The 46,542-nt window shown below is 62.0% G+C and carries 40 protein-coding genes (1 of these 40 only partly in view); 20 read left to right on the top strand and 20 right to left on the bottom strand.

What is annotated here, in order from left to right; all coding sequences use genetic code 11:
• Positions 1-781: 781 nt before the first annotated feature.
• From M5C01_RS09580 to M5C01_RS09570, 3 genes are read right to left on the bottom strand one after another with little or no spacing between them, the layout of a single operon-like run.
• Entirely contained in the window at positions 782-1,453 is a 672-nt protein-coding gene (locus M5C01_RS09580; protein WP_103499202.1) for a GNAT family protein, read from the bottom strand.
• A 17-nt stretch (positions 1,454-1,470) separates the two neighbouring features.
• Positions 1,471-1,917 carry a GNAT family N-acetyltransferase gene (locus tag M5C01_RS09575; protein WP_152736617.1) on the bottom strand — a complete coding sequence of 149 codons (447 nt, stop codon included), beginning with the start codon at positions 1,915-1,917 and terminating at the stop codon, positions 1,471-1,473.
• Positions 1,918-1,926: 9 nt separating this feature from the next.
• A complete protein-coding gene (locus tag M5C01_RS09570) occupies positions 1,927-2,550 on the bottom strand; it encodes an FMN-binding negative transcriptional regulator (RefSeq protein ID WP_152736618.1) in 624 nt (207 codons plus the stop codon).
• A gap of 90 nt (positions 2,551-2,640) precedes the next feature.
• Here M5C01_RS09570 and M5C01_RS09565 point away from each other — a divergent pair, with 90 nt between their 5' ends.
• Together M5C01_RS09565 and M5C01_RS09560 are read left to right on the top strand one after the other, a co-directional pair.
• Entirely contained in the window at positions 2,641-4,191 is a 1,551-nt protein-coding gene (locus M5C01_RS09565; protein WP_152736619.1) for a PLP-dependent aminotransferase family protein, read from the top strand.
• 86 nt (positions 4,192-4,277) lie between these two features.
• The gene (locus M5C01_RS09560) at positions 4,278-7,628 is read left to right on the top strand and encodes a DUF6543 domain-containing protein (protein WP_152736620.1); all 3,351 of its coding nucleotides are present in this window, start codon (positions 4,278-4,280) and stop codon (positions 7,626-7,628) included.
• A 37-nt stretch (positions 7,629-7,665) separates the two neighbouring features.
• Here M5C01_RS09560 and M5C01_RS09555 read toward each other — a convergent pair whose 3' ends face one another.
• Positions 7,666-8,766 (bottom strand): polyamine ABC transporter substrate-binding protein, encoded by a 1,101-nt coding sequence (locus M5C01_RS09555; RefSeq protein ID WP_152736621.1) that lies wholly within the window; start codon positions 8,764-8,766, stop codon positions 7,666-7,668.
• Positions 8,767-8,778: 12 nt separating this feature from the next.
• Positions 8,779-9,810: a histone deacetylase family protein gene (locus M5C01_RS09550; RefSeq protein WP_103499208.1), complete on the bottom strand. Its 1,032-nt coding sequence runs from the start codon at positions 9,808-9,810 to the stop codon at positions 8,779-8,781.
• A gap of 300 nt (positions 9,811-10,110) precedes the next feature.
• On the opposite strand from M5C01_RS09550, the gene M5C01_RS09545 reads away from it, so the two are divergent.
• A complete protein-coding gene (locus tag M5C01_RS09545) occupies positions 10,111-12,645 on the top strand; it encodes an autotransporter outer membrane beta-barrel domain-containing protein (protein WP_152736622.1) in 2,535 nt (844 codons plus the stop codon).
• Between the two features lie 15 nt (positions 12,646-12,660).
• Here M5C01_RS09545 and M5C01_RS09540 read toward each other — a convergent pair whose 3' ends face one another.
• From M5C01_RS09540 to aspA, 5 genes are all read right to left on the bottom strand, one after another.
• On the bottom strand, positions 12,661-13,653 hold the full coding sequence (locus M5C01_RS09540; protein WP_152736623.1) for an AraC family transcriptional regulator: 993 nt from the start codon (positions 13,651-13,653) through the stop codon (positions 12,661-12,663).
• A gap of 223 nt (positions 13,654-13,876) precedes the next feature.
• Positions 13,877-14,272, bottom strand: coding sequence for a hypothetical protein (locus M5C01_RS09535; RefSeq protein WP_103499211.1), 396 nt, complete (start codon positions 14,270-14,272; stop codon positions 13,877-13,879).
• Between the two features lie 532 nt (positions 14,273-14,804).
• Complete coding sequence (locus M5C01_RS09530) at positions 14,805-15,800, bottom strand: asparaginase (protein ID WP_152736624.1); 996 nt, start codon at positions 15,798-15,800, stop codon at positions 14,805-14,807.
• 133 nt (positions 15,801-15,933) lie between these two features.
• Positions 15,934-17,379 (bottom strand): alanine/glycine:cation symporter family protein, encoded by a 1,446-nt coding sequence (locus M5C01_RS09525; RefSeq protein ID WP_152736625.1) that lies wholly within the window; start codon positions 17,377-17,379, stop codon positions 15,934-15,936.
• 395 nt (positions 17,380-17,774) lie between these two features.
• Entirely contained in the window at positions 17,775-19,199 is a 1,425-nt protein-coding gene (gene aspA / locus M5C01_RS09520) for an aspartate ammonia-lyase (protein WP_103499214.1), read from the bottom strand.
• Between the two features lie 181 nt (positions 19,200-19,380).
• Here aspA and M5C01_RS09515 point away from each other — a divergent pair, with 181 nt between their 5' ends.
• The 5 genes from M5C01_RS09515 to M5C01_RS09495 all read left to right on the top strand — a co-directional run bounded on the left by M5C01_RS09515 (position 19,381) and on the right by M5C01_RS09495 (position 23,064).
• Positions 19,381-20,298 carry a LysR substrate-binding domain-containing protein gene (locus tag M5C01_RS09515; RefSeq protein ID WP_152736626.1) on the top strand — a complete coding sequence of 306 codons (918 nt, stop codon included), beginning with the start codon at positions 19,381-19,383 and terminating at the stop codon, positions 20,296-20,298.
• Positions 20,299-20,509: 211 nt separating this feature from the next.
• Entirely contained in the window at positions 20,510-21,001 is a 492-nt protein-coding gene (gene purE, locus M5C01_RS09510; protein WP_040071792.1) for a 5-(carboxyamino)imidazole ribonucleotide mutase, read from the top strand.
• An 11-nt stretch (positions 21,002-21,012) separates the two neighbouring features.
• Positions 21,013-22,095 carry a 5-(carboxyamino)imidazole ribonucleotide synthase gene (locus tag M5C01_RS09505; protein ID WP_103499414.1) on the top strand — a complete coding sequence of 361 codons (1,083 nt, stop codon included), beginning with the start codon at positions 21,013-21,015 and terminating at the stop codon, positions 22,093-22,095.
• Positions 22,096-22,202: 107 nt separating this feature from the next.
• Positions 22,203-22,448: a GlsB/YeaQ/YmgE family stress response membrane protein gene (locus M5C01_RS09500; protein WP_152736627.1), complete on the top strand. Its 246-nt coding sequence runs from the start codon at positions 22,203-22,205 to the stop codon at positions 22,446-22,448.
• 79 nt (positions 22,449-22,527) lie between these two features.
• Positions 22,528-23,064: a DUF3299 domain-containing protein gene (locus tag M5C01_RS09495; RefSeq protein ID WP_152736628.1), complete on the top strand. Its 537-nt coding sequence runs from the start codon at positions 22,528-22,530 to the stop codon at positions 23,062-23,064.
• 307 nt (positions 23,065-23,371) lie between these two features.
• Here the strand turns inward: M5C01_RS09495 and M5C01_RS09490 are convergent, their stop codons facing one another.
• From M5C01_RS09490 to M5C01_RS09480, 3 genes are all read right to left on the bottom strand, one after another.
• Positions 23,372-24,427, bottom strand: a complete 1,056-nt coding sequence (locus M5C01_RS09490) for an IS110 family transposase (protein WP_152736877.1) — start codon at positions 24,425-24,427, stop codon at positions 23,372-23,374.
• Between the two features lie 210 nt (positions 24,428-24,637).
• Positions 24,638-25,540, bottom strand: a complete 903-nt coding sequence (locus M5C01_RS09485) for a D-hexose-6-phosphate mutarotase (RefSeq protein WP_152736629.1) — start codon at positions 25,538-25,540, stop codon at positions 24,638-24,640.
• Between the two features lie 47 nt (positions 25,541-25,587).
• Positions 25,588-25,986 (bottom strand): acyl-CoA thioesterase, encoded by a 399-nt coding sequence (locus M5C01_RS09480; RefSeq protein ID WP_040071787.1) that lies wholly within the window; start codon positions 25,984-25,986, stop codon positions 25,588-25,590.
• Positions 25,987-26,358: 372 nt separating this feature from the next.
• Between M5C01_RS09480 and M5C01_RS09475 the strand changes: the two genes are divergently transcribed.
• Positions 26,359-27,648, top strand: coding sequence for an MFS transporter (locus M5C01_RS09475; RefSeq protein WP_152736630.1), 1,290 nt, complete (start codon positions 26,359-26,361; stop codon positions 27,646-27,648).
• 20 nt (positions 27,649-27,668) lie between these two features.
• Here M5C01_RS09475 and M5C01_RS09470 read toward each other — a convergent pair whose 3' ends face one another.
• Together M5C01_RS09470 and M5C01_RS09465 are read right to left on the bottom strand one after the other, a co-directional pair.
• Positions 27,669-28,160: a type II toxin-antitoxin system VapC family toxin gene (locus tag M5C01_RS09470; protein ID WP_152736631.1), complete on the bottom strand. Its 492-nt coding sequence runs from the start codon at positions 28,158-28,160 to the stop codon at positions 27,669-27,671.
• Positions 28,157-29,215 carry an XRE family transcriptional regulator gene (locus M5C01_RS09465; RefSeq protein ID WP_152736632.1) on the bottom strand — a complete coding sequence of 353 codons (1,059 nt, stop codon included), beginning with the start codon at positions 29,213-29,215 and terminating at the stop codon, positions 28,157-28,159. Before M5C01_RS09465 ends, M5C01_RS09470 begins: the two co-directional genes overlap by 4 nt.
• Positions 29,216-29,555: 340 nt before the next feature.
• Here M5C01_RS09465 and M5C01_RS09460 point away from each other — a divergent pair, with 340 nt between their 5' ends.
• The 9 genes from M5C01_RS09460 to M5C01_RS09420 all read left to right on the top strand — a co-directional run bounded on the left by M5C01_RS09460 (position 29,556) and on the right by M5C01_RS09420 (position 40,475).
• Positions 29,556-30,545 carry a phosphate ABC transporter substrate-binding protein PstS gene (locus tag M5C01_RS09460; protein ID WP_152736633.1) on the top strand — a complete coding sequence of 330 codons (990 nt, stop codon included), beginning with the start codon at positions 29,556-29,558 and terminating at the stop codon, positions 30,543-30,545.
• 416 nt (positions 30,546-30,961) lie between these two features.
• The gene (locus M5C01_RS09455) at positions 30,962-32,995 is read left to right on the top strand and encodes an ABC transporter permease subunit (protein ID WP_178129710.1); all 2,034 of its coding nucleotides are present in this window, start codon (positions 30,962-30,964) and stop codon (positions 32,993-32,995) included.
• A gap of 15 nt (positions 32,996-33,010) precedes the next feature.
• On the top strand, positions 33,011-34,681 hold the full coding sequence (gene pstA, locus M5C01_RS09450; RefSeq protein WP_103499407.1) for a phosphate ABC transporter permease PstA: 1,671 nt from the start codon (positions 33,011-33,013) through the stop codon (positions 34,679-34,681).
• A gap of 160 nt (positions 34,682-34,841) precedes the next feature.
• Positions 34,842-35,675: a phosphate ABC transporter ATP-binding protein PstB gene (gene pstB / locus M5C01_RS09445; protein ID WP_103499406.1), complete on the top strand. Its 834-nt coding sequence runs from the start codon at positions 34,842-34,844 to the stop codon at positions 35,673-35,675.
• A 114-nt stretch (positions 35,676-35,789) separates the two neighbouring features.
• Positions 35,790-36,551, top strand: a complete 762-nt coding sequence (phoU, locus tag M5C01_RS09440) for a phosphate signaling complex protein PhoU (RefSeq protein ID WP_100939820.1) — start codon at positions 35,790-35,792, stop codon at positions 36,549-36,551.
• A gap of 160 nt (positions 36,552-36,711) precedes the next feature.
• Positions 36,712-37,641, top strand: a complete 930-nt coding sequence (locus tag M5C01_RS09435) for a response regulator (protein WP_103499405.1) — start codon at positions 36,712-36,714, stop codon at positions 37,639-37,641.
• A 253-nt stretch (positions 37,642-37,894) separates the two neighbouring features.
• Positions 37,895-38,968 (top strand): hypothetical protein, encoded by a 1,074-nt coding sequence (locus tag M5C01_RS09430; protein WP_152736634.1) that lies wholly within the window; start codon positions 37,895-37,897, stop codon positions 38,966-38,968.
• Between the two features lie 243 nt (positions 38,969-39,211).
• Positions 39,212-39,517, top strand: coding sequence for an XRE family transcriptional regulator (locus tag M5C01_RS09425; protein ID WP_152736635.1), 306 nt, complete (start codon positions 39,212-39,214; stop codon positions 39,515-39,517).
• A gap of 64 nt (positions 39,518-39,581) precedes the next feature.
• Entirely contained in the window at positions 39,582-40,475 is an 894-nt protein-coding gene (locus tag M5C01_RS09420) for a peptidoglycan DD-metalloendopeptidase family protein (protein WP_103499402.1), read from the top strand.
• A 6-nt stretch (positions 40,476-40,481) separates the two neighbouring features.
• Here M5C01_RS09420 and M5C01_RS09415 read toward each other — a convergent pair whose 3' ends face one another.
• The 3 genes from M5C01_RS09415 to phoB all read right to left on the bottom strand — a co-directional run bounded on the left by M5C01_RS09415 (position 40,482) and on the right by phoB (position 44,081).
• On the bottom strand, positions 40,482-41,825 hold the full coding sequence (locus M5C01_RS09415) for a hemolysin family protein (protein WP_152736636.1): 1,344 nt from the start codon (positions 41,823-41,825) through the stop codon (positions 40,482-40,484).
• 137 nt (positions 41,826-41,962) lie between these two features.
• Positions 41,963-43,285, bottom strand: a complete 1,323-nt coding sequence (phoR, locus tag M5C01_RS09410; RefSeq protein ID WP_103499400.1) for a phosphate regulon sensor histidine kinase PhoR — start codon at positions 43,283-43,285, stop codon at positions 41,963-41,965.
• A 106-nt stretch (positions 43,286-43,391) separates the two neighbouring features.
• Positions 43,392-44,081, bottom strand: a complete 690-nt coding sequence (gene phoB, locus M5C01_RS09405; protein WP_003176964.1) for a phosphate regulon transcriptional regulator PhoB — start codon at positions 44,079-44,081, stop codon at positions 43,392-43,394.
• Between the two features lie 154 nt (positions 44,082-44,235).
• On the opposite strand from phoB, the gene M5C01_RS09400 reads away from it, so the two are divergent.
• The gene (locus M5C01_RS09400) at positions 44,236-44,613 is read left to right on the top strand and encodes a hypothetical protein (protein ID WP_152736638.1); all 378 of its coding nucleotides are present in this window, start codon (positions 44,236-44,238) and stop codon (positions 44,611-44,613) included.
• 139 nt (positions 44,614-44,752) lie between these two features.
• Here M5C01_RS09400 and ubiA read toward each other — a convergent pair whose 3' ends face one another.
• Complete coding sequence (gene ubiA / locus M5C01_RS09395) at positions 44,753-45,643, bottom strand: 4-hydroxybenzoate octaprenyltransferase (protein ID WP_152736639.1); 891 nt, start codon at positions 45,641-45,643, stop codon at positions 44,753-44,755.
• On the bottom strand, positions 45,643-46,206 hold the full coding sequence (locus tag M5C01_RS09390; protein ID WP_177104150.1) for a chorismate lyase: 564 nt from the start codon (positions 46,204-46,206) through the stop codon (positions 45,643-45,645). Before M5C01_RS09390 ends, ubiA begins: the two co-directional genes overlap by 1 nt.
• Positions 46,207-46,494: 288 nt before the next feature.
• Between M5C01_RS09390 and M5C01_RS09385 the strand changes: the two genes are divergently transcribed.
• Positions 46,495-46,542, top strand: the 5' end (the start) of a protein-coding gene (locus M5C01_RS09385) for a rubredoxin (protein ID WP_178129711.1). Its footprint extends 102 nt past the window's final position; only the first 48 of its 150 coding nucleotides appear in the window; it begins with the start codon at positions 46,495-46,497; its stop codon lies beyond the right edge, outside the window.

The raw sequence follows: 46,542 nt of genomic DNA, 5'->3' as shown, positions 1-46,542 counted from the left end.
ATTGGTTTTGTGAGCGTTGGTGTTGTCGGTGATCTTGTTTACGCTGTCAGCGATGGCAGCGGCGTTAGTTTTGTGAGCGGCCGTGTTGGCAGCGATATTGTTCCGATTGGTTTCGACAATACCGGTGCTCGTGGTGGTAGGCCGGTGTAGCGGTGGCACCTGAGGGAGCGGTGGCTGTTGACCGGGAGCGCATTGCGGGCATAGTGGCGGGAGGGGCGACACGTATATCCCAACAGCAGAGCCGTCGGGCTGGATGTATGCCTCAAAGGGAGCCGTATTCCCGTTGTTAGGTTTGACCCAAAAAACGCCGGGAGCGGTGGGGTTTGGGTCGACGACCGTATAGGTATTGGGCCTTAGACCTTGTGGGTACTGAGGGACTGGTGGCTGTTGACCGGAACCAATGGGAGCCTCCCACACAGTGCCGCCCTCTGGGGTCGTTCCGAGATAGGTAGCATTCGGGTCGATAGGTCGGCTGAGTATTGGCGTCTGCGGATAGGCTAGTACCTGCTGACTGGCAATAACACTGGATGCCAGTGCGACCGATATGGCGAGTCGATTAAGGGGCGTTGGCATGGAATTTCGACCTCCTGGAAAATTGAGGCCGAAATGTATCTATCCATGTAATCGATAAATGTCGGGATTTTTACCCGTCTTTTGCAAGATATGTCACCGGTTTGGTGACGATTCGAGGTGTGTTTTATGACCCTGTGGTCTTACGGTGGCCGACGCGTCAGCCACCGTATTTTCAGGTCGAGGGGCGCTGCGCTTTCAGGCTGTCCGGTTAACCCCGGCACTCGACCAGGGACTTGATTTGCCCGACCTCGGTCAGGTTCTCTTCCGACAACCAGCGCTCGAACCCGGCATTCACCGTCGGCCATTCCGAATCGATAATGCTGTACCACGCCGTATCGCGGTTCCTGCCCTTGACCACCATATGCTGGCGGAACACGCCTTCGAAGCTGAAGCCCAAACGCTCGGCCGCCGTACGCGAGCGGGCGTTGTCGTTGTTGCACTTCCATTCCAGGCGCCGGTAACCCATGGCGAAGGCTTCCTTGGCCAGCAGATAGACCGCCTCGGTGCTCTTGGGCGAACGCTGCATCGGCGCGCCAAAGGTGACGTGGCCGATTTCGATACGTCCCTGGGCCGGGACGATTGACATCAGGCTGAGAATGCCCTGGACCTCACCGCTGGCCTTGTCGACCACGCTGAAGAAATACGGATCGCTATTGGCCGCATGGTTGTTCAGCCAGTCATTGAAGGCGCTGCGCTCCGGGAATGGACCGTAAGGCAGATAATCCCAGAGCTTGGGATCGGCGCCGGGGCCCGTCAGGGCCTGCCAGAGATCGTCGCCATGGCGGGCCGGATCGAGTTTTTCCAGGACGATAAAACGCCCCTCCAGACGCTGGGCCGAAGGTGCCGGCGCGCCTTTCCAGTTTGCTAGGGATATCGACATGAGGCTTTCCTTGAGGCTTACAACGCTTGGCGAAATTGAATGAAACCGGGGCGCTCGGCAATCCGTTCATACAGCTGGATGGCCGTGGCGTTGGTCTCGTGGGTCAGCCAGTGGACTTTATTGCACCCGGCCTCGGCCGCCGTGGCATAGACATGCTCGATCAGCAGCCGTCCCAACCCGGTTCCGCGCTGGCCGGGCGCCACGAACAGGTCCTGCAGGTAGCAGGAATTCTGCACGCTCCAGTTCGACCGATGGTAGATGAAATGCACCAGGCCCACGGCCTTGCCGTCCTGCCAGGCGAGGGCGGCGTGGGTGGTTTCGGCCGGGTCGAGAAAACGTTGCCAGGTCGACTGGTAGATCGCGTCCGGCAGCTCGGTTTCATAGAACTTCAGATAGGCCTGCCATAGCGGGCGCCAAACGGCCTGGTCGGCGGCGCTGACCGGGCGGATCTCGATGGAACTCATGGTGACTCCTTAGCGCATCAATTGGGCGAGGGCTTGGTCCTGGCTGTCGGCGCTGGCCGCCAGCCCTTGTTGCACGCCGGCTTGGTCGGCGGCGCTGCGGTTCTGGCTGAGCTTGCGTTTGCCTTCCAGGCGCTGGATCGGCAGGGCAAAACCGACAATGGCCTTGAGCATGCTCTCGATGTACGGCGCGGGGGCGTCGGCAACTTTCCACGGCTTGTCCCGGCCCGCTTCATGGCGGTCGGTCAGGGCGCTGACCAGGTTGAGCAGGCGATCAGCGTCATCGAATACTTCGGCCTGGCCGTAGGCATGCACGGCCACGTAGTTCCAGGTCGGCACGACCTTGCCGTGCTCGGCCTTGGCGGGATAGAAGGACGGGCTGACATAGGCATCGGCTCCCGGGAAGATCACCAGCACTTCACCGCCCTCCGCCAGTTCCTGCCACTGCGGATTGGCCCGGGCCAGATGGCCATAGAGCGTGCCATTGGGACCTTGCTCGGGTCGCAGCAACAGCGGCACATGGATGGCTTGCAGGCCGAGCTTGCCATGGGTGACCAGTGTCGCCAGGCGAGTGCCCTGGATATGTTGCTGCAGGGTGAGCAGGTCTTGCTCGGAAAAGGCGCTGGGTGTGTACATGGAAATTTTCCTTGGCGAATACCCTCATCCTAGGCAGGCTATTGGTTGGTTGTAAGAGCCATTACCGGCGATTTTCATAGGTCCAATGCCATGCCCAGTCCATCGTTGCCCCTGCCGTTCGATCCTGCCGGGATCCACCTCGATCCGGCCAAGGGCCTCAGTCGCCAGCTCTATCAGGCCCTGCGCCTGCGGGTGCTCGACGGGCGCCTGGCCAGTGGCAGTCGTCTGCCGGCCAGCCGCGATCTGGCCAGCGCCCTGGCGATTTCCCGCAACAGTGTGGTGCGGGCCTATGACCAGCTCTACGCCGAAGGCTTTATCGAGGGCCGGATCGGCGATGGCACCTACGTCGCGCAACTGCCGGAAAAAGCCCTGCCGATCAAAAAGTTGTCCACAAAACTATCCACAGGGTTTTCAACAGGCTTACCCACAGGGTTATCCACAAAATCACCCGAAACTGCTGGGGTTACATCCAGTAAAGTTATCCACAATCTGGCCATGGAGCGCATCGAGAGCAACCCGATGCACAAGCCACCGAGCGGTCCGCCGCGGGCTTTTCGGGTCGGCGTGCCGGCGTTCGACCTGTTTCCCTTTGGCGTCTGGGCCAAGCTGCAGGCGGCTTTCTGGCGTAAACCGGATTTGCAGTTGCTGTGTTACGGCGAGGCGGCGGGGGAGGCGCGCTTACGCGGCCTGATCGCGGCGTACTTGCGCAGCTCTCGGGGCCTGTCCTGCACGGCTGAGCAAATTGTGATCACCAGTGGCGCGCAGCAGGGCATTAGCCTTTGTGCACAGTTGCTGGTGGACCCCGGCGATGGCGTGGCGGTGGAGAATCCCGGGTACCGCGCGGCCCGTTTGGCCTTCGCGGTGGCGGGGGCCAAGCTGCATGGCGTGACGGTGGACCATGAAGGGCTCGATTGCGTCGAACTCGCGCAATTGCCGGACTGTCGGCTGGCCTATGTGACCCCCTCCCATCAATACCCCACCGGGGTGATCATGAGCCTGGCCCGGCGCCTGGAGCTGCTGGCCTGGGCCGAGCGCAGCGGCGGCTGGATCGTCGAGGACGACTACGACGGCGAGTACCGCTACAGCGGCGCGCCGCTGGCACCCTTGGCGGCGCTGGATCGGCAGGGGCGGGTGCTGTATGTCGGGACCTTCGGCAAGATCGCCTTTCCGGCGTTGCGCCTCGGCTACCTGGTGCTGCCGCCGACGCTGGTCGAGGCCTTTGCCCAGCGCCGCGCCCTGGATATGCGGCACTCGGAGGTCAGCACCCAGGCGGTGATGGCCGAGTTCATGGCCGCCGGGCACTTCCAGCGGCATATCCGCCGCATGCGCCGGGCCGCGCTGAGTCGGCGCAATGCCTTGTTGGCCCATTGGCCGGCGAATATCCCGGGCTGTGGCGACTTGCCGGCGGTTGCGGCGGGCCTGCACCTGACGGTGCCGGTGGAGAGTCTGGCCCGGGAGCGGGAGTTGATCGCGCAAGCCGAGAGCGTCGGTGTCGAAATCAGCCCCTTGAGCAGCTACTGGATCACCCAGCCCGAACCGCCCGAAGACCGGCGTGCCGGCTTGGTACTGGGGTTCGCGGCGGTACCGGAGGTGGATATCGAGTCGGCGCTGGCACGCTTGCGCACAGCCTGGAAGCTTTAGTCGCAAAGGGTAGTAACCGGCTACCGCAGGCCGTCGCGCGGTCGATGTTTATTTATTCCCGGAACCCGCCACCAGGATAAATCGACATGACGTCCCCCCTTGCGCGCGCAGTCTTGAGCGAAAGCGAACAGGCTGAGAGGGTCTGCACCCTCAGTGATTATTTTGCCCAGCGCCCGACCCTGGAAAGCGTGGCGCCCGGCCTGGTCCGCGACATGCTGGAAGACCACTACCCGGCGCAGGGCGAGCGGCTGACCCATGCCGCGCTGATCGAGCCGGAACCGTGCGGCAATCAGGTGGAATACCGGGTCCTGACCCTGGCGCACTTGTTGATCGAGCGCTTGCTGGGCGAAGAAAAGCGGATATGTCCGGCCGGCAGCTATGTGACGCTCTATCCGGGCGCGGAGCATCCGGAGCAGTTGTCCCTGAGCGTTGAGACGCTCGATACGCTGCTGGACGAGTGGGCTCCGTTGTTGCTGGAGGCGTACAAACAGGGTCTGGTGGACTTCTGGAACTCGCCACTGGCGGGGAATGTCGCCCCCTGGCAGCGCCTTTCCGAATTCTTCGCGGCGCAATTGCGCCTGGCGTGCGCGGCGCTGTCGGGCGATGAATTGGCCGGTGTGAGTGCAGTGCTCGACTATCCCGACCTGAAGGCGCGCGAGGCCAAGTTCGGCAGTGATTGCGCACAGGCCTATATCCCTATTATCGATAGCCGCATCAAGGGTCCCGAGCCCTTGCGCATCCAGGCACTGGTTATCAGCCACTGGGTCGGCGAGCGCCAGATCGTCTTGCTTTACAGCCTGTTCGGCGGGATCGAAACCTTCGATTCCACCCGAGCGCTTGAAGAGTCCCTGAGCGTGACATTGAGCGGCGAGGACTCGGGTTTCAGGAGTTACTCGCCGGACCATCATATCTTCGATGCCCTGACCGTGAGCCTGCTGGTACGCCAGTTGGAGGCCATCGATGCGATCAAGCCGAGTGACTATCGCGACCCGGAGGCCCTTGAGCAACACCTGCGTGAGTTGACTGGTTTGCAGGCCTTGTTCGGTGCCTTTCGTTCCGGTCACGAGGCGAAATTGGCGAGCCTGGATGACTTGCTCCCCGAGGCGTTGCGCAAGGCGTCGGCGGCGGATCGCACGCGTTATGGTCGTTACGTGGCGGCGCTCGCGACGGTGCATCGGGGTCATGCCGGCAAGGCGTTTCTCGATGGCATTCCCGATATCCGGACCTTTGCCGGCCAGTCGTTGCGGGCGAGTTTGCAGGCGAAATATCCAGCGGCCGCGAGCGTGTCGGTCAGCGATATCAGCGTGACCCTGACGCGTATCGCCAACAGCCCCTCCGAAATGGTCGACAGTGCGCTTGACGCTCGCTATGAGTCACAGGCCCAGGATTATGTCGCCATGGCGCTGAAGAACCTTGAGGCTTTCCCTCTTGGCGCATTGGTGCAGGTTCATTACCAGGGTCGGACAGCGCCTCCCTGGATGAGCTATGACGCGCTGCGCACGGCGGTGAGTGACGCCGATATCGGCAGGACTTACCCCGAGTTGCTCAGGCAGAAATTGCAGCGCGATCAGGCCGAACGAGCCCGGCAAGAAGGGCTGTTTACCGACTACCTGCGGGTCCTGCTGCCGATGTGGGCGCTGGAGCTGCGGCTCGAGCGGAAACTGACGGAGACCGCCCGTCTTTATGTCGAGGCGGTGATAACCCGGGACATTGGCGTCCGTGAGGTGCTGGGGCAGCCCATCGTGGTCAGGCCCCTGGCTTTTCTGGCGCATCCCGGTGCCACGGCGGACCGGGTGCGCAATATGTTTGTGATTGGCCCGCAGGCGACGGCCCAGGGCCCGCAGGTGCTGTGCCGCCCCGGCGCCAGGGTGCTCTTGCTTGAGTTTCCATCCTGGGTCGGCTTGTTGACGGCCATCCAGCGGGAGGGACCTTTGCAGCAGTCGGTCCTCGACGGCCTGGACAGCGCAAGGCGTTCAACCTATGAGGATGGCGGATTCAAGGAGCCGCACCTGACCCGGGTGACCAACTCCGATTGGAATATCCCGGACACTCCTGAGCCGGCTGCGCTGGACACCACGCCGCTGTCCGGGTCGTTTTGCGCGGCACTGTTCGCCGCCAGCGTCGAGGCGTTGATCGCGCAGGCCGAGGCGGACTCGGTGTCCAATGCCGAGGATCGCTGGAACCGTTTCGTCGATCTGGGTTGGGCCTTGTTCGGCCTGCTACAGCCCTTGTTGCCTGGGCCCCTGGCGGGTTTCGGCTGGCTTGTGCAATTGCTCTCCAGCCTCAAGGCTTTGGCCGATCCCCATGCGTCCCATCCCTGGGTGGCGTTCGCCGACGTCTTGCTGAACCTGGCGGTCGTGCTGGTGTATCACCGTCGGCCGCTGATCGGGCAAGCCGGGGCCGTGGGCCCGAGGCCGGTCCTCAGTAACGCGGTGATCAAGGAACCTGCCGTCAGCGCGGCGAACCAACTGGTCTTTGCCTGGACCCGCCCGGGACGTCAGTTCACGGCTTCCGAGCTGGTCCGGCTGGAGAAGTTCAAGCTGTCGCTGTCCGAGGCGCCCGGCACCTTGCTGGAATCGGGCGACTGGAAAGGCCTGTATCGGCGCGACAAGCTTTTCTATGCCCGGGTCGACGATGCCTGGTTTCGGGTGTCGCGCAAACTCGATGGGGTGGTGATCATTGATGACCTCCATCCGGCGCGACAGGGTCCCTGGTTGAGGCGCGACAGCTCGGGGCTTTGGCAGTTGGATCGCGGCCTGCGCCTGCTGGGCGGCGTGGGCGAATTGAGTGTACGTGCCGCGAAGAAGCTCAAGTCGCTGGAGAAGAAGGCCCGTGATCTGTTGGATAGCGTGCCGACGCTGCTGGCGGACGCCGAACGCAGTGCGAGCCTGGTGCAGGTCCCGCGTGATATCGAGGACATGCTCGGGATGAAGGCGCAGCCATTTTCAGCGCTCGGCAGGGAACTGCGGGATTTGACCCAGGGGCTTTCACAGTCTCCGCGGTTTTTGATTGCCGACCTGGAGCAGGCCGCGAGCACCTTGAACAAAAAGGGGCTGAGTCTGCGGGTCAACCTGACCAAGAAGCGCTTGCCGAGCGCCGCCGCCGTTGAGTTCCTGGCGCAGGAAGAGCAGATCACGGTCCACAAGCTGGGTGAGCGCCGGGATATCTCCGGCGGCAAGGGCAACGACTTCCTCGATGAGTACGAGATTCGCGACCGGCAGGGCAGGCCGCTGTGGTACGCGCATTTCCATTACCTGAGCGCGACCACGCCGGCGGCCCGTTTTTCCAAGGCTCACCTCAAGACCCGCGAGCAACGGTTTAAAGGGCTCAGTTTTCAGCGGGCCCAGGAGAGCGCCGGAAGCAAAGTCGATGCTATCTGGCGTGGAGACATCGGCCCCAAGCTGGCAGCGGCGTTGTTCCTGCCACCGAGTGCCTGAAGATCGCCCCCGCCCCTGTAGGGGGCGGGGGCAACACTCAGATCCCGGACTTGATCTTGGTCCAGGCCCGCGTGCGGGCCCGTTCGGCCTTCTGGTCCAGGGGTTGCAAGGTGTAGAGGGTCTTCATCGCCGCTTCGGTCGGGTACAGGTTGGCGTTGTGGCGGATCGCCGGATCCACCATTTCGGTGGCGTCCTTGTTCGGGTTCGGATACCCGACAAAGTCGCTGATCGGCGCAATCACCTGGGGTTGCAGCAGGTAGTTGATAAAGGTGTAGGCGTCCTGGGTGTCCTTCGCCCCCTTGGGGATTGCCAGCATGTCGAACCAGATCGGCGCGCCTTCCTTGGGCAGGCGCATGTCCACCACCACGCCGTTCTTGGCGTCCTTGGCGCGGTTGGCGGCCTGGGAGAAGCTGCCGGAGTAGCCGACGGCCACGCAGATGTCACCGTTGGCAATGTCCGCCATGTACTTGGACGAGTGGAAATAGGTGATGTACGGACGGATCTTCAGCAACAGCGCCTCGGCTTTTTCATAGTCCTTGGGGTTGTTGCTGTTGGGGTTCAGGCCCAGGTGCTGCAAGGCCAGCGGCAGGATCTCCGACGGCGAGTCGAGCAGGGCGACGCCGCACTGTTTGAGCTTGCTGATGTTCTCTTCCTTGAAGATCAGGTCCCAGCTGTCCACCGGCGCGTTGTCGCCCAGCGCCGCCTTGACCTTGGCCGGGTTGAAGCCGATCAGGATGGTGCCGTACATGTAGGGCACGGCGAACTTGTTGCCCGGGTCGTTGGCCTCGATCAGCTTCATCAGCTTGGGATCGAGGTGGTTCCAGTTCGGGATCTTGCTGCGGTCCAGGGGCTGGAACACGCCGGCCTCGATCTGCTTGGCGAGGAACACGTTGGACGGCACCACCACGTCATAGCCGGAGTTGCCGGTGAGCAACTTGGCTTCCAGGGCCTCGTTGGTGTCGAAGATGTCGTAGACCAGCTTGACCTGGGTGTTCTGGGCCTTGAAGTCGTCCAGGGCCTTGGGGGTGATGTAGTCGAACCAGTTGTAGACCCGCAGGGTGCGCTCCTCGGCATGGACGGCGGTGCTGAGCACGGCGGCGCAAAGGGCTGGGGCAATAAGACGCTTGAGCTTGTTCATTGTTCTAATTCCTCATTGAGCGTATTGGAAACCTTCGAGTACGTTCACGGCATTGATGCCGATTTCTTCTACTGCGTAGCCGCCTTCCATCACGAACAGCGTCGGCTTGCCCAGGCGGGCGATGCGTTCGCCCATGCGCAGGTAGTCCGGGCTGTCGAGCTTGAACTGGGAAATCGGATCGTCCTTGAAGGTGTCCACGCCCAGGGAAACCACCAGCACATCGGGTGCGTAGCGTTCGATCTCGCCGCAGGCCTGTTCCAGCGCCGCGCTCCATTGGTCCCAGGCCGTGCCGGCGGCCAGCGGATAGTTGAAGTTGAAACCTTCGCCGGCGCCTTCGCCGAGCTCGTCGGCATAACCGAGGAAGAATGGGAACTCGGCTTCCGGGTGGCCGTGGAGCGAGGTGAAGAGCACATCGCTGCGCTCATAGAAAATCGATTGGGTTCCGTTGCCGTGGTGGTAGTCGACGTCGAGGATCGCGACCTTCCGATGGCCTTGATCGAGGAAGGCCTGGGCGGCGATGGCGGCGTTGTTCAGGTAGCAGTAACCGCCCATCAGGTCGCTGGCGGCGTGATGTCCCGGCGGACGGCAAAGGGCGAAGGCGCTGCGGGCGCCGCGCTGGATCTCGGCCTGGGCGGTGAGGGCGACCTGGGCCGCGCTATAGGCTGCCTGCCAGGTGCCGGCGGTGATCGGCGCGCCGCCGTCGAAGCTGTAGTAGCCGAGTTCGCCGTGCAGGTTTTTCGGGATCACCCGGCGCAAGGTGCGGGCCGGCCAGGTGAAGGGCAGCAGATCACCGTCATGGCCTAGTGCGGCCCAGCGCTCCCAGGCGCCCTGGAAGAAATTCAGGTAGGCCTCGTCGTGCACGCGGCGGATCGGCTCCAGGCCGAAATCCTCCGGTTCGCGCACCGGGCCCAGGGCCTGATGCTGCACGCGGGCCAGCACATGGTCGGCCCGCGAAGGCATTTCGAAGCAGGGCATCAATTGCCCGTCGATCAGCTCGCAGCGGCCGTGGTGCAGGTGGTGATCGTCGGAATAGACCGTCAGCATTTATTGTTCTCCGATAGCGTGGGCTTGGCGTCATTCTTGATGCCCGGCGCCTTTGCGAGAACGGTGGGAGCGGCCAAAAGGGGATCGATATGGCCAAAATATATGTCCTGATTTCGCCCCTGAACGGAGCGAAGGGCGACGCCGTGGCCTGAAAAGGCGCACGCACGGGGGTTAGTTGTTACGGATTTTTTCGGACAGCCTTACAGAGGCAACCTGCCGCCGCGATCCGCTTTGCCCGACAGTGGTCCTTGATAGGGATGGATACATTCTCGCCTCCGATAACTCCAGGTAGGGAATGACATGCCGCCGATACAACACCCCCTTGGCTGGGCCGTTGCGCTAGCCCTTTGCACTGCCTTCGCGCCACCCCTGCTGGCTTCCAGCCGGGTGAGCCGGGGCGACACGCTGTATGTGGAGCATCTGGGCGATGCCTCGTCGATCATGGCGTCGAGCGCCGATGGGCTTTTTACCTGGCGCAATATCTCCCTGCGCAACGATGGCGTGGTGAAAGGCCTGAGTGGCTCGGGTGTCCGTGCCTACGGTAGCGGCACGGTGTTGAACTGGGGGCGTATCTCCGGCCATCGTACCGACGGTGTTTTTCTCACGGGGTACAACGGGGTCAGGATCGACGGGCTGGCGCGGGTAGAAAACTACGGCGTTATCGAGGCCGATGTGCCTAAGGGTGTCGGCACCTCTTCAGGGATCTCGATAGGCCGCGGCCTGGTGGTCAACGCCGAGGATGCACTGATCCAGGGGCCCAGCTTTGGCATCCTGGGCCAGGGCAAAGGTCCGATCAATGTGGTGAACCGCGGCACTATTCGTGGGCACCGGGGGATCAAGTTCAACGGCAATCACGATGACAGCGTGACCAACCATGGCTTGATCGAAACCACCTACATACAAAACCAGGACCCCCATGGCTCGACCGCAAGCGCCTATATGAAAGGTGCCTACCGCGCCGGCACGGCGATAGACCTGGGGGGCGGCAACGATACCTTGGCGCTGTACAGCGGCTCCCAGGTGTTTGGGGCCATTGACGGCGGCAGCGGCTCGGACCTGTTGCTCCTCGAGGGCGGCAGCGGCATGTTGGGGAATACGCGCAATTTTGAATCACTGTCGGTCAACCAGGGCACCTGGACCTTGACCGGCCCGGCGGATTTCAGCACCCAGGCCCGTGTCGGCAACGGCGCGGCGTTGATCAACAACGGTGGGATCACCGGCGCCACCTGGGTTGATCAGTTTGGTGTCTATTCCGGCAGCGGCAGTACCGACAGCCTGGTGGTCAACGGGACGATGTTCGCCAACTCCCAGTCGGGTGCACCTATCGTCACGCGTGATCTCACGATGGGCCCTTCTTCGATGCTGGTGTATGGCATTGACCGCGATGGCGGCAGTTCGACCATCGACGTTGGTGGCACGGCCTATCTGCAAGGGGCGACGCTGGTCCTGCGGCCCACCGCCGAGAGTGTGCCGTCGACCAGTGCGCATACGGTCCTGCGGGCCGGCCAGGTTGAAGGTGCTTTTCACAAGGTGGTCAGCGATCTGGTCTTCATGACCTACCGGCTGTCCTATACCCCCACGGATGTCGGGCTGATTTATAGCCGCAACTATGTGCCCCTGGAGCAGATCGCAGAATCCGGGAACGCCAAGCGCCTGGCCGCGAGCCTCGGGCAGACCGCCTACTTCGCCCCGGCCGCTGCACCCGACGGGCAGAAGGTCGATGACACCACGGCTCCGACGACGACCTCGGCCGGACAGGCACCGCCGCCTCCGGCCCTGGTCTCCAGCCTGATCACGAGTAACGCCGCGACGGCGAGAATCGCCATGAGTCAGCTTTCGGGCAGCCACAATGCCAACCTGGGCAATGCGACCCTGGGCGGTGTCGGCCAGGTCGGTGGCGGCATGCTCTCGGCGATGCGCCAGTGGAGCGACGACCGTCGTTTGCCCGGCTTCGAGACCTCCTCCGGCAGACCTGCGACGCTGGCGTTCGATGCGGATAGCCGTGGCGCAAAGGGCCGGGTGTGGGTTCACGGCCTGGGTAACGCGGGTAAATTCGAGAGCAGCCAGCAGAACGATCAGGCCATGCAGCGCAAGACCCAAGGCTTGCTGATCGGCAGCGACTGGGCACGGGCCGCCGATTGGCGTTTCGGGGTGGTGGGCGGTCAATCGCAGACGCGCCTGGATGGCAGCCATTTCAAGGGTACGATCGACAGCTGGCATCTGGGGGCTTATGCGTTGCATCAGAGCGGTCCCTGGGCGACCCGTCTCGGCGCCGTTCATAGTCGCCATGATGGCAACACCCGGCGTGATGTGGCTTTCGCGGGGTTCAGTGAGCGTCTATCGGGCAGGCACCAGGCCAGCAGCCAGCAGGTGTTCAGCGAGATCGGCTACGCCCTGGGCTTTGGCAACCTGAGTGTGGAGCCCTTTGCCGGCCTCGACTATCAGCGCTATCACCGTCGCGGCTACACGGAAAAAGGCGGCGATGCGGCCTTGAGTGTCAAGGCCCACTCCCAGGGCAATCTGCGCAGTACCCTGGGTGCGCGGTTTGCCCATGAGCACCGGCTGGATCGCGGCATGAGTCTGGCGCCGCGCCTCAGTGCCGGCTGGAAACATCGGTATGGTCAACTCACCCACGCCGTCATGCAGTCGTCGGCGTTGGGCGGCGATGCGTTCGAGATCCGCAGCGCCACGCTGGATCGCGACAGCCTGGTGGTGGACGCGGGACTGGATTGGCGCTTCTCCGAGAACCATGCCCTGGGCGTCGGTTATACCGGGGAAATCGCCGACAATCGCCAACTGCACGGTGTTCAGGGTGAATGGACCTTGCGCTTCTGAGCCGCTGTTCGCGTCTTATGGGCGGAACTGACTCGGGCTGACCCCGCTCCAGCGCACGAAGGCGTGGCGGAAGCTGGCGGTTTCGCTGAAGCCCAGCTCATCGGCGATGCGGTGAATCGGTAGCCGGGCTTCCCCGAGCAGTTGTTTGGCGCGTTCGAAGCGCAGTTCGTCGAGCAGTTCCTGGTAGCTGCAACCGAGGTCATTGAGGTGGCGGCGCAGGGTGCGGGCCGAACACTTCATCTGCTCGGCCAGACCTTCCAGGCCCGGCGCGGTGTGCAGTTGCGCGGCGAGCAAGTGGCGGATGCGCCCCAGCCACGCCTGGCGGCCGGTGAATTCGAGGTTGTGCTTGCGACAACGCTCGGCCATGGCCTGGTGGGTAATGGCGTCGGCCAGGGGCAAGGGTTGTTCCAGCCAGTGCCGGTCGAAGGCGAACGCGTTGCTGTCGGCCGAGAATTGCCGCGGGCAGTCGAAGCTGTCGCTGTAGTTGGCCTGATAGTCCGGTGCTTCGTGCTCGAAACGAGCCGCCAGCAAGGGCAGTGGGTGGCCGAGCAGGTCGTCGCAGATGACTTTCAGCGAGACCAGGCACAGCTCGGTGTTGAACACCGCCAACTGCGGGTTCTCCCGATAGTCCGCGGCGGTGAACCAGATGCGCTCGCCGTCGGTTTCCAGGCTCAGTTCGAAGAGTGTTCCCAATAGCGCCGGATAACGCAGGGCCAGGCGCAAAGCGTCACCGAAGGTGGCACTGGTGAGCAGGGCGTAGCCGAGTATGCCGTAGGCCGACACATGCATGCGCCGGCCCAGCTCCAGGCCGATTTCCCGGCGCAGGGCCACGGCATTGGCGCACACCTGCATCTCCTGGTTGGTGGTGATGCGGGTGTCGGCGCGGCTCAGGTCGGCGGCGCTGATGCCGCTGCCGGCCAGCAGTGCATCGCTGGCAATGCCCTTGTCGCGGAAGGCGTTGAGCACCAGGGAGACGGCGTTGAGGGTGGTGAGGTGAGAGTGGAGCATGCTCGATTCCATCCTTGCGAGGTATGGGAATCGAGCAAGTTGTGTGCCGACGGCTGACGGATGGGGACAGCACGGATTTTGTGGTGTGGTGCCATCTGATGTGGGAGCGGAGCTTGCCCGCGAAGAACGATAACGCGGTGTCTCTGAAAAACCGCGGCGTCTTCTTCGCGGGCAAGCTCCGCTCCCACACAGGCTCCGTTCCCACAAAAGCTAGGGGGGCGTTTCAGGTCGGTGTCGGTTGCGACCCCGCCAACAACGCATCGACTACCGCCCGAGCCATTTCCACCGAATGGATCATCGACCAGATCAGCCCGCGTTCGACGCCGCTGCCGTATTCGGTGATTTCATCGGAGACCTCCTCGGCGCAGCGCAGCATCAATGACACATGGATCAGCGCCTGCTCGGCGCTGATGCCTTCCTGCACGTTGAACAGCGAGAGGTGACGGCCGTCGTTGACGCAGCCGGGGCGGGCGGCGGTTTCTTTCAGGGCGGCGAGCAACGGCGGTTCGTGGCGTTGGCTGTTGAGGACCTGCAAGAGGTCGGCATTGGCTTTCTTGAGAATGGCGGTGATCCGGGCGCGGGCGGTCCTGCTGGGCGGATCGGGGACGATTTTATCCATGCGATGACTCCTATTGATGTCATGGAGCCGACACTGTTCGCGACTAAACGAAGGGGGTGGCGGCTGTACGCAGGTTAGTCGACCGGCCAATAGGAAACCGGCGCACCCGAGGGTGCCCTACGCACAGCCACCATAAACCTGGGGGCATAAAAAACGCCGGCCATAAGGTATGGGGGCGCTGTGCGCCTATTGAGCTCGGGCGACTAAACCCGTTCACTGCAATTGGGCAGTGACAAACGGAGACTAGTCACGTGGCTGGACAGGCGCAAGGCGTTGGGATTTTCTAGGAAATGTCGCTCAAGAAAAAGCGATTTGTCTGGTGCTGAGGTTGTTCTGCCCAGGTTTTTTCAATCCCGGTGAGTGAATGGGTTGGCCTCAACACTGCCGTCTTGGGGCCGAACACGGACCTTGTAGGAGCAGGGCTTGCCCGCGAAGGGGCCCTTGAGGACGCCAAAAGCTTCGCGGGCAAGCCCTGCTCCTACAGGTTCCTTGTGTTCTTGAGATCAAGCAGGACTCCAGTCAGCGAGGTGGTTCAGCTCAACTCGCCACACAGGTCCAGCTCGACCAAACGCCGCACTTCAGCCTGCTCCAGGCCCGCCCCCAACAACGCATGCAGCTTGCCGAACACCGCCTCACGGGTCATGCCGCCGCCGGACAGCACGCCGACACCACGCAAACGGCTACCCGCCTCATACACATCCAGCTCGACGCCGCCTTCATGGCACTGGGTGATCGCGACCACCACGATCCCCAGCTTCTGCGCGCGCTGGAGGCTGGCGAGGAACGCCGGGTTATCGCTCGGCCCGGTACCGCTGCCGAAGCACTCCAGCACCAGTGCCTGGATACCGCTGTCGATCAGGCCATCCAACTGCGCGGCAGCGATGCCCGGAACCAGCGGCAACACACCGACCGTCGTCAGTTGTCGGGCCTGACCGTAGCCCAGTTGCACCGGCAAGGTCTGCGCCTTGGCCACGCCGCCCGTACGCTTCAGCGCCGCAAACGGATGCCGGCCAAAGCTGCGAATCTTCGCGCAACGGGTCGGCGAAAGCATCTCGCCATGAAAGTGTAGGTGTACCCCAGGCGCCAAGCCCTGGCCCAACGCGACCAGCGCACCGCAGACGTTCTCCCAGGCATCGCTGTCCGGCACGCCTGCCGGCAACATCGAACCGGTAAACACCACCGGAGCCGGCAACCCCAGCAGTTGGAAGCTCATCGCCGCCGCGCTGTACGCCAGGGTGTCGGTGCCGTGCAGGATCAGCACGCTGTCGCACTGTTGCACCTGCACCGCATCGACCACCGCATCCCGCAGGCGCAGCCAGTACTCGGGGGTCATGTTGGCGCTGTCGATCAGCGGGGCCATTTCACGGAAACACCAGTCCGGCACTTTCAGGCCGCTGAGCTGTTCGCGCATCCGCGCTTCGAAACCGGACGCCGGGGCCAGGCCGTTGGCGCTGGCCTGCATGCCGATGGTGCCGCCGGTATAGAGGACCATGACGCGTTGTGCGGCAGGATAAGAGACGGAAGTCATTGCGGGTTCTCCTGGACGAATGCACCGTGCGCCGCAGCATGCCTGCGTGCGCAAGGTGTGTCACGTCAGGTGGCAGGACGCCACCTGGTAAGGTCTGTCGCGTCGGACGGCAGGGCGCCGCCCGTGGGAGCGATCAGCGTTGCGTGGCCGGCACGCCCTGGACAGCGTCTTGCTCGCGTGGCGCGGCTTTGCCCGGGGTTGGCCAGGCTGCCAGGTCCAGGTCCAGATCGGCGAACTTGCTCGAATCGAACACCGGCTGGCTGACGCCGGCACGGCGCTGTGCGTCGTAGTCGCGCATCACCCGCAGGCCGACCTTGAACAGCATGGCCAGGGCGATCAGGTTGACGAACGCCAGGCAGGTCATGGTGATGTCGGCGAAGGCGAACACGGTCGACAGGTTCTGCACCGAACCCCATACGATCAGGGCCAGCACCAGGGCGCGGTACACCATCAACACGATGCGGTTACGGGTCAGGAACTGCAGGCTGGTTTCACCCAGGTAGTAGTTGTAGAGGATGCAGGTGAAGACGAACAGCGACAGGGCGACGCTGACGAACAGACGGCCCCAGTCACCGACCACGGCGGCCAGGGAGTTCTGGGTCAGGACGATACCGTCACCTTCGAAACCCGGGGTGTAAAAACCCGACAGCAGGATCAGCAGGGCGGTACAGGTGCAGATCACGAAGGTGTCGAGGAACACGCTGAACGCCTGGACCACGCCTTGGGCGCCCGGGTGCTTCACAGCGGCCACGGCGGCGACGTTGGGCGCGCTGCCCAGACCGGCTTCGTTGGCGAACACGCCACGTTTCACACCCATGACGATGGCGCTGCCGAGCAGGCCGCCGAACGCAGGGTCAAGGCCGAAGGCGCTCTTGAAGATGGTTTCCAGCATGGCCGGCACGTGTTCGATCTGGCTGAAGATCACGTACAGGGTGACGCCGATGTAGGCCAGGGTCTTGACCGGAACCAGCAGGTCGGAAACCGAGGCGATGCGCTTGATGCCGCCGACGAAGACGATCGCCAGCAGGACCGCCAGGGCGATGCCGGTGTGGTTCGGCGAGAAGCCGAAGGCGTTCTGCAGCGAGTGGGTCACGGTGTACGACTGCAGGCCGTTGAAGGCGAAGCCGTAGGTGACCAGCAGCAGGATGGAGAACACCACCGCCATGCCTTTGAGCTTCAGGCCGTGCTGGATGTAGTAAGCCGGGCCGCCGCGGTACAGGCCGTCGCCATCGGCACGCTTGTAGACCTGGGCCAGGGTGCATTCGAAGAAGCTGCTGGACATGCCCACCAGTGCGGTGACCCACATCCAGAACACGGCACCCGGGCCACCCAGGGTCACGGCGATGCCGACACCGGCGATGTTACCGGCGCCGACGCGGCCGGCGAGGCTCAGCATCAGGGCCTGGAACGAGCTCAGTTGGCCAGCTTGACCACGAAGGGACTCTTTGAAGACGGTGAACATGTGGCGGAAATGGCGGAACTGGACGAATCGCGAACGAATCGTGAAGTAGCTACCGAGCCCGACAATGAGCACGATCAGTAATTTCCCTGAGAGGAAGTCGTTGATGACCTCAAGCATGGAATGGTTCCTCGCTGTTTTTTGATGCAAAGGCGGCTCGTTCGAAATATCGCGTTACACCCGATGTCACTGGGCAGTGTGGGCTGGCGATCTTTCATCCCGAGCTTGCGCGGGTTGTTTTTAGTGTTGTTTCGCGTGTTTCAGTGCCGCTGTACCGCGGATCGCTTACGCGAAGAGGGGCGGCACTATACCTATGAGCACCGCAGTCGTCTGTACTCGTTTGTAGTACAAACGACGAAGCGCAGGGTATTTCTGGTGAAGGCAGGGGCCGGGATAGAGCCTTCGTCCTACTTTCGGTTGTAAAAAAAAGGGCCTGAAGAGTGACCTTCAGGCCCTCAAAAGGTGAGAGGTGTCTAGTCCCTCGACCTGGTGAGCGTGTTGCAGTCCGGTGAAGTTCAGCCCTTCAGGGGCACCAGACGCGGAGCAATCATGTTTTCCGGGCGCAGGATGTCGGCGAGCATGGCGTCGTCGAGCAGGCCTTCTTCGCGCACCAGTTCCAGTACGCCACGGCCACTTTCCAGGGCGATGCGGGCGATCCGGGTGGCGTTTTCATAGCCGATGTAGGGGTTCAGCGCGGTGACCAGGCCGATGGAGTGTTCCACCAGTTCGCGGCAGCGGGCTTCGTTGGCGGTGATGCCGACGATGCAGTGTTCGCGCAGCATGTCCATGGCGCGTTGCAGCAGGCGGATCGAGTCGAAGATCTTGAAGGCGATCAGCGGCTCCATCACGTTCAGTTGCAGTTGGCCGCCTTCGGCCGCGATGGTCAGGGCCAGGTCGTTGCCGATGATCTGGAACGCCACCTGGTTGACCGCTTCCGGGATCACCGGGTTGACCTTGCCGGGCATGATCGAGCTGCCGGGCTGACGCGCTGGCAGGTTGATTTCGTTGATGCCGGTGCGTGGGCCGCTGGACAGCAGGCGCAGGTCGTTGCAGATCTTCGACAGCTTGACCGCGGTGCGCTTGAGCATGCCGGAGAACAGCACGAAGGCGCCCATGTCGGAGGTGGCTTCGATCAGGTCGGCGGCCGGTACCAGCGGTTGGCCGCTGATCAGGGCCAGACGGTCGACCGCCAGTTGCTGGTAGCGCGGGTCGGCGTTGATGCCGGTGCCGATGGCGGTGCCGCCCAGGTTGACTTCGGTCAGCAGTTCCGGGGCCAGGGTCTTCAGGCGGGCCAGGTCTTCGCTCAGGGTGGTGGCGAAGGCGCGGAATTCCTGGCCGAGGGTCATCGGCACGGCGTCTTGCAGCTGGGTACGGCCCATTTTCAGGACGTGGCTGAACTCCTGGCCCTTGGCGGCGAAGGCCTGGATCAGGCTGTCGAGGCTGGCGAGCAGGGCGTCGTGGCCCAGCAGCAGACCCAGGCGGATGGCCGTCGGGTAGGCGTCGTTGGTCGACTGCGCCATGTTCACGTCGTTGTTCGGGTGCAGGTACTGGTATTCGCCCTTGCTGTGGCCCATGGCCTCCAGCGCGATGTTGGCGATGACTTCGTTGGCATTCATATTGGTCGAAGTGCCAGCGCCGCCTTGAATCATGTCGACCACGAACTGCTCGTGGAAGTCGCCGCGCACCAGACGGGCACAGGCTTCGCTGATGGCCGCGTGTTTGGCTTCGGTCAGGTGACCGAGCTCGCGGTTGGCGTCAGCGGCAGCTTGTTTGACCATGGCCAGGGCCACGACCAGCTTCGGGTAGTGCGAGATCGGGACGCCGGAGAGACGGAAGTTGTTCACCGCTCGCAGGGTCTGGATGCCGTAATACGCGTCGGCGGGTACTTCGAGTACGCCAAGCAGGTCTTTTTCTGTGCGGAAAGATGCAGCGGAGGACATGATAGAAATCATCTCGATAAGAACCCGGTCGGTGCCGGAACGTTGGCAATGCTAGGCTTGAGGGAATTTTTGGGCCAATGCTGTTCAGCACTGGCCTATGCACAAACGGCATAATGTGGATGTGACGCGTTGTGTATGACGAGCGTGTGAACCAAAATGGTGCGCATGGTGGGAGGCGCCGATGAATCTCGAAAGCAAATGGTTGGAAGATTTCAGTGCCCTGGCGGCGACCCGCAGCTTTTCCCAGGCGGCCGAGCGGCGCTTTGTCACGCAGCCGGCGTTCAGCCGACGGATCCGCAGCCTGGAGTCGGCGCTGGGGCTGACCCTGGTCAATCGCTCGCGCACGCCGATCGAACTGACGGCGGCGGGGCAGTTGTTCCTGGTGACGGCGCGCACGGTGGTCGAGCAACTGGGCGAGGTGGTGCGCCATCTGCATCATCTGGAAGGCGGGCAGGGCGAAGTCATGCAGGTGGCGGCGGCGCATTCCCTGGCGCTGGGCTTCTTTCCGCGCTGGATCGCACAGTTGCGCAATGAAGGGTTGAATATCGCCACGCGGCTGGTGGCGACCAACGTCGGCGACGCGGTGCATGCGTTGCGTGAGGGTGGCTGTGACTTGATGCTGGCGTTTTATGACCCGGATGCGGCGTTGCAGATGGATGCGGAGATCTTTCCGTCGCTGCACCTGGGGCAGACCGAGATGTTGCCGGTCTGTGCGACGGGGCCGGATGGCCAGCCGTTGTTCGACCTGGAGGGCGAGGCGAGCGTGCCGTTGCTGGCGTATAGCGCCGGGGCGTTTCTCGGGCGCTCGGTGAACCTGTTGCTGCGCCAGCGCAATCTGCGTTTTACCACTATCTATGAAACCGCGATGGCTGACAGTTTGAAGAGCATGGCGCTGGAAGGGCTGGGCATTGCCTGGGTGCCGCATCTCAGCGTCCGGGCCGAGTTGGCGCGGGGCGAACTGGTGGTGTGTGGCGGCCCGCAATGGCATGTGCCGCTGGAAATCCGCCTGTATCGCTGTGCGCTGGTGCGCAAGGCCAATGTGCGTTTGTTGTGGCGCAAGCTCGAAGGCGCGGCGGCACAGACGCCGAGTCCGAATTGACCTGAAAGTCAGGTAAACCGGCCTTCAGCGGCTAAAATCCAGCAAACGACAGATGGTCGGTAAAGGTGCGTTTAACGCACTTTTTTCGGTATACTGCGCGGCCTTCGGCCGGCTTGCCCGGCCCCGATTCGTATGACAAGCCACGCCGGTCTCCCGCGTGGCTTGTTGTTTTTTGACGCGCCCGCGGGCGCCCAAGAGAAGAGGCACGACGATGAGTGCACTGGTTGGCGTGATCATGGGCTCCAAGTCCGATTGGTCCACCCTTAGCCACACCGCCGATATGCTGGAAAAGCTCGGCATCCCCTACGAGGTGAAAGTGGTCTCCGCCCACCGCACCCCGGACCTGCTCTTCCAGTACGCCGAAGAGGCCGAGTCCCGCGGGATCGAGGTGATCATCGCCGGTGCCGGCGGTGCGGCGCACCTGCCCGGCATGTGCGCGGCCAAGACCCACCTGCCGGTGCTCGGCGTGCCGGTGCAGTCGGCAATGCTCTCGGGCGTCGACTCGCTGCTGTCGATCGTGCAGATGCCGGCCGGTATTCCGGTCGCTACCCTGGCCATCGGCAAGGCCGGCGCGATCAATGCCGCGCTGCTCTCGGCGAGTATCCTGGGCGCCAAGCACCCGCATTTCCACACCGTGCTGAAGAAATTCCGTGCAGAACAGACAGACAGCGTGCTGGACAATCCAGACCCACGCGTCGCCTGAGGTTGATGACGATGAAGATCGGTGTAATCGGTGGCGGCCAGTTGGGCCGCATGTTGGCGCTGGCGGGTACGCCGCTGGGGATGAACTTCGCTTTCCTGGACCCGGCGCCGGATGCCTGTGCAGCCGCCCTCGGCGAGCATCTGCGCGCCGATTACGGCGATCAGGATCACCTGCGCCAGTTGGCCGACGAAGTTGACGTGGTGACCTTCGAGTTCGAAAGCGTCCCGGCGGAAACCGTGGCCTTCCTGTCGCAGTTCGTGCCGGTCTATCCGAGCGCCGAAGCCCTGCGCATCGCCCGTGATCGCTGGTTCGAAAAGAGCATGTTCAAGGACCTGGGGATTCCCACCCCGGCCTTCGCCGATATCCAGTCCCAGGCGGACCTGGATGCCGCCGTCGCCAGCATCGGCCTGCCGGCCGTGCTGAAAACCCGCACCCTGGGCTATGACGGCAAGGGCCAGAAAGTCCTGCGCAGCGCGGCCGATGTGGTCGGCACCTTCGCCGAACTGGGCAGCGTCGCCTGCCTGCTGGAAGGCTTTGTGCCCTTCACCGGGGAAGTCTCGCTGATCGCCGTGCGCGGCCGTGACGGCGAAACCTGCTTCTATCCGCTGGTGCACAACACCCACGACAACGGCATCCTGCGCCTGTCCGTGGCCAGCACCGACCATCCGCTGCAAGCCCTGGCCGAAGAGTATGCCGGCCGGGTGCTCAAGCAGCTGAATTATGTCGGTGTGCTGGCGTTCGAGTTCTTTGAAGTCGACGGTGGCCTCAAGGCCAACGAAATCGCGCCACGGGTCCACAACTCCGGGCACTGGACCACCGAAGGCGCCGAGTGCAGCCAGTTCGAAAACCACCTGCGAGCGATTGCCGGGCTGCCGCTGGGTTCGACCGCCAAGGTCGGCGAAAGCGCGATGCTCAACTTTATCGGCGCCGTACCGCCGGTGGAGCAGGTGATTGCCATCGCCGATTGCCATCTGCATCACTATGGCAAGGCGTTCAAGGCCGGCCGCAAGGTCGGTCACGCGACGCTGCGCTGCGCGGACAAGGCGACGTTGCAGGAGCAGATCCTGCGGGTCGAGGCGTTGATCGCCGAATAAAGATAATCAGTGCCGGCGGGAACCTACGGTTGCCGCCGGCCTCTGATGGCAGGATGTCAAAGCGCTGACTAGGCTTTGATTGTGCGAACCCACCTAGAGGAAATGCCATGTCCATTATCGGTACTATTTTTATCGGCCTGATCGTCGGTCTGGTCGCACGTTTCCTCAAGCCCGGCGATGACAGCATGGGCTGGATCATGACCATCCTGCTGGGTATCGGCGGTTCGTTGGCGGCGACCTATGGTGGCCAGGCACTGGGTATCTATCATGCCGGGCAAGGCGCGGGTTTTATCGGTGCGGTGGTCGGCGCGATTGTCTTGCTGGTGATCTACGGCCTGGTCAAAAAGAGCTGATCAGGTGAGCAAACCCTCTCTGCCGCAAGGGCGGAGAGGGCTAGAATGCGCGACATCCTTTCTGTTTTCGAGTCTCCCCATGCGCCGTCTTCTTTTGACCCTTCTTTTCCTGGGCAGTGGCCTGGCCCATGCCGGTGAACTTCCGGAAACCGACTGGCTGGAACTGATGCCCAAGTCAGACCAGAAAGCCCTTGAGCAAATGCCGGAAATCACCCACAACACGCCCGAGGGCGACGGTACTTTCACCGCCAAGGGTGGTTTGAAGCAGAGCAAGGGCCTGCCGGCGGTGATGTATTCGACCAAGACCGTGGCGGCGATGGACGGCAAGGACATCCGCATCGGTGGGTATCCGGTGCCGCTGGAGACCGACGCCAAGGGCCGCAGCACGTTGTTTTTCCTGGTGCCGTACCCGGGCGCCTGCATCCACGTGCCGCCACCGCCGCCCAATCAACTGGTGCTGGTGCGCTATCCCAAGGGTTTGAAGCTGGATGATATCTATACGCCGCTGTGGGTGACCGGCACGCTGAAGATCGAGAAGGTCAGCAATGACCTGGCCGACGCGGCGTATGCGCTGGATGCGGGGAAGGTGCGGGTGGTGAAGGAGTCGGATCTGTAAGGTTCGAGATCTTCGGTGCTTGTCAGATCGCCTTCGCGGGCAAGCCCTGCTCCTATGTATGGACTCGCCCACCCTGTCAACACGCTTTTGAACACTGCTACCCGGTTGCATCTATGTATCAGGCCTATTCGAGGAAGCACTATTTGCTTCTGGCCAACATTGGGTGAGCTCGCGAAATGTCGATTACATTGAGGCCACGAAGGCCAGTAGGAGCATAGACATTTATCCGCGACGGTCTGACCTGGGGGTCAATGTTCTTCAGCAGCGGTTGAGGTGACTCAGCACCCCGGTGGCAGAACTCTGTCGATTAATGCACCGCCGCCTCCTGATTACCCATAGGCTGGCGACGGTATGTCTGGTCGTTTTGCAGTAGCACCCAGACGATACGCAGGTTGCGATTGGCCAAGCGCACAGCGGCGCCTTTCTGGCCATGACGGCTTAGCCAGCGTTGCAGTCGTTGGTCGTCTGGATGTTCAGAATCGGGCCGTACCTGCCTCAGTACCGCATGCGCTCCCTGGATCGCCAGGCTGCGTAGGTAGGCATCGCCGCGTTTGCACATTTTCCCCAGCCGGGTCTTATTGCCGCTGCTGTTCTGCTCCGGCACCGTGCCGAAGTAGGCCGCGAACAGGCGTGCATTCGGGAAACGTTCAGGTTCGGTCTGCTTGGCTAGCAGCGCCGTGGCGATGATCGGCCCTATCCCGCGTACCGTCATTAGCCGCTTTGCCGTCTCGTCTTCGCGCGCTGCGGTTTCCAGGCGTGCGGTTAGCACATTCACGCGCTCGCCCAGATGACGCCATTCACCCAACATTTCGTCGATCAGCTCACGCAACGATTCTGGCAGCGGTTGTGTGGCGTCTTCCAGTATCCGCGCAACGTTGCGGCTGAGGGCAAGCTCACCTTGCGCCATGGCAATGCCGTGCTCAAGCAGCAAACCGCGGATCTGATTGCTCATGGCGGTGCGTCGGCGCACGTAGCCCTGTCTGGCCCGATGCAGCGCCTGCATGGCTAGCTGGGCTGCGGTTTTGATCGGCACGGCGATGATCAAGCTGTCTCGACCCGCACGCAGAATGGCCAGCGCATCATTACGATCATTCTTTGCGCCGCTACGATGCTCGGCTACGCGCTGTGCCGGCAGGATCCGCGCGAGGTTCCCCTGCGCCTGCAGGATCCGCGCCCACGCTTGAGCACCAGGGCCTGTTTCCATGAGCACTGTCACGGTGTTGGGCAGCTTGTACAGGAACGCAAGGAAGGCCTCTCGGGACTTGATCCGCTCCTCGTATTTGACCTGGCCGAGGGCGTCTTCTCCAGCGACCTGGAATACGTTTTTGGCAAGATCCACCGCCACTGTCGTGCAAGCAGACAGATCGGCAGAAGACAAGGAGTTGGTTTTGATCGTATGCTTTTTCATGGGCTCGCCCTCGCTGTCGTTGGCTTCATTAGAATGCCACCGTGGCGCTACAGACGCCTCGGCTTGGGCGGGTCCATCCAATTACAGTACGGCGTCGTTCACCGATCTTGTGCACGACACAACACTGTAGGAGCAGGGCTTGCCCGCGAAGGGAGCGACGCGGTCTCAAGCCAGGCGCTGACTACCGATGGTCACACCCAGCGTATGACTAGCCCCCGGCGCCAGCGTCACCACATCATCCATCACGTTCGCCGTCTCGATGCAGAGCATCTTCTGCCAACCATCATCGGCCATATCGGTAAGCTGACTGGCCCGGCCGATCCACGGATTCCAGATCACCGCCGTGCGCGAGCCGCTGCTGGTCAGCTGAATACGCCGCTGCCAGTCCGAGTCGACAATACTCAACTGTGCTGGCGCATCCTGGTAGATACGGTCGGTCTCGCCGCTAAAGTGCAAGCTGCCCATCTGCGTCGTCGACTGCCAGTCCTTCAGCGTGTCGATATAGCTCAGGCCATCAACCCCTTCAACCTGCACATTACGGACATCGCTGACGGCGAAATAGGTGTGCAGCGCCTGGCTGATGCTGACCGGATGATCGTCCTGGTTCTCGCTGGTCAGCTCGACCTGCAAGGTCTCGCCCAGGCGAATACGCAGGGTCAGGCCAACCTTGTGCGGCCAACCCGGCAGGCCGCCTTCGGGCAGCGGCAGGCTGAACGTCACGTTCACCGCCTCGCCTTCCGCTTCTATGCCCTCCAGCGTCCAGTTCATCGTCCGCACAAAACCGTGGGCCGTGGCGGCCTCGCTGCTCTGGCGCATGGCCTGCACGCTGTCCGGATTACGCGAAAAATTGCCGAACCACGGCCAGCACACCGGCACCCCAGCGCGAATGCCCTGGCCTTGCTTGAACACGGCCTCGTTGTTGAGCCAGATCAGCGGCGGTTGCCCGGCCAACTGGTAACTGAGGATCTGCGCGCCTTGTTGCGCCACCAGCAATTCGGCCTGGCCGTGGCTGATCCGCCAGCCGTTCAGCTCATCCAGTTTTACTGCTTCAACATGGGGCGTGGTCATGGTGTTCTCGCAAGACAGGGAGTTGTAACGGGCCGCGGGCGGCCGGATTAACGCCGTGGCACGGAGCGGGTGCGCCCGCTGCCGTCGATGGCCACGAACACAAACGCCGCTTCGGTGACCTTGCGCCATTCGCTGGTCAGCGGATCGTCGCTCCACACCTCGACCATCATCCGCATCGAGCTGCGGCCGATTTCTTCGGTATGGGTATAAAAGGACAATTGCGCGCCGACGGCGACCGGGACCAGGAACGCCATGCGGTCGATGGACACCGTGGCCACCCGGCCGCCGGCCACTTTACTGGCCATGGCGGTGCCGGCCAGGTCCATCTGGCTGACCAGCCAGCCGCCATAAATGTCGCCGAAACCGTTGGCTTCACGCGGGAGCGCGGTGATTTGCAGGGCGAGATCGCCTTGCGGGATTGGATCTTCTTGTTCGAGTTCGATCATGCCGGGGTGCCTCTGACCCGTAACGCTACGTTGGTACTGCAGGTGAATAGCCGTCTTCAAGAAAAACGATTCAGCCCGAACATACTACGTTCGTTACGTTTCTCGTAAGCCGCACTAAGGGAAACTCTGCGAAAGCGGCTGGTTCGGCCCAACGGCGTTTTCGCACAATACCCCTCTAGCCTGCGGGTTTTACCCGGCGCAGGGCACGAGTATATCGGTCGGTAGACCGCGAGACGACCTCCCGGTTCTCATTTTTGCCGACGAATGCGCCGATCCATGTGCTTTTACGAACAATTTGCTATCGTGCCAGACCTGCTCCCAGCCTGAGTCGAGCCTTGCGTGGCTCATAGACGTGCCCAATAAGAGAAGCCCATGACCACCGCGTCCACCCCGATTGCGCAACCCGCGCGCCCGCTGACCCGTAACGACTACAAGACTTTATCGCTGTCTGCCCTGGGCGGTGCGCTGGAGTTCTACGACTTTATCATTTTCGTGTTTTTTGCCGCAGTGGTCGGCAAGTTGTTTTTCCCGGCGGACATGCCCGAGTGGCTGCGCCTGATGCAGACCTTCGGGATTTTCGCCGCCGGCTACCTGGCCCGGCCACTGGGCGGCATCGTGATGGCGCACTTCGGCGACCTGCTGGGGCGCAAGAAGATGTTCACCCTGAGTATTTTCCTGATGGCGGTGCCGACCCTGATCATGGGTTTGCTGCCGACCTATGCGCAGATCGGCATCTGGGCGCCGATCCTGCTGTTGCTGATGCGGGTGATCCAGGGTGCGGCCATTGGCGGTGAAGTACCGGGGGCCTGGGTGTTCGTCGCCGAACACGTGCCGGAGCGCAAGATCGGCTTTGCCTGCGGCACCCTGACTTCGGGCCTGACCGCCGGGATCCTGCTCGGTTCGTTGGTGGCGACCCTGATCAACAGCCTTTATACCCCGCTGGAAGTGGCGGATTACGCCTGGCGGATCCCGTTCCTGCTGGGCGGTGTGTTCGGCCTGTTCTCGGTGTACCTGCGCCGCTGGTTGCACGAGACCCCGGTGTTTGCCGAGCTGCAGAAGCGCAAGGCGCTGTCCGACGGCATCCCGTTGGGCGCGGTACTGCGTGATCATCGCGGCGCGATCCTGGTTTCGATGCTGCTGACCTGGGTGCTGTCCGCCGGTGTGGTGGTGGTGATCCTGATGACCCCGACCGTGCTGCAAACGGCTTTTCACTTTTCCCCGACCATTTCGCTGGAAGCCAACAGCCTGGCGACGATCTGCCTGACCCTGGGTTGCATCCTTTCCGGTGCGCTGGCCGACCGTTTCGGTGCCGGGCGGGTCTTCGTATTCGGCAGCCTGGGGTTGATGGTGACGTTCTGGACCTTCTATAGCACCGTGCCGACTCATCCCGAGTGGCTGTTCCCGCTGTATGCCCTGAGCGGTCTGTTCGTCGGCACCATCGGTGCGACGCCTTACGTGATGGTCAAGGCGTTCCCGGCGGTGGTGCGCTTCAGTGGCCTGTCGTTCTCCTACAACCTGGCCTACGCGATCTTCGGCGGCCTGACCCCGATGATCGTCACCCTGCTGCTCAAGGAAAGCCCGATGGGCCCCGCCTATTATGTGGCGATCATTTGCGGAGTCGGTGTGCTGGTGGGCGGGTATCTGTGGTCGAAGGGGCGTTAAGCGGCGGTTAAAAGCGCGCGTCAGTCTTGTCGCCAGCGACTGATCCGGGAGTGGCATTCTCTCTCCGGCAGTCGCGCTCCGCTCTCGGTCATGGTTTCCAGTGCGTTGGCTGCTTCTTGAGGTGTCACCACGAGGTGTTCCACCATCAGATCCAGCAGCCAGAGCGCGCCACGCACCTGTAGTCCGTCGCGTTGGGCCTGGCGTCTGAGCCGGCCATCGCCGGTGAGCAGCGGGCGCCCGGTTTCCTGGGCGAGCAGGTAGCAGGAGACATCAGCCAGGGAGCTGTTGTTGTGTTCAACCTTGAGCGTGAAGAGGCGCATCACGCCGTTACCATCGAATGACTCGATCAACAGCCCATGGCCAAGCAGTTGCTCGCGTGAGAAGTCCTTGAGCTCTTCAAGTACGAAGTCGGTACAGCAAAAAGTGAAGGGCAGCTTGAACAGTTGCTCCAGCAATCCGGCGTTTCTGAAGTCGATCCAGATGTTCGTATCGCTGATATAGATGAGGCTCATGGACTCTCCAGCGGGCCCAGGAAGTTGGGATCCAGGGAGCTCACTGGTTGGCGCAGCAGTTCACCCGCGCGGGATTTGCTGATCAGACCCTCCGCCAACCCACGAAAGACCAACGACTCGAAACGCTGCGGGGGCTTGCAGGGCATAGGTTCGGGTTCAGACTTGCGCCAGCCATTGGCGCTGAATTGAATGGTGAGGGTCTTGTAGCCGCTTTCGCTAAGCAGATTCAGGTCTTTCAGCCGGCGCAGCGCTGCCTGCATCGACAGCCCATAGTGACGCTTGGCGATCAACAGTTCGCGAGGATGGACCCTGGAGCGAGGGTGGCTGCCAAAGTCGCCGGTGACGCATTTGGCCGGATACAGAAAGGCGCCCGCAAAACGATGGCAGCACTGTTCCTTGTCCGCCTCGGGCATGTTGGCGGGTAGCCGCATGACCCAGTGCCCAAGCTCGTGGGCGGCGGTGAAGCGAATACGCTCGCCGGGTCGTTCGGTATTCAGCGCAATCAGCACATGGTGGCCGTCATCGGTGGCGGCACAGGCTCCATCGAAGTCATCCGACCCCGACAGCATGGCCACCTTGATGCCGTGCTCTTCCAGTTGTTCGGTCAGGTGGAAGATCGGATCGCCGCCCAGTCCCCAGAACTCACGGAGCGCCTGGGCGGCGTGCTCCGCCTCTTCCAGTGAGCTGACATCAATCATCCCGGCGGGCGTCGTGGCCGTCAGAATCTCTCGCGGGTCGAAGCATTCCTCCAGCGCGATGTAGCGCTCAAGGTATTCACGCATCTGCTCTTCTATCTGGACCTGGCGATATTTAGGCATCTTCGCCAGCTTGCGAAATTCCAGGGGCGCCAACGGAATGGCATCCACGCGGAAGAAATACTCCGGGCTCACCTCCAGGACCGCCGCTATTTGCAGCAGGCGCGTGGAGTTCGGCGTATTCAAGCCTTTCTCGTATTTGCTGAGCGCTTGTTTGGTGATGTCACCCAGCTGGAGGGCCAAAGCCTCCAGAGACATGCCGCGTAGCAAGCGGGCACGGCGGATTCGGTCGCTGATCATAAAATCCCCTTGGGTTGACAAGTTTGTATTTTATTCCTGTTTTGTCAACCTATCGAGCATTTCAAGATGTATTTGCTGGCATTGAGGCGGCACTGGAGGTGCGTCGCCTCCATATAGAGGAAGAGGGTTTCAAATTGTTTCAGTCTTGACATGATTCAGTGCCGCGCGACGGCGGCGTAGTCCAGTAAAGGCGGGCGTTTGCCCGCTTTTGCGTTCAAAAAACCAGCGTTTTGCGCATGATGGCCATTCATCTAACTGTCATATACCAGTCATAGAGTGTTCATCCGGCCTACTGATACTTGGCCCCGATCTGATAAACCCTCTCTGCTAGGAGCAAGGCATGAAACTGAAGCGTTTGATGGCGGCAATGACTTTTGTCGCTGCTGGCGTTGCAACTGCCCACGCGGTCGCCGCTGGTGTGGACCCGGCCATTCCGTCTTATACAAAAGTCACGGGCGTATCGGGTAACCTGTCCAGTGTTGGTTCCGACACCCTGGCCAACCTCATGACCCTGTGGGCCGAGGGCTACAAGAAAGAATACCCGAACGTGAACATTCAGATTCAGGCCGCCGGTTCCGCTACCGCGCCGCCCGCCCTGACTGAAGGCACTTCGAACCTGGGCCCGATGAGCCGCAAGATGAAGGACACCGAACTGGCGGCCTTCGAGCAGAAGTACGGCTACAAGCCGACCGCTATCCCGGTCGCCGTGGATGCCCTGGCCGTGTTCGTGCACAAGGACAACCCGATCAAGCACCTGACCATGGAACAAGTCGACGCGATCTTCTCCTCGACTCGTCTGTGTGGCGCCAAAGCTGAAGTCAAAACCTGGGGTGACCTGGGCGTGACCGGCGATCTGGCCAACAAGCCAGTGCAACTGTTCGGCCGTAACTCGGTATCCGGCACCTACGGCTACTTCAAGGAAGAAGCCCTGTGCAAAGGCGACTACAAGCCTAACGTGAACGAACAACCGGGTTCGGCTTCCGTTGTGCAGTCCATCAGCTCCTCGCTGAACGGTATCGGCTACTCGGGTATCGGCTACAAGACCGCCAGCGTGAAAACCGTTGCCCTGTCGAAGAAAGGCAGCACCGAGTTCATCGAAGACAGCGAAGAAAACGCCCTGAACGGCAAATACCCGCTGTCGCGTTTCCTCTACGTCTACGTCAACAAGGCACCGGGCAAGCCTCTGGCTCCGCTAGAAGCCGAGTTCGTGAAACTGGTTCTGTCCAAGCAGGGTCAGGAAGTGGTTGTGAAAGACGGCTACATCCCACTGCCCGCCAAAGTTGCCGCCAAGGCACTGGCTGACCTGGGCCTGAGCGAAGGCAAGCAGTAAGCCTTCGGCCGGGACGCCAGTCCCGGCAGCAACACCAAGGCGCGGTCCGATCCCGATCGACCGCGCCCTTCATTCCGAAACCGCTGCCAGCCTTGCTGGGCGGCGGCTTCAGTGCGTCACCGCATTGTCATCTTTCTGTCATACAGGACCGCTAGGGTGTGCGCATGAACGATCTGGCCAATTCCACCATGACTACGACTTCACCCCCCAAGCGCATTGATTTCAATACGCCTGAGCTGCAACGCAAGCGCCGAATCCGCGCGCTGAAGGATCGCCTGACCCGTTGGTATGTGTTCATTGGCGGCCTCGCCGTCCTCGGGGCGATCACCCTGATCTTCTTCTTTCTCGGTTATGTGGTCCTGCCCCTGTTCCAGGGCGCCTCGCTGACCGCCGAGAAAAGCATTACCCCCGCCTGGATTCAGGACGCCGGCAAACCCCTGATGATCTCCCTGGAAGAGCAGAACCAGGTCGGCATGCGGGTTTCCGACAAAGGCCAGGTGCTGTTCTTCAATGTCCAGGACGCCAGCGAACTGTCGCGGGTCGACCTGCCGATTCCGGCCGGCACCACGGTCACCTCTATCAGTAAGGACCAGCCGGGTATCCCGCTGGTGATTGTCGGCCTGTCCAATGGCCAGGCGCTGGTGTTCCGTCACACCTATAAAGTGACGTATCCGGACGGCAAGAAAACCATTTCCCCCGCGGTCGAGTACCCCTACGGCGAGGCACCGATCATTCTTGATGACCAGGGCCGTGCCCTTGAGCATGTGAACCTGAACGCCGCCGACACCACGTTGGTCGTGGCCGGCTCCACCGGCGCGCAACTGCACGTGCTGGCGCTGACCAAAGAAGAAAACATGATGACCGGCGAGGTCACCAGCGAGCAGAAGAGCATCGAGCTGCCGCAGATGACCGAGCCGGTGAAGGCGATCTATATCGATCCGCGCCAGCAGTGGCTGTATGTGATCAACGGGCGCGCCCAGGCCGATGTCTTCAGCCTGCGCGACAAGAGCCTGAACGGTCGTTACAAACTGCTGGAAAGCGCCAATGCCGAAGTGACCGCCAGTACCCAACTGGTGGGCGGTATCTCGCTGATCATTGGTGACTCCACCGGCGGCCTGGCCCAGTGGTTCATGGCCCGCGATCCGGATGGTGAACTGCGCCTGAAAAATATCCGCGGTTTCCAGATGGGCACCGCGCCGATCGTCGAAATCACCGCCGAAGAGCGTCGCAAGGGCTTTGTCGCCATGGACGCCTCCGGCAAGCTCGGCATTTTCCACAGCACCGCGCACCGGACCCTGCTGGTCAACCAGGTGGTCGACGGCCAGGGCCTGTTCGGTCTGTCGCCGCGGGCCAACCGGGTGATCGTCGAGCAAGGTGGCAAGATCCAGCCGTTGGTCCTCAATAACCCGCACCCGGAAGTCTCCTGGAGCGCGCTGTGGAGCAAGGTCTGGTACGAGAACTACGACGAACCCAAGTACGTCTGGCAATCGACCGCCGCCAACACCGACTTCGAACCCAAGCTGAGCCTGTCGCCGCTGACCTTCGGTACCCTGAAGGCCGCGTTCTACGCCATGCTCCTGGCCGCGCCGCTGGCCGTCGCCGCCGCCATCTACACCGCCTACTTCATGGCCCCGGGCATGCGCCGCAAGGTCAAGCCGGTGATCGAATTGATGGAAGCGATGCCGACGGTGATCCTCGGCTTCTTCGCCGGCCTGTTCCTGGCACCTTATGTAGAAGGGCATCTGCCGGGGATCTTCAGCCTGCTGATGCTCCTGCCGATCGGCATCCTGGTGGCCGGCTTCGCCTGGAGCCGCCTGCCCGATTCGCTGCGCCTGCGGGTGCCGGACGGCTGGGAAAGCGCGATCCTGATCCCAGTGATCCTGTTCGTCGGCTGGCTCTCGCTGTTTATGAGCCCGCACCTGGAGAACTGGTTCTTCGGCGGCGACATGCGCATGTGGATCTCCCACGACCTGGGCATCACCTACGACCAGCGCAACGCCCTGGTGGTCGGCCTGGCCATGGGCTTCGCGGTCATCCCGAACATCTACTCCATTGCCGAAGACGCCGTGTTCAGCGTGCCGCGCGGCCTGACCCTGGGCTCGCTGGCCCTGGGCGCCACGCCGTGGCAGACCATGACGCGGGTGGTGATCCTCACCGCCAGCCCGGGGATCTTCTCGGCGCTGATGATCGGCATGGGCCGCGCCGTCGGCGAGACCATGATCGTGCTGATGGCCACCGGCAACACCCCGGTCATGGAGATGAACCTGTTCGAGGGCCTGCGCACCCTGGCGGCCAACGTCGCGGTGGAGATGCCGGAGTCGGAAGTCGGCGGTAGCCACTACCGCGTGCTGTTCCTCTCGGCGCTGGTGCTGCTGCTGTTCACGTTCATCATGAACACCCTCGCGGAACTGATTCGTCAGCGTCTGCGCAAGAAATACTCGTCGCTTTAAGAAAGGTAGAAGTCTGTGAAACAGAACTCCCTGAACAGCTGGTTCAAGAGCGGCGCCCCCGGCGTCTGGATCAGCGGTGGTGCGGTATCCATCGCGGTCATCATGACCATCGGCCTGCTGGCCGTGATCGCTGTGCGCGGCCTGGGCCACTTCTGGCCGGCCGACCTGGTGCATGCCCAGTACAACGTGCCGGGCCAGGCCAACCAGCTCGTGGTCGGCGAAGTGGTACAGAAGGAAGAAGTGCCGCGCGCGCGTCTGAAGACCGCCGGCTTGCCGGTGCCCGACGAAGGCCCCGAGTTCATGACCCGGGAGCTGATCAAGGTCGGTAACCGCGACCTGAACGGCAACGACTTCACCTGGATCGTCGGCGAGTGGTTGCAGGACCAGACCTACCCGGCCGAACTGATGACCATCGAGCGTCGTGAGTGGGGCAATTTCTACGGCACCCTGGTCAACGTCAAGGAGAACGGCAAGGTGATCGCCGAAGGCGAAGCCGCCTGGCCCGAGTTGCAGGCCCGTGTCCAGCGCGTGAACGGGTTGGCGGCGCAGATCAAGACACTCGAGAAGAGTGATATCGGCGCGATCAACGCCGGCCTCGAGCGGATTCGTCTGCACGGCCGCAAGCTGGAACTGGAAGGCCGGCTCGACGCCACCGCGCAAGCCGACATGGCCACCGAACGTGCCGAACTGAATGCCCGTTACCAGGACATCGAAGCGCACCTGAGCGATCTGCACACCCAGTTCAACCGCGACAGCCTGACGGCCCGCGATGCCAACGGCAAGGAACTGGAAATCAGCATCGGCAAAGTGGTCCACGCCTATCAGCCGAACGCCATGGGCAAGCTGACCAAGCTGGGCTTCTACTTCAGCAAGGTCTGGGAGTTCCTCAGCGACGACCCGCGTGAAGCCAACACCGAAGGCGGGATCTTCCCGGCGATCTTCGGCACCGTGATGATGACCCTGATCATGGCGATGATCGTGACCCCGTTCGGCGTGCTGGCGGCGGTCTACCTGCGTGAATACGCCAAGCAGAACGCGCTGACCCGGATCATCCGCATCGCGGTGAACAACCTGGCCGGTGTCCCGGCGATCGTCTACGGCGTGTTCGGCCTGGGCTTCTTCGTCTACGTGCTGGGCGGCTCGCTGGACCGGCTGTTCTTCCCCGAAGCCCTGCCGGCACCGACCTTCGGTACCCCGGGCCTGCTCTGGGCCTCCCTGACCCTGGCGCTGCTGGCGGTGCCGGTGGTGATCGTGGCGACCGAGGAAGGCCTGGCGCGGATTCCCCGCACCGTGCGCGAAGGTTCGCTGGCCCTGGGGGCGACCAAGGCCGAGACCTTGTGGAAGATCGTCCTGCCGATGGCCAGTCCGGCGATGATGACCGGGATGATCCTCGCCGTGGCCCGCGCCGCCGGCGAAGTGGCCCCGCTGATGCTGGTGGGGGTGGTGAAACTGGCGCCGTCGCTGCCGGTGGACGGCAACTACCCGTACCTGCACCTGGACCAGAAGATCATGCACCTGGGCTTCCACATCTACGACGTCGGCTTCCAGAGCCCGAACGTCGAGGCCGCTCGTCCGTTGGTCTACGCTACGGCGTTGTTGCTGGTGTTGGTGATCGCCACCTTGAACCTGTCGGCCGTATGGATTCGCAACCACCTGCGCGAGAAGTACAAGGCGCTGGATAGCTGATTGCCGTCCCTGTGGGAGCGTGGCTTGCCCGCGAAGCTTTTGGCGGTCTTGAGGCCCCCTTCGCGGGCAAGCCACGCTCCTACAGAACGGCGTTACCGTCGACCCAGGCGTTGTGTCGACGGCTCATTGAACCGAATTTGTTAGCGCAGGGAGTTACCCCATGCAGCATGAACCCCAAACCCACGGCATCAACATGTCCGCCCTGGGCCGTAGCAAGCAGAGCCTGGACCTGGCGAGCGAAACCGTTGCCATCGAAGTCCCGAAACTGAGCCTGTACTACGGCGAGAAGCAGGCGTTGTACGACGTCAGCATGAATATCCCCAAGCAGCGCGTGACCGCCTTTATCGGCCCGTCCGGTTGCGGCAAGTCGACGCTGCTGCGCACCTTCAACCGCATGAACGACCTGGTGGACGGTTGCCGCGTAGAGGGTGAGATCAACCTCTACGGCAACAACATCTACCGCAAGGGCGAGGACGTCGCCGAGCTGCGCCGCAAGGTCGGCATGGTGTTCCAGAAACCCAACCCGTTCCCCAAGACCATCTACGAAAACGTGGTCTACGGCTTGCGTATCCAAGGCATCAACAAGAAGCGTATTCTCGATGAAGCCGTGGAATGGGCCCTCAAGGGCGCGGCGCTGTGGGAAGAGGTCAAGGATCGTCTGCACGACTCGGCCCTGGGCCTGTCCGGCGGTCAGCAACAGCGTCTGGTGATTGCCCGGACCATCGCGGTCGAACCGGAAGTGTTGTTGCTCGACGAACCGTGCTCGGCACTCGATCCGATCTCGACCCTCAAGGTCGAAGAGCTGATCTACGAGTTGAAATCTAAATTCACTATTGTGATCGTCACCCACAACATGCAGCAGGCCGCTCGGGTTTCCGACTACACCGCGTTCATGTACATGGGCAAGCTGGTGGAGTTCGGTGACACCGACACCCTGTTCACCAACCCGGCGAAGAAACAGACAGAAGACTACATCACCGGTCGTTATGGCTAGGTGAGGAAGCTGCAAGTCGTCAGCGACAAGCGGCAAGCACGGGCAGCCTGAGCATATTCATAATTCGGCTTGAAGCTTACAGCTTGAAGCTTGCAGCTTTCGCGGAGCGACACAATGATTGATAAAGACGGTCTTACCCATCACATTTCCGCGCAGTTCAACGCGGAACTGGAAGAAGTACGCAGCCACCTCCTGGCCATGGGCGGTCTGGTCGAGAAGCAGGTCAACGACGCGGTCACCGCGTTGATCGAAGCCGATTCGGGCCTGGCCCAGCAAGTGCGCGAAATCGACGACCAGATCAACCAGATGGAACGCAATATCGACGAGGAATGCCTGCGCATTCTCGCCCGTCGCCAGCCGGCGGCCTCTGACCTGCGCCTGATCATCAGCATCTCCAAGTCGGTAATCGACCTGGAGCGCATCGGTGACGAAGCGACCAAGATCGCCCGTCGCGCCATCCAGCTGTGCGAGGAGGGCGAGGCGCCGCGTGGTTATGTCGAAGTGCGTCATATCGGCGACCAGGTGCGCAACATGGTCCGTGACTCGCTGGACGCCTTTGCCCGCTTCGACGCCGAGCTGGCGTTGTCGGTGGCGCAATACGACAAGATCATCGACCGCGAGTACAAGACCGCCCTGCGCGAGCTGGCAACCTACATGATGGAAGATCCGCGCTCGATCAGCCGGGTACTGAGCATCATCTGGGTACTGCGTTCCCTGGAGCGCATCGGCGATCATGCACGGAACATCTCCGAACTGGTGATCTACCTGGTGCGCGGCACCGATGTCCGGCACATGGGCCTCAAGCGCATGCGCCAGGAAGTTGAGGGCACCTTGTCCGAAACTGCTAATGTTCCCGGCGAAGCTGACGATAAGTAAGATTGCCTGAGAAAAACGCCCGGCCTAAGGTCGGGCGTTTTTGTTTGTGGCGTACGAATTTTTACGAGCACCCGCGAACGAAAAGTCCCGGTGTGACCAATCGCTGTTGGCAAATAGCCATTAGTCAGTATGCTAGCCGGGATTTTCAGAGGAATGGTCAATGAGTAAAGTCAGTGTTTTGGTGGTGGATGACGCGTCGTTCATCCGCGATCTGGTGAAGAAATGCCTGCGCAACTACTTCCCGGGCATCCGGATCGAAGACGCTGTCAACGGGCGCAAGGCCCAGGCGGTACTGGCTCGCGAAGCGTTCGACCTGGTGTTGTGCGACTGGGAAATGCCGGAAATGTCCGGTTTGGAGTTGCTGACCTGGTGCCGCCAGCAGGACAACCTCAAGACGATGCCGTTTGTCATGGTGACCAGCCGTGGCGACAAGGAAAACGTGGTTCAGGCGATCCAGGCCGGTGTTTCCGGTTATGTGAGCAAGCCGTTTACCAACGAACAGCTGCTGACCAAGGTCAAGCAGGCGTTGCACAAGGTCGGCAAGCTCGACACCTTGATGAACAGCGCGCCGACCAAGGCCAACTCGGCTTTTGCCAATGACTCCCTGAGTGCCCTGACCGGCGGTCGTGCCGAAGTGGTCAGCCCGGCGGCTGCACAAGCCCCTGCGGCGGCCCCGTCCAAAGGCCTGCTCAACAGCCCGCCGGTGCGTCCGGCCACTGCGGCATCGCCAGCGGGCGCCGCCGCAGCCTCGGGCGGTCGTGGCCAGGGCCAGTTGCGCCTGTCCAGCGGCACCCAGCAGTGCGTGATCAAGGCGCTGAGCATCAAGGAAGCCTTGCTGGTGGTACGGCGTACCGAGATCCTCCCGCAGGTGCTGGAAAACGCCGTGCTGGACCTGGAGCAGGGCGACAACGCCGAGATCGCCCGTTTGAACGGCTATCTGCATGCGATCGTCGCCCATGAGCCGAAGCCGGACAGCGAATGGCTGCAACTGACCTTCCGCTTTGTCGACCAGGACGCCCAGAAGCTGGACTATATCTCCCGCCTGATCGCCCGTGGCACCGCCCTGAAGCACTTCGTTCCCGGCGCGTAAGCTCCGCGGACTGGCTTCCTCTCGCGAGCAAAGGTTCGTCCCCACATAGCTCAGGCGCTATCTGTGGGGAGCGGGCCTGCTCCGGGTATCTCCTTCAGCACAATCCCTGCCTTCCATCCCCGTACCGGCTTTCGCGCGCGTGCGCCACTCGTCGCAACTGTCATTTCTGACAGGTTACGTCTTCAGGCACTTTCCCTAGATTTGATGCAGCCAACTGCCTTTTGCAGTTGCCTTGCGAGACAGGAGATAGGTGATGAGCAAGTTTCTCAGCTTGAAGGAAAGAGACCGAGTCGCCGATAAATTGCGCGTGAAGCTGGAGCCGTTGCGGGCCGCTACGATCGATCAAGCCGTGGATGGAAAGATCTCATTTGCGGATCTGGAGAAGGGACTGACCATTCGTATTCCCTTTGTCGAGGGGATGAGTGTGGGAGGGCGTTACCACGTGTTCCTTGCGTCATGGGATGGTGATGGCAGCTTTGGTGTCGGTGGATCGATCCCGTTGGAAAACCAGGACACAATAGTGCCCGTGCCGCCTGATCGGGCGCTGGACTTCCAGGGACAGCAGGTTGGGTTGTATTACTACTATTTTGATTATCCACCTGAAGAGATGAGATCGCCGACCACAGTGCTGTCAGTGGAGGGGTTGATATACAAGCCGGTGGTGGACGAAGCGGTCGATGGCGTCATCCCGTTGTCAGTGCTTTCGCAAGGGGTAAACCTGCGAATCAGAACTTCGTCGTCAATGACCCCGGGTTCCCTGGTTTCTATCTATTGGTGGGGTTCCACCGCGGATGCCTGTTTCGTCAAACACCTCGTTGTCGGGACGGGGCCGGCTGAAGACCTTGTCGTGGCCGTCGAGCCGGGTTATCTGACGCCGATCAAGTACGGCAACGTCAAGGTTATCTACACCGTGCTATCAACAGAGGGTACTCGGACATCTCCCCTTCTTGAGCTTGGGGTCGCTGGCGATTTGGCCGCGCCCGAGGCGTTCTATTCACATGGGGTAGGCGGCCGTATAGGGGTCGATCTTACGCTTATCGAGGAGGAAAATGGAATTCCGATGCGGCTCAAGACCCAGGGGATGGTTGCGGGAGATGTGGCGATACTGATTTTCGTCGGTAATCTCCTCGGCAGCGAATTCGTGTTTCGTCGTACGGTGAAGCCATCGGATATCGCTGCGGGTCATATAGTGTTTGGGGTGCCGTCTTCGTTTCCATTATTAGGGGATTATGTTTGGGTCTGGAGTTTGGTTGATCGTCTGGCGGGCGGTGCCATTGGTTCTCCTGACCTTCTCCTGAATGTGGATCAAGGTGATCGAGCAATCTAGGGCCGCCGTGCAGGTTCTTCCGTACCGGCTCCTACCTTCGGAAAGCCTTTCGTCCAAATCCTTCCGTTCAGGTTGTTTTATATCTGTTTCGATATGGTCTGTTTTTGAGTGGCAGGGTTGGATGGCCTTTCAGCCAAGCGTTGAAACAACCTCGCACCACGGATATCCCGTTCATTGATTAGGCTTTTCCTGCCGTCGACGGGAAAAGCCTATATCTAAGCACAAGGAGATAGGAGCAACGCTATGACCAACGCCATCAAGACTGAACGTTTCGCCTCTGTCTGGGATGCCCTTGAGGACACTCCTCGGGAGGCCGCCAACATGCGCCTGCGCTCCAAGCTGATGATGGAGCTGATCAGCCGGGTCAACGCCTGGGAGCTGTCGCAAAAGGACGCAGCCAAGCGCCTGGGGATCACCCAGCCGAGGTTGAATGACCTGCTGAACGGCAAGATCGACAAGTTCTCCCTGGATGCGCTGGTGAACTTGTCGGAGCCGGCTCAATTGAACGTCGACCTGTGCTTTGGCCCCGGGGCCATCCAGCTGGCGTGATTCACACAAATGCCCTGGCCACCTGCTAGTCTGGTCGCCATGTTTTATTCGGCGACTCTCGCTTATGTTCCTGCGCCTGCTGCTTTCCTGTGGTCTGTTGATGGCCGCCACCTCGGCTGCGGCCATGACCATCTACAAGTACACCGATGCCAATGGGGTGGTCTCCTACAGTGACCGCCCGGCGCCGGGCGCCCAGGTATTCGTGTTTCGTGATCGGATGGTCGAGCACCTGGAGCATCAGGTGCGCCTGGATATCCGCAAGCAGAAGGGCGGTGATGAGGTCTACGTGCGCAACGACCTCTATGCCCCAGTGGAGATCGAGCTGGGTTTCGGGGCCCTGAAGAACGTCAGCGGTGCGCCGCAGTCGATCCGCAAGGTCCTGCCGGCCCGCAGCAACCAGCGCCTGGCGCTGCTCACGGCGATTCAGGCCGGCGAGCCGATGCGCTACGTCCCCAGGTTCCAATACTTCCTGGGCGACCCTTCCGGGCAGGCTCAGGGCTACCGTTACCCCTTTCCCTGGCGTGGCGGGCCGTTTCGCCTGACCCAGGGACCGAATGGGCAATACAGCCACTTCGGCACCAAGAGCCGTTACGCGATGGACATCGCCATGCCGGTAGGCACGCCGATCATCGCGGCGCGGGGCGGGGTAGTGATCAAGACCGAGAACGACCAGAGCGGCGGCGGCAAGAACCCTTCGGGCAACTTCGTGCGGGTGCTGCACGACGACGGCACCATGGGCGTGTACCTGCACCTCAAGCAAGGCTCGGTGAGCGTGCGCGAAGGCCAGCGGGTGGAAGTGGGCAGCCCGCTGGCGCTGTCGGGCAACACCGGCAACAGCACCGGGCCGCACCTGCACTTCGTGGTGCAGCGCAATACCGGGATGGGGCTGGTGTCGATTCCCTATCAGTTCAGCCAGCCGCTGGAGATGCTGCCGAATTTTGCCCTGAGGGGGAAATGACCCCTATCAGTCGAGCTTGAGGACCTTGGCCAGGATGATCTTCGGCCCTTTCATCTTCTTGATGATGATGCGCAGGCCTTCGACTTCCAGCACTTCTTCCTCTTCCGGAACCCGCTTCAGGGAGTCATAGACCAGCCCGGCGAGGGTCTCCGCCTCGATATGGTCCAGGTCGATGCCCAGCAGGCGTTCGACCTTGAACAACGGCGTATCGCCCCGCACCAGCAACTTGCCCGGCTGATAGGCGAGGATGCCGCGCTCGGTCTTGCGGTGTTCGTCCTGGATATCGCCCACCAGCACTTCGAGCACGTCTTCCATGGTCAGGTAGCCGATCACCTTGCCGTCGGCTTCTTCCACCAGGGCGAAGTGCGAGCCGCCCTGGCGGAACTGTTCCAGCAGGCGCGACAACGGCATATGCCGCGATACCCGCTCCAGTGGCCGGGTCAGCTCGGCGAGGTTGAACGACTCGGGAATATGGTCCAGGGCCGCCAGTTCCAGCAGCAGGTCCTTGATGTGCAGCAGGCCGACGAACACGTTGCGTTCGGCGTCGTACACCGGATAACGGCTGAACTTGTGGCGACGGAACAGCGCGAGGATTTCCTTGAGCGGCGCATTGCAGTCCAGGGTCACCAGGTCTTCACGGGAGTTGGCCCAGTCGACCACCTCCAGTTCACCCATTTCCACCGCCGACGCCAGCACGCGCATGCCCTGGTCGCTGGGGTCCTGGCCACGGCTGGAGTGCAGGATCAGCTTGAGTTCTTCACGGCTGTAATGGTGTTCGTGATGGGGGCCGGGCTCGCCTTGGCCGGCGATCCGCAGGATGGCGTTGGCGCTGGCGTTGAGCAGGTAGATGGCCGGGTACATCGCCCAGTAGAACAGGTACAGCGGCACCGCCGTCCACAGCGACAGCAGCTCGGGTTTGCGAATCGCCCAGGATTTGGGCGCCAGCTCACCGACCACGATGTGCAGGTAGGAAATGATGAAAAAGGCGGTAAAGAACGACACGCCCTTGATCACCTCGGCGGAGTCCACCCCGACGGCGCTGAGCAGCGGTTGCATCAGGTGGGCGAAGGCCGGTTCACCGACCCAGCCCAGGCCCAGGGAAGCCAGGGTGATACCCAGTTGGCAGGCGGACAGATAGGCGTCCAGCTGGCTGTGCACGGTGCGCAGGATCTGCCCGCGCCAGCCGTTCTGGTGGGCGATGGCCTCGACCCGGGTCGAGCGCAGCTTGACCATGGCGAATTCCGCCGCAACGAAGAAACCGTTGAGCAATACCAGGATCAGAGCGAAAAGAATCATGCCGAAGTCGGCGAAGAGCGAAGCGAGGGTCAAGCTACTAGGGGAAGGGTCCATGATGGGGTTTTACGGGTTCCGTATTTCAATTTGAAGTAGGTGGGTGGAGGCCTGAAAGGCAGGCACAAGTCAACCAATGTAGCGGCAGATGCGCCCGTTGCCTAGTGGCCTGGCCCGGCCGGTGTCCCGGCAAGGCGTCAGGCGGGCAGGTTGCGGGTGCTGGTGCGCGTCACCTGGACCGGGGCGAAATGGCAGGTGAAGGTGCTGCCGTGGCCCAATACGCTGCTGATTTCCAGGCGGGCGCGGTGACGCAGCAACACGTGTTTGACGATGGCCAGGCCGAGGCCGGTGCCGCCGGTGTTGGAGTTGCGGCTGGAGTCGACCCGGTAGAAGCGTTCGGTCAGGCGTGGCAGGTGTTTGTTGTCGATACCGATGCCCGAGTCCTGCACGCTCAGGTGCGCGCCGTGCTCGTCGCCCCACCAGCGAATGCGGATATTGCCTTCGGCCGGGGTGTATTTGACGGCGTTGAACACCAGGTTGGAGAACGCGCTGCGCAGTTCCGCCTCGCTGCCCTTGAGGCGGATGGCGCCGTCGGCTTCCAGGGTGATGGTCTGGTTGCGTTGCCCGGACAGGGCCTGGGCATCGTTCTTGATCGACTGCAACAGCGTGTCGATGCGCACCGGCTGGTTGTCCGACGGGTAGTCGGTGGCTTCCAGCTTGGCCAGCAACAGCAGGTCGTTGAGCAGGGTCTGCATGCGGCTGCCTTGCTGCTGCATCTGCTGCAGGGCGCGAACCCAGCGTGGGTTCACCTCCTGGACGTTGTCGAGCAGGGTTTCCAGGTAGCCGGAGATCACCGTCAGTGGCGTGCGCAGCTCATGGGAGACGTTGGCGACGAAGTCCTTGCGCATCTGTTCCAGCTGATGGATGCGGGTTACGTCGCGCACCAGCATCAGGTGCTCGTTGTTGCCGTAGCGGGTGATATAGAGTTGGATACGCAGGCGGTCATTGGTCGGCGAGGGAATTTCCAGCGGCTCGGCGTAGCTTTCCTGTTCGAAGTATTCCTTGAAGCGCGGATGGCGCACCAGGTTGGTCACCGGCTGGCCGCTGTCCTGGGGCGTCTTGAGGCCCAGCAGGGTTTCCGCCGCGCGGTTCCACCATTCCAGGTTGCCGTCGCTGTCGAGCATGATCACCGCGTCCTTGAGGGCGGCGGTGGATTCCTGGACCCGGTCGATCACCGCTTGCAGGCGCCCGCGCACGCGCTGGTCGCGACGTTGCAGGTGATAGATGCTGTCGAATACGTCGCCCCACAGGCCATAGCCGTCCGGCGGTGATTCTTCGGGTTTGTGATGGCGCAGCCATTGATGCAGGCGCAGCAGTTGCTTGAGGGTCCAGCCCAGGTAAAGCCCCAGGCCCACGGCCAGGCTCCAGCCGTAATACCCGCTGGCCAGGCCTGCCACCAGGCAGCCGGTGACCAGCAACAACAAATGGCGGATCAGGGTGCCATGCCAGTTTTGATTCACTTCAACATGCGTCCTTGGAGGCGAAGCCGTTCGAGCGACAAGCTTCAACGCTGCCAGTTTGAAGCGGCTCGGTTACCGATGTATTGCGGGTTGTTTGCAGCGGTTCTCAACCCTTGGTCGAGAAACGATAGCCGGTGCCGCGCACGGTTTGTACCAGATTTTCGTAGGCATCGCCCAAGGCTTTGCGCAGACGGCGGATATGCACGTCGACGGTTCGCTCCTCGACATAGACATTGCCGCCCCAGACCTGGTCCAGCAACTGGCCACGGGTGTAGGCACGTTCCTGGTGGGTCATGAAGAACTGCAACAGGCGGTATTCGGTAGGCCCCATTTCCGCCGGTTTGCCGTCGATGGTCACCCGGTGGCTGATGGGGTCGAGCAGCAGGCCGCCGACTTCGATGGGGGCTTCGCCGTCGGTCGGGCCGGCCCGGCGCAGCACTGCCTTGAGGCGCGCCACCAGCTCCCGTGGAGAGAATGGCTTGGTGATGTAGTCATCGGCGCCGACTTCAAGACCCTGGATCTTGTTGTCTTCTTCACCCTTGGCGGTGAGCATGATGATCGGGATGTCACCGGTCAGCTCGTCGCGCTTGAGGCGCCGGGCCAGCTCGATGCCCGAGGTGCCGGGCAGCATCCAGTCGAGCAGGATCAGGTCGGGTTTGCGGTCGACGATGATCGCGTGGGCCTGCTGGGAGTTTTCCGCTTCCAGGCAGTCATAGCCGGCCATTTCCAACGCAACGGCGATCATCTCGCGGATGGGCGCTTCGTCGTCGACGATCAGAATGCTCCTGCCAACCATATCCCTTCACCCTCTTGTCATTTAACTGTCTTGCGCCGCATTAGATAACGAAATTATTGCAGACATGTGACAGCTTTTTTCCGCACGCCGCAATGGTCATATTCATGGGCTACGCTGGGGGTTCGAATCCTACAACCACAAAAGGAAGGTTCTTATGACTTACTCTTCGTTTTCGTTGAAAGCCCTGATGGTAACGGCGGCGTTAACGCTGCCGACCCTGGTTTTCGCGGCTGAGCCGGGCAAGATGGACCACGACAAGATGGTCGATAGCAAGGGCATGACGCTTTACACCTTTGATAAGGATACTGGCGGTAAATCCATGTGCAACGACAAATGCGCCGAGAACTGGCCGCCGATGATGGCTCCCGCGGATGCCAAGGACGAGGGTGGGTGGACGAAGATCAAGCGCGATGACGGCACGATGCAGTGGGCGCATAACGGCAAGCCGATGTACACCTTCAAGATGGACGCCAAGCCTGGAGACGCCATGGGGGATGGCAAAGGCGGCATGTGGCACATGGCCAAGCACTGATTCAGCGCAATACCTTGTAGGAGCAGGGCTTGCCCGCGAAGAGGCCCTTGAGACCGCTAAAAGCTTCGCTGGCAAGCCAGGCTCCTACAGGTTCCGTTGTGTCCTCTGGAACGGGTGCCTGGCTGGCGAGCGGGGTTGCTCAGCGCGCCGCGTAATCCAGCACCACACCCAGGAAAATCGCCAATCCCGCCCAGTGGTTGTGCAGGAACATCTTGAAGCAGAGCTGCGGGTCCTTGCCTCGGGTGACCCGGAATTCCCAGACAAAACATGCCGCGGCCGCTAAAAGCCCGATATGGAACCAGCCCCCCAGCTCGAACCGCGCCCCGGCCAGCAGCAGGCAGCCGAGCATCAGGCCCTGCAAGGTCAGGATGATCACCCGATCGGCCTCGCCGAACAGAATGGCAGTGGATTTCACGCCGATCTTCAGGTCGTCCTCACGGTCGGTCATGGCGTAATAGGTGTCGAATGCCACCGTCCACAGCACATTGGCGATATACAGCAACCAGGCCGTGGCGGGCAGGCTGCCGGTCTCGGCGGTGAAGGCCATCAGGATGCCCCAGGAATACGCCGCCCCCAGCACCACTTGCGGGTAATAGGTGTAGCGCTTCATGAACGGGTAGCAGGCCGCTACCGCCAGGGCACCGAAGGACAACCACACCGTGGTCGCATTGGTGCACAGCACCAGCAGGAAACTGATTCCCATCAGCAGGGCGAACACCGCCAGGGCTTCCTTGCCGCTGATCCGCCCTGCCGCGATGGGCCGCTGCTCGGTGCGTTTGACGTGGCCGTCGACCTTGCGGTCGGCGAAGTCATTGATGGCGCAGCCGCCAGCGCGGGTCAGGATCACGCCGAGGGTGAAAATCAGCAGGTTGCCCAGCGACGGCACACCCTTGGCCGCGATCCACAGGGCGCTGAGGGTCGGCCACAGCAGCAGGTAAATGCCGATGGGCTTGTCCATGCGGGTCAGCTGGAGAAAGTCCCAGGCCCGTGGGTGCAGGCGGTTCATGGATTTGAGCAGGTTCAGGTACATCAGCAGTTCTCCCCACAGGTACTGACGGCGTGCCACAGGCTCGGCAGGAAAATCTCCGCCACCAGCAGGCTCAGCGGCCCGCGATTGAAACGTGAGCGGCGGCCCCAGAGATGATCGGCGCGATGCTCCGGCGGCAGCCAGGGCGCCGGGTAATGGCAGACTTCGATGGCCTGGCGTTCGAACGCCTGATCGCAGAACAGCAGTTCACCCAGTGAACGGCTACCCAACTCGTCCATATTCAGGCCACCTTCGCGCAAGGCACTCTGCGCCGCGACGCTACGGGCGAACACCCAGGGCTGGCCGTGACCGCGCAAATACACCTCGCGCACCCAACCCAGGCTTTCACCCGGCAACTCCAGCGCCGCGCACTCGTCGTCGCGCAACGGTTGCCAGCCTTCGAACAGCGGCGTGACACTGAAGGCGTTATCGGAAAGTGCTGTCAGACGACGAGTAAGAGACCCTTCGTCAAATAACCAGTCGAGGGTTGGTGCGTCTGGCGGGGTGGTCAGCCGGCTCTGCGTGAGCCAGGCGGGAGACGCTGGAACGGGGGCTTTGTGCGGCACGATGGGCAGTTGATTGGCAGCCAGTGAGGCGCCGAGCTTATCACAGGCGGTTCGGCCGTTTAGAGCGCCCGGCTGATCAACGCTGTCGATCGTGCTTGCATCGGCGGCCTTCGATCAGTACAAAACGCCCTGAGCCGGACGGCAACGCTGTACCTATCGACTGTTCGTGCCGATCAATGCCTGGGAACCGAGGAAGTAGGAATGAGTGATTTAAAAGAGCAGGCGTCTTCGCATCATCATGAGAAACATGAAGAGCAGCCAAAGCCGCAGTGGAAGAAGTGGCAATGCGTGGTCTGTGGCCTGATCTACGACGAAAGGGACGGCTGGCCGGATGAC

This window comes from Pseudomonas sp. MWU12-2319 (assembly GCF_023242525.1).
GTDB classification, from domain to species: Bacteria; Pseudomonadota; Gammaproteobacteria; order Pseudomonadales; family Pseudomonadaceae; genus Aquipseudomonas; species Aquipseudomonas gingeri_D.
This window is presented reverse-complemented; position numbering and strand designations above follow the sequence as displayed.

Excerpts from the sequence above, each read along its gene's own strand:
- M5C01_RS09530 (WP_152736624.1), bottom strand. The coding sequence starts at position 15,800 with ATGACTTCCGTCTCTTATCCTGCCGCACAACGCGTCATGGTCCTCTAT.
- M5C01_RS09555 (WP_152736621.1), bottom strand. The coding sequence starts at position 8,766 with ATGAACAAGCTCAAGCGTCTTATTGCCCCAGCCCTTTGCGCCGCCGTG.
- M5C01_RS09525 (WP_152736625.1), bottom strand. The coding sequence starts at position 17,379 with ATGCTTGAGGTCATCAACGACTTCCTCTCAGGGAAATTACTGATCGTG.
- aspA (WP_103499214.1), bottom strand. The coding sequence starts at position 19,199 with ATGTCCTCCGCTGCATCTTTCCGCACAGAAAAAGACCTGCTTGGCGTA.
- M5C01_RS09545 (WP_152736622.1), top strand. The coding sequence starts at position 10,111 with ATGCCGCCGATACAACACCCCCTTGGCTGGGCCGTTGCGCTAGCCCTT.
- M5C01_RS09475 (WP_152736630.1), top strand. The coding sequence starts at position 26,359 with ATGACCACCGCGTCCACCCCGATTGCGCAACCCGCGCGCCCGCTGACC.
- purE (WP_040071792.1), top strand. The coding sequence starts at position 20,510 with ATGAGTGCACTGGTTGGCGTGATCATGGGCTCCAAGTCCGATTGGTCC.
- M5C01_RS09465 (WP_152736632.1), bottom strand. The coding sequence starts at position 29,215 with ATGATCAGCGACCGAATCCGCCGTGCCCGCTTGCTACGCGGCATGTCT.
- M5C01_RS09420 (WP_103499402.1), top strand. The coding sequence starts at position 39,582 with ATGTTCCTGCGCCTGCTGCTTTCCTGTGGTCTGTTGATGGCCGCCACC.
- M5C01_RS09515 (WP_152736626.1), top strand. The coding sequence starts at position 19,381 with ATGAATCTCGAAAGCAAATGGTTGGAAGATTTCAGTGCCCTGGCGGCG.
- M5C01_RS09435 (WP_103499405.1), top strand. The coding sequence starts at position 36,712 with ATGAGTAAAGTCAGTGTTTTGGTGGTGGATGACGCGTCGTTCATCCGC.
- M5C01_RS09430 (WP_152736634.1), top strand. The coding sequence starts at position 37,895 with ATGAGCAAGTTTCTCAGCTTGAAGGAAAGAGACCGAGTCGCCGATAAA.
- pstB (WP_103499406.1), top strand. The coding sequence starts at position 34,842 with ATGCAGCATGAACCCCAAACCCACGGCATCAACATGTCCGCCCTGGGC.
- M5C01_RS09415 (WP_152736636.1), bottom strand. The coding sequence starts at position 41,825 with ATGGACCCTTCCCCTAGTAGCTTGACCCTCGCTTCGCTCTTCGCCGAC.
- ubiA (WP_152736639.1), bottom strand. The coding sequence starts at position 45,643 with ATGTACCTGAACCTGCTCAAATCCATGAACCGCCTGCACCCACGGGCC.
- M5C01_RS09540 (WP_152736623.1), bottom strand. The coding sequence starts at position 13,653 with ATGCTCCACTCTCACCTCACCACCCTCAACGCCGTCTCCCTGGTGCTC.
- M5C01_RS09425 (WP_152736635.1), top strand. The coding sequence starts at position 39,212 with ATGACCAACGCCATCAAGACTGAACGTTTCGCCTCTGTCTGGGATGCC.
- M5C01_RS09505 (WP_103499414.1), top strand. The coding sequence starts at position 21,013 with ATGAAGATCGGTGTAATCGGTGGCGGCCAGTTGGGCCGCATGTTGGCG.
- M5C01_RS09485 (WP_152736629.1), bottom strand. The coding sequence starts at position 25,540 with ATGACCACGCCCCATGTTGAAGCAGTAAAACTGGATGAGCTGAACGGC.
- M5C01_RS09400 (WP_152736638.1), top strand. The coding sequence starts at position 44,236 with ATGACTTACTCTTCGTTTTCGTTGAAAGCCCTGATGGTAACGGCGGCG.
- M5C01_RS09560 (WP_152736620.1), top strand. The coding sequence starts at position 4,278 with ATGACGTCCCCCCTTGCGCGCGCAGTCTTGAGCGAAAGCGAACAGGCT.
- M5C01_RS09565 (WP_152736619.1), top strand. The coding sequence starts at position 2,641 with ATGCCCAGTCCATCGTTGCCCCTGCCGTTCGATCCTGCCGGGATCCAC.
- phoU (WP_100939820.1), top strand. The coding sequence starts at position 35,790 with ATGATTGATAAAGACGGTCTTACCCATCACATTTCCGCGCAGTTCAAC.
- M5C01_RS09500 (WP_152736627.1), top strand. The coding sequence starts at position 22,203 with ATGTCCATTATCGGTACTATTTTTATCGGCCTGATCGTCGGTCTGGTC.
- M5C01_RS09460 (WP_152736633.1), top strand. The coding sequence starts at position 29,556 with ATGAAACTGAAGCGTTTGATGGCGGCAATGACTTTTGTCGCTGCTGGC.
- M5C01_RS09550 (WP_103499208.1), bottom strand. The coding sequence starts at position 9,810 with ATGCTGACGGTCTATTCCGACGATCACCACCTGCACCACGGCCGCTGC.
- M5C01_RS09580 (WP_103499202.1), bottom strand. The coding sequence starts at position 1,453 with ATGTCGATATCCCTAGCAAACTGGAAAGGCGCGCCGGCACCTTCGGCC.
- M5C01_RS09570 (WP_152736618.1), bottom strand. The coding sequence starts at position 2,550 with ATGTACACACCCAGCGCCTTTTCCGAGCAAGACCTGCTCACCCTGCAG.
- M5C01_RS09535 (WP_103499211.1), bottom strand. The coding sequence starts at position 14,272 with ATGGATAAAATCGTCCCCGATCCGCCCAGCAGGACCGCCCGCGCCCGG.
- M5C01_RS09480 (WP_040071787.1), bottom strand. The coding sequence starts at position 25,986 with ATGATCGAACTCGAACAAGAAGATCCAATCCCGCAAGGCGATCTCGCC.
- phoB (WP_003176964.1), bottom strand. The coding sequence starts at position 44,081 with ATGGTTGGCAGGAGCATTCTGATCGTCGACGACGAAGCGCCCATCCGC.
- M5C01_RS09575 (WP_152736617.1), bottom strand. The coding sequence starts at position 1,917 with ATGAGTTCCATCGAGATCCGCCCGGTCAGCGCCGCCGACCAGGCCGTT.
- M5C01_RS09470 (WP_152736631.1), bottom strand. The coding sequence starts at position 28,160 with ATGAGCCTCATCTATATCAGCGATACGAACATCTGGATCGACTTCAGA.
- M5C01_RS09495 (WP_152736628.1), top strand. The coding sequence starts at position 22,528 with ATGCGCCGTCTTCTTTTGACCCTTCTTTTCCTGGGCAGTGGCCTGGCC.